We start from the raw sequence: 54929 nt of genomic DNA, 5'->3' as shown, positions 1-54929 counted from the left end.
TACGCCCCCGACGGCGTCTACCGCGAGGGCGCCCCCGGCGAGGCCGTCGACCCGCGCACCATCAGCCCCGGCAAGGTCGGCGAGAAGACCCCGCGCTCCCAGTACGGGACGGTGGGCCTGGCGCCCTGAAAATTCAGCCCCTCCGGCGTTTGAGGAGCGGGGGTCCGGGGGCTGGCCCCCCGAATCAGCCCGTCTGGGGGCACCTCCCGGCCGGAGGCTGGGGGAGTTGGAGGACGAGCGCGGAGCGCGATCGACGGCGCCCGGTCCGACGGCGCCCGGTCCGACGGTGCGGGACGTGCCCCCGAAGAACAGCTCTACCTGGACCGAGGCACCGTCAGATTCCGCGCCCGGTACTCGGCGACCAACTGGTCGTACACCGGAGTCGCGCTCGCCCCGCGCGGCGGGGGCACCGGCAGCGGGGGAGGGGGCGGCGCGGGATCGGGGTGAGCCCGCACGACGGAGCCCACGCGGTGCCAGCGCCCCGCGGAGGCACGGGGCGCGGCCGCCGAAGTGCCGTCCGAGGGGCTGCTCATGGCTCGGCGCGCCTCAGGAGAGGTGCGTGCCCGCGTTGGGGGTCGCCTGCAGCGCCGGGGTGAGCAGCGCCAGCTGCGGCACGTCCACCCCGGGCAGCCCCAGCGGACCCGCGCCCGGCTCGGTCAGCGGCGCGGCCACGCCGAGGCCGGGCGAGAGCGCCTCCACCGGCGACTCCACCGACTCCACGCCGAGCCCGGCCACCCGCTCCTGGGTCAGCGGGTCGGTGACGGGCGCGTCGAGCACGGTCTCGGGCAGCGCGCTGTGCAGCGGCAGCTGCGGCAGCACATGCTCACCGATCAGCCGACCCTCGGTCCGCTCGCCGGTCACGGGCGCCCCGGGCTTCAGCAGCGGCACCCCGCCGCGCACCTCGGGCACCTCAACCGGCAGCGCGGTCTCCAGGCCCTCCAGCGGCACCGGCACGGGCACCGAGTCCGCGGCCGCGGCCGGCGCCACGGCGGCCGCCGAAGCCATGCACGTCATCAGTACGGCCAGTCCCGCACGGCTGGTCAACTTCACGGTGTCCACCTTCGTCAGAGCATCGATTACGTCCGGAACAACGAGCCGTCCCGGTGAACCCCACGGCTTGTCCCCTGAGCGCAGCAATCCCCCTGGCGGGAAGTCAGCGCAGTTTGCCGACGGGCAGCAGGCAGTGCGCGGCGGACCGCAGCACCTCCTCGTCACCGACGTACGCGCGGAACGCCTCCAGCGGCACCGGCTGCCCCGGAGCGGCCTCGGGCCAGGCCCGCGTGCTGAGCACGAAGTGCACGGAGGCGCCCTGCTCCACCGCGTCCAGCCACTCAGGCGGGGCCACGCACTGCGCCTTCAAGGCCTGCAGGGTGAGCACCGCCTGGCCGCCCTCCACGAGCAGCTGCACGGGAAAGCCGGGGCGCGAGCCGTCCGCCATCGTGCCGTCGAGCGGCAGCGACAGGCTCTGCGCGAGCGCGAGCACGGCCGCCTCGTTCTCGGCGGCTCCGTTCTCCCCGTCACCGAGGGTGTAGGCGAGCAGGTAGGGCGTCTCGTGGCCCTCCTCGGGCGCACCGATCCAGGCCAGGATGGACAGGGTGCCGAGGCTGAACTGGTTGCCGCTGGGGGCGGTTTGGGTATCGACCATGGTTCGGCACCCTAACGGCGTGATACCGGTACGAGCCCCGCGTTTCACCCATTCAGGGGAGAGCACGCGGAGGCCCGCCCACCGGCGCGCACACGGCGCGCAGCCAACTGCCCACGGTGTCGCGCGAATTCACATCGGAATGGGCGCGAGCGCGCTCGACGGGAAGAGTGAATCCTCCGCACACGGCCGCACCGACGGGCGATCAAGGGCGTTTCCGGCGGGTTTCCGCGTGATACGCACAACGGCACCGGAAATCCCACCCCCAGAAAGAGAGTTGGCCGCCATGTACGCAAAGACCGCCACGGGCCTTGCCGCCCTGGCCGTACTCCTCGGAGCCGGCACCGCCACTTCCGCACCCGGTTACGAGATCACCGTGGACAGCCGCGCCGTCATCGCGTCCGACCATACGGTCACGACTTCCGGAACGTACCGCTGCACCGGGTCGACCGAGCTTTCACCGGTATATGTCACCGCGTCCGTGCGGCAGAACAACACATCCATGTCCGGCGAATCGCAGAAAGCGGTGTGCGACGGTGAGCTGCACACCTGGCAGCTCGAGACCGGGGCCTTCGGCGGCATCCACCTCAAGGCCGGGTCGGCCACGGTGCAGAGCCACCTCGTGCAGATCAAGCCCCGCTCGGGCCTGATCCCCATCGAGACGAACTTCCTCGCCACCACCGAGCAGCAGGTCGAACTGGTTCCGCAGAGCTGACCCCGCTCGCGCGCGGCGACCTCACTCGCAACTGCCGCCGGCCGCGGTCATGGACAGGAAGACCGTGCTGCAGCCGGGTGTGTCGCCGAAGGGTGTCTGCGTCCTCGCCTGCGCGGAGGCGCAGACACCCGCAAACACCGAGGCGAAGAACACGACCGCCAGCACGCTGTGCATCAAGCGCATCGAGACTCCTCGTGAAGGGACGCGGCCGGAACGTCCGGGGCATCCCTTCGAGGATCCGCCCGGTTTCCCCAACCTTCAACCCGGTGCACATTCCCGGACACGCAGAGTGACGCCCGGGAGGAATCCCCGCGGATTCTCCGGTGCACGGACACGGCGCGTGACGAAATCGCCATTCCGTTTCAGCGCTGAAACCGCGCGAGGGCCGGATGCCTCCATTCGGAGGCTCATCGGAATGTCGCACGAAATTCACGACCGACTGCGTGATTATGCGTGGCAGTGGGCGCGGCCGTTTCCCGTGTGTCCGGCTGTGCAATGCCCCGACAGAAAGGCTTGTAATGAAGATTGTGAAGCTTGGTGCAATGGCCGTGGCCAGCACGGCGCTGCTCCTGGGGGGCGCCGGTGCCGCCGCCGCCTCGGCCCCGGATCCGGGCGCTTCAGCCACGGGTGTGGCCGTCGGTTCGCCGGGTGTTCTCTCGGGCAACGTGGTCCAGGTTCCGGTCGACGTCCAGACCAACGTGTGCGGCAACTCCGTCAACGTTTTCGGGCTGCTGAACCCGGCGTTCGGCAACGTCTGCGTCAACAGCTAGCGGCACCGCTCGGAGTTCCCGGCGCCGCGCCGGCCCTCGTACCCCGTACGAAGGGCCCGGCGCGGCGCTTTGCCGTGGTGGGGAGCGTCCCTGAGCGTCCGTGAGTGTCCGGCGTTCGGGTGAACGAAGAGAACCAAAGGGGCCACCGGAGAGTTGGTCAGACAGCTGAACCAACGGGCATTTACCCCGGCATACACCCAGAAAAGGGAATCAAGTGATCAAGAAGATTCTGGCGACCGCCGCTGTCACGGCGTCCGTTCTCGGCACGGGTGCGGCGATGGCTCCGCAGGCGATGGCGGACAACGACCCGACGTCGCTGAGCGGCAACGGTTCCTCGCAGACCTACGGCAACTCCGCCACGCACGGCGACCTGAGCCCGCAGATGGGGCTCATCCAGGGTTCCCTCAACAAGCCCTGCGTCGGCCTGCCCGTCAAGGGCAACGTCGGCTCCATCGTGGGCATCGTCAACGTCGCGGTCCAGGACATCCCGATCCTGTCCAGCAAGCAGAACCAGCAGTGCACCGAGAACTCGACGCAGACCAAGGGCGACGACGGTCTCGCGAACGTCCTGCACAACGTGCTCTCCTTCTCCAGGTGAGCTGACTGATCACGCAGTGCACCGGCTGTCCGGGCCCTTTCGCCACCGCTGTTTCACCACCGCTGTGCAGCATTCGGGTGAGATGCGCGGTGCGATCAATGAATTCGCGGTTTCCTCTCCCCGCCGAAATCGTTGTTCCAACTGCAGTGAAGAGATCGTCTGCGGCCGTACGCGAACGTCGCGATACGTAGCGCAGCACTGTGGGAAGGGAACAATGAACAAGAAGGTTCTGACCGTCGTCGCCGGTGCCATGCTCGCCGTCGGGAGCGCCGCCCCGGCCATGGCCGACTCCGGTGCCCACGGAGCCGCCACCCACTCTCCCGGTGTGCTGTCGGGCAACCTGCTCCAGGTTCCCGTCCACGTGCCGGTCAACGTGTGCGGCAACACCGTGAACGTGATCGCGCTGCTGAACCCGGCCTTCGGCAACACCTGCGTCAACGACTGACGTTCGCGCGGTTCGCAGAGAACGGTCAACGGCCCCGGGTGCTCGAGCCCCGGGGCCGTTTCGTATGCGCTGGACCGCCAACCGGTGGGCGCGGAAACTGAGTTGGGGGCCCCGGAGGGCCCCCAACGTTCCGCGGTTTCTGTGTGCTGTGCCGCGCAAGAAGGGGCACGGTGGGCTCGACGACGTGAGGAACGCCGGCGGCTGGGAGCCCGCACCACTCAAGAGAGACCGCTGCGCTCAGTACACACCATGGGCCGGTGAGGGTGGAGGGGCCTTCACCCGAATGCCGAGTCGAAAGTCCATTCCGTACGCGCCCCTTTGGGGAATTCACCGGCCGGGGATCGAGAAAGGCGCCGGAATCGGGGTTTCCAGCTGCGGCGGGACTCGTTGAACAGCGCGATGGTGGCGCCTGGTGTCGAACGGGACACCTGCCTGACGCGAAGGCTCGCGTCACTGAGAGAGCGCACCCGGAGAAAGGACACGCAGTGAAGTACTCGAAGGTCGCGGCAGCTGTCGCCGGTTCCGTGATGGCGCTCGGGACGGCCGCGCCGGCCCTCGCCGACGACCATGTCGGGAACATTCCTCCGATGAGCCTGAACGGTGCCGTCAACGACACGCTCTCCTCCGGCCTGGACGCGAAGCACCTGCAGGCGCAGCAGGGCATCAGCAACAGCGAGGGCGGCCCGCTGAAGCCCGTCACGGACGTGGCCGGCGGACTGACGCAGAGCGGGGGTGTGCCGCAGCAGGTTCTCGGCACGGTGGGCCAGGCGGCCCCGCTCCTGGGCGGCCTGCCCGCGAGCCCCCTGGGCTAGTAAGTACCGCAGCGGACAAGGGAGTTGGCGGACCCCCCCACGGGGCTGCCAACTCCCTCAGTCGTAAAACAGTCGTAAAACCGGGGGCACAACAAAAAGCAGGGCGGCGATGCACCGAGTCCGGTGATCGCCGCCCTGCTGTCGTGCCGCGGAACGTCAGGCGTTGACGCAGGTGTTGCCGAAGGCCGGGTTCAGCAGACCGATGACGTTGATGCTGTTGCCGCACAGGTTGACCGGCACGTGGACCGGAACCTGGACCGCGTTGCCCGAGATCACACCGGGAGAGCCCACGGCGGCGCCCCCGGCGTCGGCGTCGGCGAACGCGGTTCCGGCGGAGGCACCGGCGGCGAGCCCGGCGGTGGCCAGGACCAGGGCGGCCTTCTTGGCAGTCTTCATGAGGGTGCACCTTCTGTTCGACTTAGCGGGCCCCGAGTTCGGACCCACGTAGATCGAAACGTGTCGGTGGCTGCTACGACACGGCTCGGCTCCGTGTTGACCACCTTCGGAGCAACGGGCGGTGTTCTTCGGGCACTTGGGCGAACACTCGGGTACCGGAAACCCTTCGGGGGAGTGATCGGCAGGGCCATCGGAGTGAAGACGAAGAACCAAACGCGGGTCCCCGAGTTGGTCAGGGCGCTCCGATCGCGGGCATTCATGCGACACAAGGACAGAACATGCTCAAGAAGGTTATGGCCACGGCGGCCGTCACCATGTCAGTGGCGGGCCTGAGTGCGGCGATGGCTCCGCAGGCGTTCGCCGACAACGACCCGACGTCGCTGAGCGGCAACGGTTCCTCGCAGACCTACGGCAACTCCGCCACCCACGGCGACATGAGCCCGCAGCTCGGCCTGGTCCAGGGCTCGCTCAACAAGCCCTGCATCGGCCTGCCCGCGAAGGCAAACGTCGGCTCCATCGTCGGCCTGGTCAACGTCGCGGTCCAGGACATCCCGGTCCTGTCCAGCGCGCAGAACCAGCAGTGCGTCGAGAACTCGACGCAGACCAAGGGCGACGACGGTCTCGCGAACGTCCTGCACAACGTCCTCTCGGCGAACGCGGGCCGCTGACCTCAGGTCACCCGGCATTGCCGCAAAAAAGGTCCCGGCGCTTCGGCGCCGGGACCTTCTGCTGTGCGCAGACGTCCTCTTCGGGTGACGGGTGCTGCCGCTCGTGTCCTGTTTGTGCCTCATCTCGTTGTGCAGCACATGATCCAAGCAAAGCGCATCCTCGTCGCCGTCGCCCTCGCCGCCGGAACCACCGGACTCGCGGCTCCCGCGGCCTCCGCCGTGTCGGTCTCCGGTGAGCTCGACAGCCTCGCCAAGACCGGGATCAGCCCGGAGTACCGCGACGCCGTCCCGTCGGTCTCCGGCCAGCTCGGCAAGCTCAACGAACTGCGTCAGCTCACCGACCAGGCGGCGCCGGTCACCGGTCTGCTCGGCGGGATCTCCTGACCCGTACTCCCGTCAGCAGCACGACGCGGCGCGGCCCCTCGATCCGTCGAGGGGCCGCGCCGCGTCCTGTGTGGGAGCAAGCAAGCGGACTAGCTGGTCCAGAAGTCCCACCAGCGGGTCAGGATCAGCATGCCGATGATGCCGAGGTGCAGCACCGGCGGGACCCAGGTGAACTCGTCGAAGAGGGTCCGCAGGGCGGGCGGTGCCGGGAGGAGTCCGTGGCGGACGTTGTGGCCGGTGACGTACCAGAACATGACGATCGTCGCCGTCCACGCGAGGCAGCACCACAGGCACAGGGCGTTGATGTCGTACAGCGACTGGTACATCAGCCAGGTGCAGAAGGTGACGCCGAGGAGCATGCCGGCGTTGAGCGTCAGCCAGTACCAGCGCGGGAAGCGGGCGCCCGCGAGGAGGCTCGCGCCGACGCACAGCACGATCCCGTACGTGACCAGGCCCAGCATCGGGTTGGGGAAGCCGAAGACCGACGCCTGCTCGCTCTTCATGATCGAGCCGCAGGACACCACCGGGTTGAGGCTGCAGCCGGGTTGGAAGTTCGGGTCTTCGAGGAGCTTGAACTTGTCGAGGGTGATGACCCATGCCGCCAGCACTCCCGCGGCCCCGGTCACCACAAGGAGCAGGGCCAACGCCCGGCTGCCGCCCACGACTTGAGGGGTGGCGGCGGGCCGCCGGTGGGGGTGGGGGATCGCGGCCTCGGCCGCCTTCGTCGTCAGGGTCATGGGCCGCACCGTTCTACGTCCTACGTGGTTTCGTGGCTTTTGGCTTTCTGGACGGCCATTTTGCACGGTTCGCGGGGGTCCGGGGGAGTGGCGGGGGAATCGTAAGGGTGTGTGGCGGTGCGCCCTTCCGTAACCCGTGCCGGACGCGCACCGCATGGGGCGGCGATCGGTGCGGATGCCTCGCTCGCCCGAAGAACAGGTCATCTCCCCCTGTTCCAGGGCATGTTGGCTTCCATATCATCGTCCTCATGATCTGGTTCGACTTCGGTGGGGTGCTCTCACCACCTCTGGCGGAGTTGTACGCCTCGTACGAGCGGAAGACCGGGATCACGCCCGAGCAGCTCGTCGGGGCCATGCGGACGGTCGCCGAGGGGATGGGGCTGCCGACGCTGGCCCCCGTCGAGCTGGGCGTCGTCAGTGAGGCGGAGTGGGGGAGGGGCCTGGCCCGGGCGCTCGGGGCCGCCCATCCGGGCATCGACCTGTCCCGGGCGAGGCTTGAGACCTTCGGCGAGCAGTGGTTCGCGGGCGTCACGGCGAACCCGTTGATGGTGGCGGCCCTCCGGTGCGCGCGGGAACACGGCCTCGGGGTGGGGATCCTCTCGAACAACGTCGTGGAGTGGGAGCCGTACTGGCGGTCCATCGTGGAGCCCGCCGGCGAGGTCGACTTCCTCGTCGACTCCTGCAAGGTCGGCGTCCGCAAACCCGATCCGGAGATCTTCCGCCTCGCGGCGCGGGCCGCGGGCCTCGCGCCGGAGCAGTGCGTGCTCGTCGACGACCTCGCCGGCAACTGCGCGGCGGCCGCGGCCGAGGGCTGGCGCACCGTGCACTTCCGCGACGACCGGCAGGCGCTGCGCGACCTCGGCCGGTGCACCGGCCTCGCCGCCTTCGAAAGGCTGGCTCCGCGTACCGCCGCGTGAGACCGCGGGTACCTTCGGCCCGTACGGCATACGAGTGCCGCGCGGACGCTTCCGGTTGGAGAGGCCAGAGGCGTGCCGTGACCGCAGTGACGAGTGACGATGACCGACGACGGCAGCCGACGAGCAAAGGACGTCATGGACTCCAGCACCCTGCCCGCCTCCACCATCAGCGTCAACGACATCCCCCGCCTGGACCCGCCCCGCGCGTACACCCCGCTGCCCGGGCTCTCCGACGGCGGGCTGCCGAGGATCGGCCTGCCCAGCGGCCATACGGCCGTGCACCTCACTCGCTACACCGATGTCCACCAGGTCCTCACCGACCCCACGTTCAGCCGGACGCGGGCCAACACCGACGACGGGCCCGGCTTCCTGCCGACGGCGCTGCCGCCCGAACTGCTCATCAGCCTCGACCCCCCGCACCACGCCCGGATGCGGCGCTCCGTCGCGGCCGACTACAGCGCGGCGGGCGTCGAGCGCCTGCGGCCGGCGCTGGAGGAGATCGTCGACGCGCGCCTCGCCGCCCTGCGGACCGAGGAGCACCCGGACCTGTTCCGCACGGTCCTGGACACGGTGGCCGCCGAGGCCAACGCCCGGCTCCTGGGGATACCGCTGCGGGATCTCGTAGGGATACGTGGCTACGGCCGCACCGTGCAGATGGCGTCGGCCGGTGAACTCGACACACTGGTCGAGCACTTCACCGCGGTGTACGGGTACGTGACCGACCTGGTGACCGGGGCCGCCCCCAGCGACCCGGACGGCCTCGTCGGGCGCTGTGTCAACGGCCGCGACCGGGCCGAACCACCGCTGAGCGACGCGGAGTTGGTCGGTCTGCTGCTCCCGGCGGTCGTGGCGGGCGACCACAACGCGCTGTCCGTCCTCGCCAAGTCCCTGTACGCCCTGCTGTGCGCACCGCGGTTGTGGCGCAGGCTCGTGGACGACCCGGCCGTCGCGCCGCGCCTCGGCGAGGAGCTGGTCCGGCTGATCCCGCTCGGGACCTCGTCCGCCTTTCCCCGTATCGCCACCCGGGACGTCAAGACGGCCGAGGCCGTGATCCGCGCGGGAGACGTCGTGTACGCCGACGTGTTCGCCGCCAACCGTGATCCCGAGGTGTTCCCCGATCCCGAGACCATCGACCCCGACCGCACCGGCGCGAGACACCTGCAGTTCGGCTACGGGATGCACCACTGCATGGGAGCGGCCCTGTTCCGCCTCGAGATCAGCACGCTTCTGACCCGGCTCGCCCGTGAGTTCCCCGGGCTCACCCTGGACGCCGACCCGCGGACCCTGCCGTGGGACGACGGGGTGCTGCTGCGGCGGCCGACGGCCCTGCCCGTGCGCTGGTAGCCGACGCCCGGCACCGCACGGACGCCGGTGTCGCCCCGCCCCGGACGGCGCACAGGGGGCGGGGCGACACCGGCGTCGTGGTGCCGGGCGTGCGTCAGGGCAGGGGCGGTCCCACGAGGGCGGTCACCAGGCTGGAGAACGCCATCTCCCCGTTCTGCGTCGCGAGGATCTCCGTGCGCCGCTGGGTGCGGTCGCGCGTGGGGAGTTCCTCGACCGTGACCTGGCAGGGTGCGTCGAACTCGGCGAACTGCAGGAACGTCGACTCGAATTTCACGGGGTAGGCGTGCTCCGCGTACGCGTGCGCGTGGGTGGCCTGGCGGGCCGCCTCGAGCATGAGCATTCCCGGCGAGTGGTCCAGCGGGTGGTCGAAGAGGACGGGGTGGGACGTGTCGTTGCGCAGCAGCCAGGTGCCGTGCTGCTCGGTCGGCGAGAGCACCACGTCCTCCTCCTGCTCGCGCGCCACCAGGTGGGGTGCCTCCGCCGCCGGCAGCGCCCCCGGCAGGGCGGTCGCCCCCGCGTACCGGCCGCGCAGCCGCCGGTAGACGGACGGCGTGTGGCAGGTGAAGCGCGCCTGTGCCACGCCCAGGTGCTTGCCGTCCCGCAACGCGATGACGTGCAGGGTCAGTGCCGCCAGCTGGCCGCCGCGGCGCCGGATGTCGGAGCAGGTGATGTACAGCTCCACCTCGGTCGGGTCGGTGCCGATGTCCATGGCGGAGGGGACGATCTCGAAGTTCAGGTACTGCCAGATCAGGTGGTGCCCGAACGGCACGTCGTAGCCCGCGTGTGACAGGAGCGGGAAGCACTGGCGCACGCTCTCGGCGAAGAGCATCGGGTCGTGGAGACCGTTCCTCGACTGGTAGAAGCGGTGCTGGACGGGCCACTGGGCGCAGACGACGAAGGTGTCGGGACGGTAGCTGTCCCAGGACGTCAGCAGAACCTCGGATTCATCGCGCTTGTGAACGAGCTCGGACGACACGGTGAAACCGGTTGCTATGGGCGGAAGTTGCTTGATGACAGGCATGATGAGTGACCCCCCAGGGTGAGTGGACGTGGATGACCGCTTCGCCGTACTCAGTTGGCGCTGTCACGCCGCTGGTGCAACATAACGAGTGTTCTTTTTGTTGTCGAGAGGTGTCGCAAACTCGACGATTGATCAACTGCGTGTCCAAAGAGCCCCAGAACGTGTCCAGGGGTGGTCGAGTAGCGGTTTTGACCCGCTGGAGGACTGCTAGGGGGCTGCTGGAGGGCTACTGGAGGATTCCTGGAGGGTGCCTGGAAGGTGCCTGGAAGGTGCTGAAGAATAAACCGCTCAGCGGCGTACTTGGCTGGATTTATGCAGTGGCAGACGCGCCGGTCCAAGTCCCCGGGCGGGGTTGCGGTGGCTGACTCTCGACCGTGCGACCCGGTCGGACGGGCGGCGGCGTGTGGCATTTTGTCGAGTCTTGAACCACGTGGGTGGCAAGGTGTTCGGCGGCCCTCGTAAAATAACGGCCGTTCGTTTTCATGTCCGCGGAAGGCAGGACCGCTCGATGGCAGCCCAACCCAAGCAGCAACGCGCTCTGAAGACCCGTGATGACATCCTTCACGCCGCAGCCGTCACGTTCGACGAGCTCGGCTACAAGGGCGCGAGCATGCGGGAGATCATGAGACGAGCGGGTGTGACGCTGGGGGCGGTGTACTTCCACTTCGACAACAAGGAGGCGCTGGCGCGCGCCGTCATGCTGTCCCAGACGGGCGAGTTGACCGCGAACCTGGACTCCGAGGGCGCGCAGCGCATGGTCGACTTCTCCATGGTGTGGGCACACCAGCTGAACGTCAGTCCGCTGATCCGGGCCGCGGTCCGGCTCGCGGTGGAACAGCAGGCCCACGGCATCGGTGACAAGGTCTCCTACGGGGACTTCGAGGCCATCTTCCAGACCTGGCTGGAGTCGGCGCGGGAGCAGGGCGAGCTGGCGCCCGGCGTCGACCCGTCCGTCGTGGCGGAGTTCCTGGTGGGAGCGTTCACGGGCGTCCAGCACTATGCGCAGCTGTCGGACGCGATGGCCACTCTGCCCGACCGTGTGGTGCGCATGTGGCACCTCCTGCTTCCCGGAATCGTCACCCGCGAGTGCCTCGACCGCCTCGTCATCGATCCGGCCCGGGGCCGCGTCGCCGTCCCCCCGGCCGGCGGGGACAGCGCCGCCTGATCCGGGAAGAGCACCGCCCTGATCGGAAGGGTCCCGCCCGTTCCGTAACGCGCCGTCCGATGCCCGAGGGCGGCGCATTACAGATCGATTCCGGAAACCGGGTTCCCGGCAACGATCAGTCAGGGTGGGGGAGTTGCGATCGACTGACAGCGGAGGGGGATGTGCAGCGCATGCGCGATGCGGAGGAAAAGGGCGGCCTGCTGAGCGGGAAGACCATGATGGTCACGGGTGCGTCCAGCGGGATCGGGGCGGCGGCTGCCCGGCTGTTCGCCGAGGAGGGCGCCGCGGTGGTTCTGATGGCGCGCAGGGAGAGCCGGCTGCGGGAGCTGGCGGAGGAGATCAACGCCTCCGGGGGGAAGGCGCTGGCGTCCCCGGGCGACGTCACGGACCGGGATGACGTGGACCGTGTGGTCAACGAAGCGGTCCGTACGTACGGATCTCTCAACGGGGCCTTCAACAACGCCGGTTGGGCCACGGCGGGTACCCCCCTGCACCAGACCGACGACGCGGTGTTCCTGCAGGCACTCGACGTGAATCTGCGTGGGGTGTGGAACTGCCTGAAGTCCCAGATCACCGTCATGCTCGAATCCGGCACCGGCGGTGCCATCGTCAACACGGCCAGCGTCGCGGGTGTCCTCGCCACCGGGGCCACCGCGCCCTACATCGCGGCCAAGCACGCGGTGATCGGCCTGACCAGGGCGGCGGCCGACGAGTACGGCCAACAGGGCATCCGCGTCAACGCCTTGGTCGTGGGCAGTACGCGCACCGAGATGATCGCGAACGTCCTGGAAGAGATGCCCCCGCTCGAAGAGGCCTTCACCAACCGCTCGTTGCAGCGGCGGATGGCGGAACCCGTGGAGGTGGCGCAGGCGGCGGCGTGGTTGTGCAGCGACCGGGCCTCGTTCGTCACGGGCGCGGCGGTCCCGGTGGATGGGGGCTGGACCGCCGCCTGACGGGAGCCACCGGGCCGGGCGATGCCCGGTTCCGTAGCCGCCGGACCGTACCCCTGCCGGTGGTCCGGGAGGCAGGCAGTGGCCGCTGATGGGGTGCTCGCCCTGAGGGGTGAGCACCCCACCCGACAGGTGTGTCCGGGACAACGACCGTGCCATCCGGGCCGGTTACGTCCGCAGACTCATGCGGGGCCGCGGGCGATGCCGGGGAGTACCAACTGCCATATCCGGGCCAGCTGGTCCTCTGCGCTCTCCCGTTCCTCGGGTACGAGGGCGCAGCGGCGGATGTAGCTCTCGGTGCCGCTGACGAGGTGCGTGGTCAGGGCGAGGAGCGCCTGCGGGTCGGCGTGGGGCTGCAGTTCCTCCTCCGAGGCACGGTCGAGCAGGTGCTCCGCGACGGGCAGCCACACGGACGGCCAGGGCGTCTCGGAGGGCAGGCACTCGCGGGCCAGCCGGGCCGCCGCCCGTACCGTGACGTCCTCGTCGAGCAGCCGTGCCACCTCGAGCGTCAGGTCGACCAGGGTGCGCAGCGGCCGCTCGCACGTGTCACCCATGCCGTCGATGGCGTCGCGGGTGGCGCGGGCGCCGTGCAGCTGGACCTCGGCGGCGAGCTTCTCCTTCGTAGGGAAGTGGAAGGTCAGTGCCCCCATCGAGATGCCCGCCGAGCCGCTGACGTGCGCGAGGGACGCCGCCTCGTAGCCGACGCGGTCAAAGGCCACGGCTGCCGCGTGGACCAGAGCTTCCCTCGTACGGGCGGCTCGTTGCTGTTTCACCATGTGCTGTTCTCCGGAGGATCTGCCCGTCCGCGAGGCGAGGCCGGGTCGCCTACGGCTGTCGACCGGAATTGTGAGTTCCGATAACTGTTGCATCAGCCATCTACATTGCTGGAGTGAATCCGCGCCAGGCCTTCTGGGGAATCCGGGTGCGGGGGGTGCGGCGGCCGCACCTCGTCCCTCCGCCGTCGCTCGCGAGGCGGTCTTCACTGGGCGGGAGTATGTGCGCGAGACCTCGGTCCGCGCAACGAGGACGAGGGGGAGTGCGGACGTCCGCTCTGTGATCTTGGCTGATATGAGTCGCGTAGAGATACCGATTTGGGGGCTTTCGCGAGCGGGAAACACACTGAACAAGCCAACTTCTCCGGGGAGTTCAAAAGAAAGCGATCGTTCGTTATTCTTTGAGTGTTGCTTCACTGGAGCACTGGGCGGTCGCGTCAGAGCGAGGGGAAGCGGCTGCCGCACCAGGAGCCGCTCACGGTGCGCGGCCTCGAGCGCTGACGTCGTACGGGTGGGCTCGCTCGCGGTGAGGCAACAGAAGCAAAGCGCACATGTCGTTGTGGCGACCGGCCCGAGGGGCCGCCCGGTCGGCTGTCACCGCACGGAGGGGCATCATGGACATCAAGGTCTTGGGCGTGCTGACCGTCACGGAGAGCGGAACGCCCGTCGCTCCCGCGGCTGCCGAGCCGCGGCAGGTGCTCGCGCTGCTCGCGATGCTCGCCGGCCGGGTCGTGCCCACCGGTCTCCTGATCGAGGAGGTCTGGCCCGGCGAGCGGCCGCACCAGGCCAAGCACATGCTCCAGTCGTACGTGGGCCAGCTGCGCGAGCACCTCGCCGTGGCGCTGCGCGACCGCGGCAGGAACGCCGCCGGGCGTGGCCGCGGGGAGCGGCAGGCCGCCGACCTGCTCGCCGCCCTGCCCGGCGGCTACCGGCTCGACGGAGGCCAGGACACCTGCGACGCCTGGGAGTTCGAGCGGTCCGTGGGCGCCGGCTACCGGGCCATGGCCACGGGTGACCTGGACACGGCCGCGCGGCGGCTGCGGGAGGCGCTCGGGCTGTGGCGGGGCGAGCCGTTCGCCGACGTCGTACCGGGACCGCACCTCGGCGCGCAGATCGAGCGGCTGCGGCAGTCCCGCGAGCGGGCGACCGGCCAGTGGATCGAGGCGGAGCTGCGCATGGGCCGGTACCGCGAGCTGGCCGTGGACCTGCCGACCCTGCACATCCCCGGCCGGCTGCGCGAGCGGCTGCCCGCGCTCCTGAACCAGTGCGGCGACCCCGGCCAGGCCCTCGCGGCCTACCAGCAGTTGCTCCGGCAGGACGCCGCACCGCGGGTCACGGTGACCCACCCCGGCGCCGGACACGACCGGCACCCGTTCGACCGCGCCCTGTACGGGCGCCGCCCGGCCGAGGCCGCGCGTCGGCCGCACCCGATCGGTTCCGGGGCGAGCCTCCGCTGAGTCCGCCGGGTCGTTGATCGTCGGCTCGTTGATCGTCGGCTCGTTGAGGTGAGTTGAGTTCCGCTGAGCCCTGCCGTGTCCGGTGCGCGAACCGGTACGGCGGGGCTCACGGCTGTGCGTACGGCAGGGCTCACGGCTGTGCGTACGCCTGCGCCAGACCGCCGAGGCCCAACCCCGTTGTCCCGTACCGGACTTGATGGACTTCGTGCCACCTGACGGAGTGCCCCCGATCGCGTTGGCCCGGCCGGATGTGCGTCCTCAGAATCGGCTGACCACGCATGACGAGAGGATCTCCATGGCCGGTCTGCCGTCGATCGACAGTTACCCGATGCCGCTCGCCCCTGCCGTGCCCGCCAGCGTGCCGCAGTGGTCCGTCGACCCCGAGCGGGCAGTGCTGCTCGTGCACGACATGCAGCGCTACTTCCTGAAGCCCTTCCCCGAGCCGCTGCGCTCCGAGCTGATCGCCAACGCGGCCGCGCTGCGGGACCACTGCGCCGCGCAGGGCGTCCCCGTCGCGTACACGGCGCAGCCCGGCGGGATGACGCCCGAGCAGCGCGGGCTCCTCAAGGACCTGTGGGGGCCCGGCATGCGCACCGCGCCCGCCGACCGTGAAGTGGTCGACGCGCTGGCGCCCGCGCCCGGCGACTGGCAGCTCACCAAGTGGCGTTACAGCGCCTTCTTCAAGACCGACCTACTGGAGCGGATGCGCCGCGCGGGGCGCGATCAGCTGATCGTCTGCGGTGTGTACGCGCACGTCGGCGTGCTCATGAGCGCCGTCGACGCGTTCACCAACGACATCGAGACCTTCCTGGTCGCCGACGCCGTCGCCGACTTCACCGAGGACGACCACTGGCTGGCCCTCACGTACGCGGCCCGCCGCTGCGCCGTCGTCACCACCACCAAGGAGGTCATCGGATGAGCCAGTACAGCCAGAACGGCCCGAACAGCAGGGGCGGCCAGGACAGCCCGGACCGAAGCGATCTGCTCGGGCGGGTTCTCGCGCCCAACCCGCCCGCCTTCGCCGTGCTGCACCGGCCCGAGACCACCGGTAAGGACGCCCTCGACGTGCTGTTCGGCAGGGTGTCGCTGCCCCGCACCCTGGCCGGTATCCCCGTGCCCGAGACCGGCCCGGAGGGCGGTGCCGCGACCGGCGAGGCGTACCAGGAAGTGCTCGCCCTGATGCCGTACCGGCAGATCGCCGAGCGCGGCTTCGACGCCCCCGATGACGGGGCACCGCTGATCGCCCTCGCCGTCACCGAGCAGCAGCGGGTGCCGCTCGACGAGGTGCTGCGGCGGGTGCCCGACGCGGCGATCGAGCTGCGGGGCAGTCACTTCGACGTGGACGACGCCGCGTACGCCGACATCGTGCGCCGGGTCATCAAGGACGAGATCGGCACCGGCAAGGGCGCCAACTTCGTCATCAAGCGGTCCTTCACCGCCGAGATCACCGACTACGGCGTGCACCGCGCCCTCGCGTTCTTCCGCCGGCTGCTGCAGCGGGAGCAGGGCGCGTACTGGACGTTCATCGTGCACACCGGCGACCGCACCTTCGTCGGCGCCACCCCCGAGCGGCACGTCAGCCTCGCCGACGGCACCGCCGTCATGAACCCCATCAGCGGCACCTACCGCTACCCGAGCTCCGGGCCCACCCTGGACGGCGTCATGGACTTCCTCGCCGACCGCAAGGAGGCCGAGGAGCTCTACATGGTGGTCGACGAAGAGCTCAAGATGATGGCGCGGATCTGCGAGAACGGCGGCCGGGTCGTGGGCCCGTACCTCAAGGAGATGGCACGGCTCGCGCACACCGAGTACTTCATCGAGGGCCGCACCGACCGGGACCCGCGCGAGATACTGCGCGAGACCATGTTCGCGCCGACCGTCACCGGCAGCCCGCTGGAGAGCGCCGCCAGCGTCATCAACGGGTACGAGCCGCACGGCCGCGGCTACTACAGCGGCGTCGTCGCCCTCATCGGGCGGGACGCGTTCGGCGGCCGCACCATGGACTCGTCGATCCTCATCCGCACCGCCGAGATCGAGGGCGACGGCCGCATCCGCATCGGCGTCGGCGCCACCCTCGTACGCCACTCCGACCCGGAGTCCGAGGTGGCCGAGACGCACGCCAAGGCCGCCGGGCTCGTCGCCGCCCTGGAGGACGGCGGGCCCACCCGGTTCGGCACCCACCCGCGGGTGCGGGCCGCGCTCGCCGAACGCAACGGCCCCATCGCCGACTTCTGGCTTGCCGACCACGGCGGGCGCAGCCGGGCCGAACCCTCGCTCGCCGGGCGCCGGGTCCTCGTCGTGGACGCCGAGGACACCTTCACGTCCATGATCGAGCAGCAACTGCGGTGCATGGCACTGGATGTGACGGTACGTCGGTTCGACGAGCCGTACTCCTTCGACGGCCACGACCTCGTCGTGATGGGGCCAGGACCCGGTGACCCGCGCGAGATCGGCCACGCCAAGATCGCCCACCTGAACAAGGCGATCCGCACGCTCCTCGACGAGCGCAGGCCGTTCCTCGCCGTGTGCCTCAGCCACCAGGTGCTCAGCATGAACCTGGGGCTCGAACTGCGCCGCCGGGACGTGCCCAACCAGGGCGTGCAGCGGGATATCGACCTGTTCGGCAGCCGTGAACACGTCGGCTTCTACAACACGTTCGCCGCACACAGCCCCAGCGACAAGTTCGACGCCCCCGACGGCACCGTCGTCGAGGTCAGCCGCGACCCGGGTACGGGCGAGGTGCACGCCCTGCGCGCCCCGCACTTCACGTCGATGCAGTTCCACGCCGAGTCCGTGCTCACGCAGGACGGGCCGCGCATCGTCGCCTCCCGGCTCGGCGAACTCGCCAAGGGGATGCTCGTCGTGTGAGCGCGGGGTCCGTGGGCCTGGTCGTGGGGTGCCGTACCGGGGGCTGCGCCCCCAGGCCCCCCTCTCCATCGGCCTGCGGCCTCGTCCTCAAGCGTCGGACGGGCTGAATTTGCCCCCGTACTTAGGAGTTGAGCGCCCTGTGCACACCACCCAGGTGACCGTCCTGCGGCGCGAGCAGGATCCCCTCGCCCCGGACGACGAGACGGAACGCGGCGGCTACGTCCTCGCCGAGGCCGACGGCGGGCGGCCCGACGTCGTGCTCGTCGCCACCGGCCGAGGCGACGAGGTCCATGTCGCCCTCACCGCCCGGGAGATCCTTCAGCAGGAGGGCACCGCCACCCGCGTCGTGTCCATGCCGGACGTCGCGTGGTTCCGGGCGCAGCCCGCGGAGTACCGGGACACGGTCCTGCCGCCCGGCGTGCGCGCCCGCGTCTCCGTCGAGGCGGGTGCCGCACTCGGCTGGTACGCGATGCTCGGCGCGGCCCGGGAGAGCGTCGGTCTCGGCCCGGCCGGCGCCGGCGCCGCGTACGAGTCGCTGCGCCGGCACGCCGGACTTACCCCCGAGCGCGTGGCCGCCGCCGCGCGCAGCAGCCTGCAGCGGGCGGCGGCCGCCCCGTGTTCGGGGGTGAGCAACCCGCCATGACCAGTGCCGTGTTGCAGCGCCTGGCCCGTGCCGGTGTCGCCGTCTGGCTGGACGGCCTCGACCGGGACCGGCTCACCGGCGGCCTGCTGTCCGGATTCGTCCGCTACCGCCAGGTCACCGGAGTCACCACCCACCCCGCCCACCTCACCCGCGCCCTCGCCGACGGCACCGCCTACGACCAGGATCTGGTGCTGCTCGCCGGGCTCGGCGCGAGCCCGGAACAGGCCGCACGCGAACTCCTCGTCCAGGACGTGCGGCAGGCCTGCGACGTACTGCTCCCCGTGCACGCGGCGAGCGACGGCCTCGACGGGCACGTCTGCGTGGAGCTCGACCCGCGCCTCGCCCACGACACGGCCGCCCTGCTGGCCGAGGTGCGGCGGCTGTGGCGCGCGATCGGCCGGCCCAACGCGCTGCTCACCGTCCCGGCGACCGATCAGGGCACGGCCGTGCTCCGCGAGGCCACCGCGGAGGGCATCAGTGTCGGCGCAGGCCCGCTGTTCTCCGTACGGCGCTACGAGCGGGTCGCCGACGCCTACCTCGACGGGCTCGAAGCGGCCCTGGACGCCGGGCACGACCTGACGGCGATCGCCTCCGTGGCCGCCCTGTCCATCAACCGCGTCGACACCGCCGTCGACGCACTCCTGGCGCGCAGCGGCAGCCGCGAGGCCAGGGCCATGCGCGGCACCGCCGCACTCGCGGGCGCCGCACTCGCGCACGAGCAGTACGCGGCGCGCTTCGAGGGCTTCGAGGGTTTCGAGGGTTTCGAGGACTCCGAGGGCTTCGAGGACTCCGAGGGCTTGGCGGGGCCGGGCTTCGACGCGCCGGATTTCTACGCGCCGCGCTTCGATGCGCCGCGCTTCGACCGGCTCGCCCGGCACGGCGCCCGCCGCCAGCGTCTGCTGTGGGTGTCAACGGCCGTACGCGACAAGGCCGTTCGCGACACACGCTACGTCGAGCGCCTGATCGCGCCCGGCACCGTCAACACCCTGCCCGAGTCCACTCTGCTCGCGATGGCCGACCACGGCTCGGTCGTCCGCCAGCGCTGGACCCACGAGACCTACGACGACGCCCGCCACCTGCTCCGGCACCTCCAGTCCTTCGGCATCGACCTCGCCGGGGTCCTCGACCGCCTGGAGGACGACGGCCTGAAGCAGTCCGAGGAGCGCCTGCACCGGCTGCTCGACACCGTGGCCCAAGCACTGGAGACCCGGACATGACGACGACGTTCCCGCCCGCCACCGGCCCGACCGCCTCGACCGCCCCCAGCACCCTGACCGCCCAGATCCCGGGCTCCAAGAGCCTCACCAACCGGGCCCTGCTGCTCGCCGCCGCCGCACCCGGCACGTCCCGGGTGTGGGCGCCGCTGGTCAGCGATGACACCCTCGCCTTCCGCGACGCCCTCACCCGCCTCGGCGTCCGCGTCCGCGCCACCCCCGACGACGAGTACTGGGAGATCACCGGCACCGGCCGCCCCCTCGGCGACGCCCGCATCTGGTGCGCCGACGCGGGCACGGCCGCCCGCTTCCTTCCCCCGTACGCGGCCACCGGGGAAGGGGAGTTCGTCTTCGACGGCTCCGCGCAGCTGCGCGCCCGACCGCTGCGTCCGCTGGCCGACGCGCTCACCCGGCTCGGCGCGCGGGTCCGTTCCGACGGCCCCGGATCGCTGCCCCTGACCGTGTCCGCCACGGGCCTCGACGGCGGCAGCATCGCCCTGGACGCCTCGACGAGCAGCCAGTACGTGACCGGACTGCTGATCGCCGCGCCGCTCCTGCGCAGCCCGCTCACCCTCGTGGCCCGTGACCTGGTGAGCCGCCCGTACGTCGACATGACGCTCGCCCTGATGCGGCGCTTCGGCGCGACCGTCGAGGAGTCGGCCGACGGCTCGCTGACCGTCGGCCCCGGCGGCTACCGGCCCACGGACCTGGTGATCGAACCGGACGCGTCCACGGCCACGTACGTGTTCGCCGCGGCCGCCGCGACCGGACGGTCCGTCCGCGTACCGGGCCTCGGAAAGGCCAGCCTCCAGGGCGACTTGAGGTTCACGGACGCGTTGCGGCGGCTCGGCGCGCATGTCGAGGTGGCCTGTGACGCCACGACCGTCACGGGCACCGGGCGGCTGCGCGGCGGCGTCTCACTCGACATGGGCGAGATCTCCGACACGTTCATGACACTCGCCGCGATCGCCCCGCTCGCCGACGGCCCGGTCACGATCCGCGGCGTCGCCCACGCCCGCCTGAAGGAGTCGGACCGCGTCGCGGCGATGGCCCGCAACCTCGCGGCCTGCGGCATCCGCGTAGAGGAGGGCCCGGACCGGCTCACCGTGCACCCCGGGCCACCGCGCCGGACGACGATCGCCTGCCACCGCGACCACCGCATCGCCATGGCCTTCTCGGTCCTCGGCCTCGCCGCCCCCGACACGATCTCCCTGGACGACCCCGGCTGCGTCAGCAAGACCTTTCCGGGGTTCCACGCGGAGTTCGGGCGGTTGTTTCCGGAGTACGAGCTGCCGTTGTGCGTGCGCGAGTGAGGTGAGGGACGGGCTGGTCCGGCCTGCCGAGCCAGACCGCCGTCCCCGCCCGGGTGACTGTGACCCCGAACCGTTCCCGCGCGGGCCGCCCGTTGCACAGCCACCAGTCGTACGCGTCCTCCACGACGTCCCACAGCCGCTGCGGCCCGGCCTGCCGCACGGTGCGGGTACTCGCGCGGGCCCAGGATCCGTCGGGGGTCCAGATGCGGCAGCCGGTGATCCGGTCGGTGTCGTCCAGGTCGGTGGATGTTGCCGCGCCGGGCAGCGCGAGGGAGAGCAGGAACGGGAACGAGTCGCTCCGTGCGAGTGCGGTCGGGGCGAGGCGGGTGGGACGCTCGTCCGGCGTGCCGGGGTCGCCCGGATACGGAGCGGCTCCGGTTTCGCCCGCGGCCCGTACACCCATGAAGTACGAGCGCGTACGCAGGAATTGACCGGCTGCGGTGCCGTCCTCGCCGACAACCAGGCGTACGGTCCCCGACCCGAGCGGGCAGACGATCAGGCCGCCCGGCCGGACCTGCTCCACCCATGCGTACGGGACGGCCGTGAACCCGCAGGTCGCGATGAGACGGTCGTACGGCGCCCGGGCCGGGTGCCCGGCGCGGCCGTCGCCGGTGCGGACGGCGGGCGTCTGGCCGCAGGCGCGTAGTCGTTCGTCGGCCAGCAGGGCGAGACCCGGGTCGACCTCGATGGTCGTGACGTTCGCCGAGCCGAGGCGGGCGGTGAGCAGCGCGGCGTTGTAGCCGGTGCTGGTGGCGATCTCCAGGACTGTCAGGGGCCAATTTCCGACATGAGTAGCCGCAGCGTCAGCGAATGCTTCTCGGGTGGCAGTGCGTCCATGGCGCGCTGGGCGTAGGCGACGCCTCGGGAACGGTCACCTGAGCGAGCCAGCATGAGCCCACGGTGAAGCTCAAGGTGAGTTGCGAACCTTGGGAGCTCAGCGGGGAGTTCCCTTCGTGCTGCGTCTTGAGCCTCTACCGCCCCTTTCTCGTCGCCGAGGCGCGCGAGGAGCAGCGAGCGGAACACATTCAAGCGCCAATAGGGCACCGCGTAGTCGGAGGTCTGTTCGTGCGATCCGGAACGGTCGAAGATGCGACGCCCTCGAGTGTCCAGCTTTCTCGCGGTGTCGTAGTTACCCCGGAGAGCAGCAGCATGAGCCTTGCCGTAGATGGCATTCAGAAGTCCCAGAGAGGGCTTGTCTGCGCCGATCGCCAGGGCTTGGTCTCCAAGTACGTCAGCGACGCCGAGAGACGCCCCTTCGTAGCCAAGAGCGATGGCCGCACGACCGCGAACCCATACCCTCGCTGCGTCATTCTGGGATTCGTCTGCTGCCTCCGCTGCCATGCGGTACCAGTGGACAGCCTTTGATCCGTCCGATCCTGGGAATGTCTTTGCGTAGAGCGTCATCAAGCGACTTGCAGCGGACCAGAGTTGAGGCTTGTCCAGCTGTTGCTGGATAACCACCAGCTCACCGGATACCCGGCGCTGGATATCAGCCGCACCCATCGACATGTAATCAGTTCCGTACGCGGCCAGCTTGGCCTCCCACGCGTCCGGGGAGGGCCCGCCGTGAAGCCGGGCAGAGAATCCAGTGGACAGCAGATCGGATGCCACGACGGGCGCTATGGCGGCACCCGCTGCATCGGTCAGGAACGTACGTCGCTTCACATCGTCCTCAAGCACTGCTAGGGGCACGTCGAGCACTGCGGACAAGCACCGGAGGTAGAACGCCCCCGGCCTCACCTTGCAACGTTCCCAGCGGCTCACGTACTCCCGATCCAGGTTCGTCCCGAAGGCAGTGTTCAGCTCCGCTGCCAACCGCCCCTGAGACCAACTTCGTGCCTTACGTAGATTCCGAATCAGCGCCCCGAGCGTCATGTTCTCCATGATGCCTCAGACGACAACTCAGGGGAGTTGTGAAGGCACTTGCCCCTACTGTTGCCCCTAGGGCGGCCGTGCACTCCCGCCGACCCTGAAGCCATGACGGGTGAAATGGTGCACGCCCCGGCGGGGACGAAGTGCGGTAGGTGTGATCGGGCGCTAGGTCCCGGTGAGTTAGCAGAGCGCGACTGGGTGGACAGGGCTTCCGGCCCGCCCGCTGTTGTCTATCGGCACTTCGAGTGCACTCGGGACGGTCGCTATGCCCGCTGACATCCCCGAGCCGTACCGCGACACTCCCGAGGGCCCCTGGACGGCGCACGGCGGGTACCGTGACCCTGCTCAGGAGTGGTCTTTGTCCCACGCCCCGCGCGGCTCCCTGCGAGCCCCTACCCTTGCCGCCACTGCGCTACCAGCGGACGTCAAGACTCGCCGTGAAGTGCCCTCGCTGACCGGCGAGCAACATAGGCCAGCGGCTGGAGAGCCTGCCCAACAACCCGGCCGACGAAGGAACCTCGTGGCTCAGCCGACAACCGACGACCAGCAGCCCAAAGCCCTCAAGCCCGCCCTCGAATCCATGACCCTGTTGGTCGCCGCTGTCATCGTCCACGACCTGGCCACCAACCGGGTCGTCCTCCTGCAGCGCAGCCAGAACGTCAAGTTCGCCCAGGGCATGTGGGACCTCCCCGTCGGCAAGAGTGAGCCTGGCGAGCCCATCACCGAGACCGCGGTCCGTGAGTTGTACGAGGAGACCGGCCTGACCGTGAAGCCGGAGGCGCTGAAGGTCGCCCACATCATCCATGGCGCCTGGGGAGTCAAGGCCCCAGGCGGCTTCCTCACCGTGGTCTTCGCCGCGCACGAGTGGGCGGGGGAGCCCGAGAACCGGGAGCCGCGGAAGCACGCCCAGGTGCGGTGGGTCGATGCCGATGCCATTCCTGAGGAATTCGTGGACACCACTGACAGTGCGCTTAGCCGTTATCTCGACGGTGGACCCGAGGTCTCTCTCGATGGCTGGAGCAGTCACTGACCGGGCAGGCATGACTCGTCATTCCTGAACGACTGCTCGCGTGACGGAACGGTCCGTGACCTTGGCGGAGGTGACGATGACGGACGGCGAAAGGCAGGACCAGACATGTCGCAGACCGAGGGTGCGCGGTTGTTTCGCGAATCGTGGATCGCGGGGGTGCGGGCGCACTTTCCCGGTGAGCCCAAGCCGGGGTACGTCACACCGTGGGAAGACACCCCCGACTGGGAGCGGCAGGCCGCGGGCGCGGTGTTCGAGCAGGTGCGGCAGTTCCTGGAGCTGAGTGGCGGCCACGCCTCGCGGCTGTCGCGCGAGCAGAAGAGCCGGTTCGTCGCGACGAGTTGGACCGCGCAGATGTACCGCGCCTTCGACGACCCGAAGCCCGGGTACGTCGCCGACTGGTCCGATCTGCCCAAGTGGCAGCAGGAGACCGACGCCGACATCTTTGAAGCGGTCGAGAAGACCATGGACTGACCCGACCGGCTCTGCCAGCCTGAACCCTGCGACGTCTGCTCCATCGACCGCTGGGGAGACTGCATGAGGTTCGGGCGATCATCACGCAGGCGTCAGGCGGATTCCTCGGGCTGCCGTGCGTGCTCCAGGCGGCCGGCCGACGTTGATCCCGTCCTGACCTGTCCCGGCTGCGGAGCCGACTCCGCCATCGTCGCCACCGCCATCGCGTACCGGGCGCTGCACGACGGGCCGCAGTCGAGGGCCTGTGAGGCTTGCGAGGCGGTGACGATCGTCGTCGAACCCGGCATGGTCTGCCAGGGCTGCGAGCAGCTCTACCCGGACGTCGACGTCCGCTTGCGTGCGCGATACGCCGATGTCGGACCCGGGGACCCGGCCGACGCGCCGTGCGTCGGCTGCGGAAAGTACGTCACGCGCCCGAACCCTCCGCGACCGGCGCTCTACCACGACATCGACTGCCAGGGCTGCGATGCTCGGTTCGCCCTGTCCGAGCAGGACCTGACCGTCGGGCAGGGCATGCACATCGCGTGCGGCCGGTGCCGGACCGTCACCGTGGTGCCCGACACGGTGTGGTGCCCCAAATGCGGGCTGCACCTGCGTAAGCGGGGCATTCCCGAGCTGGTGCGGGACGCGACGCGTAGTCAGCGGTGACGACACGTTCCGTACCTGACACATCACCGCCCCCGCCCTTGGCCCCCACGCCCAGGCGGAGGACCATGCAGGTGTGGGGGGAGACAGCCGACGTCGATGCCCCCGTACCCGGCTGCCTCCCCCACACGAACCCCGTACGAAGCCTGTATGAACCGTACGAAGCTCGTGCAGCCCCCCAGACAGCGGCGGCCGTGCCCCCTCTCCCCCCGTCGAGGGCACGGACCGCCGCTTCTTCGTTGTTATGCCGCGTTACGCCGCCGCCGGTGTTGTCCGGTCCTGGTCCCAGGGGCCGACCAGGCGTACCGGGGGCTTTCCGGAGCGCGGGAACGTGCTGCCCGTGAGGGCGAGCAGGGGGCGGGACTTGACCGCCGTCTCCTCGAACTCCGCCTCCGGGGAGGACAGGGCGATCACGGCGCCGCCCACCCCGTACCGCAGCCGGCCGGGGGTGAGGACCGCCGTGCGGATGACCACCGAGAGGTCGGCCGCGCCGGAGAGGGAGAAGTAGCCGATCGCGCCCGAGTAGACGCCGCGCGGGCCCGCCTCCAGGCCGTCGATGATCTCCATCGTGCGGACCTTCGGCGCGCCCGTCATCGAGCCGGGCGGGAACGCCGCGCGGACGCACTCCACCGGCGAGCTGTCCGCGCGCAGCCGGGCCCGTACGGTGCTGACCAGCTGGTGGACCGTCTCGTACGTCTCGACGTGGAAGAGCTCCTTCGCCTCCACCGAGCCGAGTTCGGCGCAGCGGCCCAGGTCGTTGCGGACCAGGTCCACGACCATCAGGTTCTCCGCGCGGTCCTTCTCGTCCGTCATCAGCTCCGCGACCAGCTCCGCGTCCTCCTCCGGCGTGGCCCCGCGCGGGCGGGTGCCCTTGATCGGCTTGGACTCCACCTGGCCGTCGGCGCCCACGCGTACGAACCGCTCGGGGGAGGTGGACAGGACCGAGAGGTCGCCGAAGCGCAGCAGCGCGCCGAACGGGGCCGGGCTGACGCGGCGCAGCAGGCGGTAGCTCTCCCACGGGTCGAAGGCGCCGCGCGCCTCGGCCATGTTGGTCAGGCACACCTCGTAGCTCTCGCCGGCGGCGATCTCCTCCAACGCGGCGTCGATCAGGCCGAGATACGCGTCCCGGTCGTGGCGCAGCGTCACCTCGGCTCCGGTCATCGGGACCGGTGCGCCGGCGCGGGGGCGGCCGGCCAGGCCGTCGAGGACGCGGGCGGTGTCGTGCAGCCAGCGGTCCGCGGCGTCCGTACGACCGTCCTCGGCGAGCGCGAGGAGGTACGTCCTGCCGGTCGCGTGGTCGAGCACCACACCCCGGTCCGCGAAGACCATCGCCGCGTCCGGCTCCTCGGCGCGGTGCACCGCGTTGCCGCCGCACTCCGCCTTCAGCTCGTAGCCGAGGTAGCCGACCCAGCCGAGCGCGAAGTCGAAGGGCAGCGGCGGCACCGTCGTACGGAGTGCCGCCAGGTCGCGCTCCAGCCAGGTCAGGAAGTCACCGGAGACCACCTCGGTGCCCGCGGCCGAGTGCACCGCTGTCGTGTTCGTCCATATGTCGGCCTCCACCACGCGGGCCAGCGGGCCCGACGCGTCGCCCATGAAGGAGAAGCGGCCGAGCGCGCCGCGTGAGGGCGCGCCCGTGCTGCTGTCCAGCCAGAACGCGGTCGTGCTCGCGCCGAACAGCTCCTCGTACACCGCCTCGTCGCTCCAGTGGCTCCTCAACTCCTCGACCAGGACGCGGAGTTGACGCGGGGGAGCCGGGGTCTCGCGGGGCGGCTCCGGCACCGTACGGGCGGGCTGCGGGAGTTCCAGCTCGGGGGCGTGCGCCGGGCGCTCCGCGTGCCAACGGCGGGCCGACTCCACGAAGTTGGTGAGCAGCGTACGGCCGTGCCGGGTGAGGATCGACTCCGGGTGGAACTGCACGCCCCACATCGGCCGGCCGCGGTGCCGAAGGCCCATCAGGACGCCGTCCGGGCTCCACGCGGTGGCCTGGAGGCAGTCCGGCAGGTCCGTCACGGCGAGCGAGTGGTAGCGCACCACCTCGAACGGGGAGGGGATGCCCGCGAACAGGCCGTCCCCGTCGTGCGAGACCTGCGACAGGCGGCCGTGCCGGGGCTCGGGCGCCCGTGCGACCGTCGCACCGTGGGCGAGTGCGATGCCCTGGTGGCCCAGGCAGATGCCGAGCAGCGGGAGCTCGCAGCGCTCCACAAGGTCTCGGCAGATCCCGAAGTCGGCGGGGCGCTCCGGCGTCCCCGGACCGGGCGACAGGACGACGGCGTCGACCTCGGCGAGGCGCCCGACGTGCCAGTCCGGATCGTCGTTGTGCACGACGACCGGCTCCTCGCCGGTGATCTCGGCCAGGTGGTGGACGAGGTTATGGGTGAACGAGTCGTAGTTGTCGACAAGCAGGATGCGCACGGTTGATTCCCGTATTCCCTCGTGAGACGGCATGGGCAGTGCTGTGCGGTGCGGTGCGGTGCGGTGCGGTGATGTGCGTACGTGCGGCGGTGGCGCGCTCAGCCGGTCGTACGGGGTGCGGCCGCGGCCGCGGCGCGGGTGCGCGCCCCGGGCAGGACGGCACCGAGGCCCGCGGGCGCGGCAGAAACGGGAGCGGCAGAAACGGACGCGGCAGAAACGGGAGCGGCGGACACGGGCGCGGCGGACACGGGCGCCGCGGACACCTTGATCAGCATGTGCTCGACCAGCTCCCGGCCCTCCCGGATGCGGATGCTGCTCAGCACGTCGAGCTCGCGCCCCGACTCGTCGGCGATGGCGTGCAGCCCGGCGAGGTCACCGCGGTCGCTGAAGTGCAGCAGGGCCGAGCCGCCCGGCGTGGTCCGCAGCGGGGCCTCGACGAGATAGCGGCGGTGGGCGGCGTAGCCCGGGTCGACGTACGCGCACTCGTGGAGCGACTCGTAGGCGTAGCCGGCCGGAGCGAGCACGAAGTTGGAGTGCCAGTAGACGGTGTCGAAGCGCTGGTCCGGGTCGAGCGCGTCGAACAGGTCGCTGTGCCGGGAGGAGACCCGGTCGGCGACGCCGTGCCGCTGCGCGTTCAGCGCCGCGTTCTCTACGGCGTGCTCGTTGATGTCGGTGGCGAGCACCCGGTCGCAGCCCGCCAGGGCGGCGCTCACCGCGATGATGCCGGTGCCGCAGCCGATCTCCAGGAACGAGCCCTGCCGCGGGACCTGCGGGCCCTCCACGAAGCCGAGCAGCTCCATGGCCGCGTCCGTCGACGCCGAGTACGGCGGCGCGAACACCTCGGGCAGCAGCGTCCAGTCACGCCCCCGCATGGTGAACACCCCCGGCCGTTCACCGTCGGCCGCCGCCTCGCGGCTACGCTCCAACGACCGTACATAGCTTCGGATCTGCAAGCTCACAACTGCCCCCTTCCGGGGCGGAGCTGATCTGCTCCGCGCCCCGCGGCATGAGCCTCGGTCAGGGCGGCACCCGCCAGGAAGGTGGTCTCAGGACACCGCGGAGCCGTCGCGGTGGTGCTCACAACACCGCTGCCCGGCAACGGTCCTGGTCAACGTTGACGTCCTGAATGTTCGAGAACTATTTTCAGCCGCGCCGGGCGGTGCCCGGTCCAGAGGGTGGGGGATGCGACATGTCCGGCTATATCGGTGGCGATGACGACGGGGGCGGCGGCGGGGACGGCACGGACGACGTGGTGTTCTCCGTTCTCGAACTGCTCGCGGAGGAAGCGGCGGTGGGCCGCATCGACGCGCTGCTCCAGCGCGCGCGGCGGTCCGGCTCCCCGCCCGCGGCGCTCGCGCGCGCCGAACGCGCGGTGCAGCTCGCCCGCGAGGTGCACGCCTCGTTCGAACGCGGCCGGCAGCGCGAGGCCGGTTTCGCCGCGCTCGTCGACACCGCCCGCGATCTCACCCTCCCGTACGACCTGGACACGCTGCTCAGCGTCATCACCCGCCGAGTGCGGCTGCTGCTCCACTTCGACATGGCGTACGTCTCGCTCCGCGACAGCGACAGCGACAGCGACGACGCGATGGTCATCCACACCTCGGAGGGCTCGACCACCGCGCTCAACACGGGACTCCGCGTCGAGGGCGGCAGCGGCCTCGGCCACCGGGCCCTGACCACCGGCGCGCCGCTGTGGACCGCGGACTACCTGAACGACGACACGATCCCGCACTCCGCCGGCATCGACGAGGTCGTCGAGGCCGAGGGGCTGCGCGCCATCATGGCCGTACCGCTGCGGCACGGCGACACCAACGTGGGCGTGCTCTACGGCGCCGACCGCAAGGTGCGCCACTACACGCCCGACGAGATCGGCCTCATCTGCTCCCTCGCCGACCTCGCGGCCGTCGCCATAGAGAAGGCCGGACTGCTGCAACAGGCCCAGGACCAGGTCGCCGAACTCGAACTCGACGGCTTCCGTACGCGCACCAGCCTGATCCGGCTCGAACAGCTCGGGGAGTCCTACAGCCGCATCATGGGCCTGCTCGTCGCCGGCGCCGACCTGACCTCCGTCGCCAAGGCCGCGGGCGACGCCCTCGACGGCACGCTGCAGATGCGCGACCCGGCGGGCGGTGTCGTGGCCGCGGGCGGGGAGATACCCGACCTCGACGAGGACGCGATCGCCAAGGGCGTGCTCGCCGCGCACGCCCAGCGCGCGCCCGTCCTCGCCGACGAGCGCACCTGGGTCACCCCCGTCGTCGCCGGTACGGAGGACCTCGGCGTCCTCGTCCTGCGGCCGGTCACCCGCCTGGTGGGGCAGGACAGTTGGCTGCTGCAGACCACCGCGCAGGCCTTCGCCGTGCACCTGCTGATGCAGCGCAGCGCCGCCGTCGCCGAAGGGCCCGTACGCGACGAACTCCTCGACGAGCTCCTGGACGCCTCGGCCTCCACGCAGTCCCCGCACCAGATCGCCCAGCGGGCCCGCCGCCTCGACATCGACCTGGAGCAGCCGCACGTCCTCGTCGCCGCCCGGCCCGAGGGCGGGGAGCAGGGCAGGGCCGTGGTGTGGGCGTCGTCGTACGCGTACCGCATGTCCGGGCTCAAGACCGTGCGGAGCGGCTGCATCGTGCTGCTGCTGCCCGGCACCGACGCCTCCGCGGCTGCCCGTGCCGTCGCCGACGAACTGGCGCCGCTGCTCGGCCACCCGGTCTCCGTCGGCGCGGCCGGGCCGGACTTCTCGCCCGCCGAGGTCGCGCGGATGTACCGCGAGGCGATGCGCTGCCTGGACGCCCTCACCGCCCTCGGCGGCGCGGGCTGCGCGGCCGCCGCGAACGACCTGGGCTTCCTCGGCCTGCTGCTCTCCGACGACTACGACGTCGACGGCTTCATCGGCGCGGCCCTCGGCCCGGTCCTGGAGTACGACGCGGAGCGGCTCACCGACCTCACCCGCACCCTGGAGGCCTACTTCGCCTCGGGCAGCAGCCCCACCAACGCCGCCGAGGCGCTGCACGTCCACCCCAACACCGTCTCGCGCCGCCTGGAGCGGATCACCGAACTCCTCGGCAGCGACTGGCAGAAGCCGGGCCAGGCCCTGGAAGTGCAGCTGGCGCTGCGGCTGCAGCGGGCCAGGAGAGTGCTGCGCGACCGGGACGGCGGCGGCGGAGGGCGACCGGCGGACGACACCGTCTGAGCCCGCCGCCGCGCCCTCGCAGGGTGGCTGATCTGCGGCGCTCCGCCGTGGCCGGATCTGTGTACCTGACAAATATCCCGGCGGGACCTCGTGACGAGCCGTGTGCAGCCGTGAACCTGGAGGCGCAGAGAGAGCGGGAGCGGCTCACGAACGGGAGCGGCTCACGCAGCGAGAGCAGCTCACGAAACGGGAGCGTGAAACGTGAACACCGCCGAAGCCACCCCCCAGACGGCTCCCTCGGCCACCCGGCACTCGTCCTCGGAAGGGGCCGACGCCATCCCCACCGTGACCCCCGAGGACGCCCGCTATCCGGACATGATCAGGGGGCACGGCAACAACCGGCACGTGGCCTCGCCCGAGGCCATCCGCCTGCCGTCCACCACGGAGCACGTCGTACAGATCGTCAGGGAGGCGGTCCGCGACGGGAAGCGCATCGCCCTGCGCAGCGGCGGGCACTGCTTCGAGAACCTCGTCTTCAACGACGAGAGCGAGATCATCGTCGACATGCGGATGATGGACAAGGTCGGCTTCGACGCGGACCGCGGCGCGTTCCTCGTGGAGCCGGGCGCCACCCTCCTCAAGATCTACGAGCAGCTGCACATGGGCTGGGGCGTCACCCTGCCCGGCGGCGGCTGCTACGCCACGGGCGCCGGCGGCCACTTCTCCGGCGGCGGCTACGGGATCCTCTCCCGCAGGCACGGTGTCCTCAGCGACCACCTCTACGCGGTCGAGGTCGTCACCGTGGACGAGCGCGGCGAGGTGCGGGTCGTCGTCGCCACCCGCGACCCCGAGGACCCGGACCACGACCTCGCCTGGGCCGTCGCCGGCGGCGGAGGCGGCAACTTCGGTGTCGTCACCCGCTTCTGGATGCGCAGCCGCGACGCCGAGGGCGCCCCCGGCGACCTGCTGCCGAAGGCCCCGGCCACCGTCTTCTCCACCTTCGCGGCCTGGTCCTGGGACGAGATCTCCGAGGAGGCCTTCGCGAACTTCATGTCGGCGTACGCGGACTGGTCCAAGGCGCACGGCGGGCTCGACTCGCCGTACCTCGACCTCGGGCACTGGATCTTCCTGCAGCACGCGGAGAAGGGCACGTTCAACGTCGTCGCGCAGATGGACTCCACCGTGCCGAACGCGCGTCAACTCGTCGAGGACTTCATCGCGTTCGCGATCGACGCGCTCGGCGTGCAGCCGCGGATGAACAGCATCAGCGAGAAGCCGTTCCTCAAGGCCACCGCGCAGACCATGACCGCCGGTGAGACCATCACCAGCCCCAGCCTGCGCACCTCGCACAAGTCGACGTACATGAAGGAAGCCTTCCCGGCGCACCAGATCGAGACGATCTACCACTACCTGACGAAGACCGAGAACCCCAACCCGTACAGCTTCATGGTGATCAACTCCGTGCGGGGCATGATCAGCGCGCTGCCCGACGACGCCACCGCCGCCACCCACCGCGACGCGCTGTGGCTGGTCTACTTCGAGTCGTACTGGCACAACGAGGAGGACGACCGGCGCAACGTCGAGTGGCTGCGGGCGTTCTACCGGGAGCTGTACGCCGACACCGGAGGCGTGCCCGTACCCAACGGCGTCACCGACGGCTGCTACATCAACTACCCGGACAACGACCTGAGCGACCCGTCGTTCAACACCTCGGGCCTCTCCAGCCAGGAGCTCTACTACAAGGACAACTACCCGCGGCTGCAGCGGGTCAAGAAGGCGTACGACCCCACGGACTTCTTCCGCCACCCGCAGTCGATCGAACTGCCGGAGTGAGTTCCGGCCACCCGGAACGCCGGAGGGGGCTGGTGAGAACCAGCCCCCTCCGGCGTTCGTCCGTCGGCGCCGCTCTACGCCGCGTTCTCCAGGCCGAGATCGAGGCCGAGGCCGTCGTCCCCGGCCGAGAGCACCCTCGCGGCGTGTGCCGCGGAGGCCAGCGTGATGTGCCGGTGCCAGCCGCGGAAGGACCGCCCCACGAAGTCGCGAAGGCCGACCTCCTCGCCGACCTCGGCGAAGTCCTGCTCCACGCGGCGGGTCAGCTTCGTCAGCCGCAGCAGCGGCGCGACCGGCGCGTTCGTCAGGTCGGTCAACCAGACCTGGACCGGGGGGCGTTGCGGGTCGTGCCACTCGCCGAGCAGCAGCATCGGGCGCTGCCGGCCCGTCTGCGGGTTCAGCAGGGACACCCGTACGACCGAGGCGAGGGACGTGCGGGAGGTGCGCCCGGCGGCGGGGTCGAGCCAGTGCACCGGGCGGCGCAGGCCCTTCGTCGACTCCAGGATCTGCTGGGCGGGCAGCGGGCCCGCGCCGAAGCCCGGCATGGCACGGTCGGCGACCGTGAGCCGGCACGACGCGCCGATCCGGCCCAGCACCGGCACCCGCGCCGCGGCGAGCCGCGCGAGCGTCGGGCGTACGGAGCTGCCGCGCAGGTCGAGCAGGACGGGACGGCGCGTCACGCCCCAGTTCTGCGCGGCCTCGATCGCCACGGAGGCGGCGCACTCCTCCTGGCTCTCGCACCCGAGGCCCTCCGGAACCTCCGCCCGGTCCCGTCGCTCGTGGTCGTTGACCCACTGATCGGGCAGCATGAGACGCCAGTTGACCGGCGCGCTCAGCTCCTCCGAGGCGAACCAGACCCCGAACGCCTGCTGCCCGCGGAACATCTGGCCCAGCTGCGGGGCGAACAGCCGGTCCACGCCCACCGAGTGCTCTCCGGCCTTCGGGATGTGCAGGGAGCGCACCACCCAGGCCCGCGGCGTGCAGGACCGCTCCAGATATCCGGCGAGCGCGGCCCGCATGGGCTGCCAGTCCCAGGTCGAGCTGGAGATGAAGTGGTGCAGGGCCTGCTCGGCGGCGGCACCGCCGACGTGCGCCGCGATGTTCCGGATGGACTTGCGGCCCTCGGCGAACAGGAGGCCGCGCAGATACTGCTCGGCCTTCATCCGCTGGTCCTTCCTGCGGAACTCCGCGAACAGGGCGGCGCTGAGCTCGGTGACGACGCCGTCGTAGCCGGCGGCGTCGGACGTCAGGGGAGCCCGATGGCGTATCGGGCCTGGTACGGCAGCGTTCCTTCTCCTCAGAACAATCGTGTTCACAACGTTCCCCCATCGGTTGGGCAGCCCCTCAGCTGCACCTCAACCGTCGGGTCGGAGCGGGTGCCTGAACGAGGTGTGCCGCTCACCCACTTGAGCCGCGCTCCGGTGCCCGGACCACCAGGAGGCCTGCCGTACGGCCCGTGGGCGGCGCCCGCAGGGGGGAACGGGGACGCGGGGGTGTGGCCGGGCCACCATGCGCCAGTGAGAGGGCCGTGAGACGGCCATGGGAGGGCCCATGGGAGGGGCCATGACACGGCCTACGTGACACACTCCCACCAGGAACTTTGACCCTTGCGGGCCCGTGGCCCACCATCACCGCACCAGGGCAAGGGTGCAGGAAGCCGGCCGCCCATGGCGCCTGGCGCGACACCGGTACCCCGGCCGCCTTGGCGGCGAGCACCGCCGACCGGATCCGGAGTTGAGAAGTGCCGACGTGACCACAGCATCGAGAAGGGCGGTCGGGCACCCCGTCGAGTCGTACGCGGCGCTCGGCGACTGCCTCGCCGCGCACCGTGAAGGCCCGGGCCGTGACGCCCCGTTCCCCGACTGGGCGGACCGGCTCGCCGTGCTGCTCGCCGAGGAGCGGCCCGACGGCGTGCTGCGCTACCGCAAGGCGGCCCCCGGACGGTCCCTGGACCACATCGTCGCCGAACAGCTCACCGCCGTACGGGAGTTCGCCCCCGACCTGGTCGCCCTGCGCGCGGGCGGCCTCGACCTGCTGCGCCCCGACGCCGACCCCGACGCGCTCGCCGAACGCCTGGAGACCGCGGTCGCCGAGCTGTGCGCACCCGCCCGTACCGTCCTGCTGTTCACCGGCATCGACCCGCGCCCGCTGCCGGTCCCGCGCCACGCGCGCGCCAAGGCCGCCACGTACACGGCGCATCTGAGGGCCATCGCGGACCGGCACGGCTGTCCGGTCGCCGACCTGTGGTCGCTGCGCGCGCTGCGCGAGAGCCGCGCCTGGGACGAGGGCGGGCTGCGGCTCTCGGACCTCGGCCACCGCCAGATCGCCGCCGAGGCGGCCAGGGCACTCGGCCTGCACCACACGGTCTCCGACGGCGAGTTGGTGCGTACGACGGCCGACGGTTCCCGAACCGAGCTGCGCCGCCCCGACACCGCCTGGCTCCGCGACTACCTCGCCCCGTGGCTGGCCCGCCCGCCGAGACCGCGGACGGGACCTCGGGCCGCGCCCCGGACGGCCCCTCGCCGCGGGGACGAAACGCGGTCCTGAGATCCTGGGCCGCATGGCGACACTCGACGGAGAGCCGGTGCAGCCCGACGAGCTGCTCGGCCTCGCCCTGCTCAACTACGGCCACTTCACGTCCATGCGGTGCGACGCCGAGGGCCGGGTGCGCGGCCTCGCCCTGCACCTGGAGCGTCTCGTACGGGACTGCCGGACCGTGTGGGGAGCGGAGCTCGACCCCGAGCGGGTGCGGGAGCTGCTGCGGCGGGAACTGGCCGGGCAGGACGGGCCGTGCGTGCTGCGCGTGACCGTCTTCGACCCCGGCCTCGACCTCGGCCGCCCGGCCGCGCCCGCCCGGCCCCGGCTGCTGCTCACCCGCCGCCCGGCGGGCTCCCTCACGGCCCCGCCGCTGAGCGTCACCGCCGTACGCCACGACCGTGACCTGCCCGCGGTCAAACACGTCGGCCTCTTCGGCACCCTCCGCGCCCGCCGCGAGGCCCAGGCCGCTGGGTACGACGACGCCCTGTTCGTCGACGCCGAGCGCCGGGTCACCGAGGGCGGCACCTGGAACGTCGGCTTCGTCCGGGACGGCGAGGTGCTCTGGCCACAGGCGGACGTCCTGCCCGGGGTGACGATGGCACTGCTCCGCGCCCACGGCACGCACACCCGGACCCCGCTGACGCTCACGCAGGCGAAGACCATGGACGCCGCCTTCGCCACGAACGCCTCGGCCGGCGTACGGGCGCTGTCCCGCATCGACGAGGTCGAGTTCGCGACGGACCATCCGCTCCTTGACGCGCTGCGCGCGGCTTATCTGGGGGTGGTGGGGGAGCGGCCGTAGGGAGCCGCCGGTCTGGCGAGCGGGGCACGCGCGGCGCAGGGGGAGCGAGTAGCGTGCCCGCTGTGAAACTCGAATCGAACCTTCCACATACTCTCCGGCTGATCGTGACGGGGGGAGGGACCGGTGGTCATACCTATCCCGCTCTGACCGCCGTCCGTAGGCTGCGGTCGCGGCTTGCCGCTCAGGGCAGGGCTCTTGAGGTGCTGTGGATCGGTACGACCGAGGGGCTTGAGGCGCGGGTGGCTCCGGCCGAGGGCATCGCGTTCACGGCGGTCGCGACGGGGAAGATTCGCCGCTCGTCCAATCCGTTGAAGATGCTGGGCCCGGCCAATGTGAAGGACATGGCGCGGGTGCCGCTGGGTGTCGCGCAGGCGCGGAAGAAGATCGCCGAGTTCGCCCCGGACGTCGTGCTCGCCACGGGCGGGTACGTGGCGGTGCCGGCCGGGCTCGCAGCGCGGATGTGCAAGCGCCCGTTGGTGCTGCACGAGCAGACCGTCCGGCTCGGGCTCGCCAACCGCAAGCTGGCCTCTTCGGCGACGTACGTGGCGGTGTCGTCGGAGTCGACGCTGCCGCTGCTGCCGGAGGCCGTACGGCCTGTGGCGGTCGTGACGGGCAACCCGGTACGGCCGGAGGTCCTGGCCGGGCAAGCGGACAAGGCGATCAGCACGCTCGGTCTGACCGGCTTCGACCGGCGCCTCCCGACCCTCTACGTCACCGGTGGTGCGCAGGGTGCGCAGCAGATCAATCGTGTGGTCGGGGACGCGTTGGTGTGGCTGCTGGAGCGGGCGAACGTGGTGCATCAGTGCGGCCCGGACAACGTGGCATCCTTGCGTGGGCTCGCGGCTGGGCTTCCGCCGGAGCTTGCGGGCCGCTATCACCTCACCGGGTTCGTCGGCCCGGAGCTTCCCGACGTCCTGGCGCTCGCCGATGTCGTGATCTCCCGCAGTGGTGCGGGCACGCTCGCCGAGCTGACCGCCCTGGGTAAGCCGGCGGTCTTCGTGCCGCTCGCCTCCGCGGCGGGGAACGAGCAGACCCACAACGCCAGGCTTCTGCAGGAGGCGGGTGCGGCCCTGTCGTTGGAGGGCGAAGTCACCGCGGACCAGTTGCGGGAAGCGGTCAGCCCGCTGCTGTTGGACCCGTCCCGACGGGCGGCGATGGCGGACGCGGCGCGTGCGCATGGACGACCGGACGCGGCGGACAGACTCGTCGACGTGATCCTGTCCGCTGCGTCCGGTCGTCCATGACCGCGTACGCCCGTGCTCGCGTCGGGTCTGCGAGCAGCAGCTAGTCCCGGGTCGCGCCCTCAGGCCACACCACGTCGACCGGAACCCCGGTACGCCTCGCGTAGGTCACGACGTCGGCCGTCCCGCCGTAGCCGCGAGCCGGTTGTCCGTCCCACACGGCGATGAGCCGGTCGACCAGGCCGACGAGGACTTCACTTCCTGCCATGTGGGCCTGTGAAGTCGACTCGCGCATGCCGGTGTGGTGCACCTCGGCGGCTCGCGCGAGCAGCTTGTCGTAGGTGGCATGGTGCGAGTGGGGCAGTCCCTCGCGGTACTGCTCGGCAGGCACGACGACCTCGATCCGGCCTCCGCCGTCGAGCACGGCCTCGGCGAACCAAGCGTCAGGCCCGTCTGCGATGCACGACACCCCGCACAGCTCGGCGGCGTCGTACTGCTCCAACTCCTTGTCGAGGGTGTCGCGAACCATCCGTTCAACCTGGGCGGACAGTCCACGGTGACCGGTGATCCCCAAACGCACAGTCATCCCCTCTCAGTCACAGGAACACGCCATGCAGGCGGTCGTCGAAGTCGCGCACGACTTTAGGGGGCGTGGGCCCGGAGTACGAGCGGCGCACAGCGCGCGCCCGCTCGACGATGCGCCCCGACTTGTACCGCAGTCCCGTCTCCAACGCCCGGGCGGCCATGGTGAACGCGCCGTCGAGGCGCCCTGCTGCGAGGTGCCCCGACGCGATGTCGAGCATGAGCAGCGCACGTTGCTTGTCATGCCCGGGAGCCATCACTTCAGCCGTTGATTCCCGCGCCCCTGAGATCCATCGGGGCAGCCCGAGACGTGCCCCGCACGAAACTCGTAGTGCTGCGACTTTCGCCTCAGTAAAGGAGAAGACCCACGGCCAGGGCGGCGCCTCTTCGTGCTTGACCTGCTCGGCCCTACGAGCTGCTGCGGTCAGTGCTTGATCAGTTGAATCTGGATCGCCTACCGCAGCATGGGCCAAGGCTTCGACACCGGACAACCATGCATCCGCGATGGCCGGCAGGCCATCGCCGAGTTGCTTACGTGCCGACCGCGTGAGGGTGAGCCCCTGTGCAGCGTTGCCCGCGTGCGCCTCGAACTGGGCGAGGCTGCCCAACTGGTAGGCAGCGAGCAGGGGGTTGGCTGAGCGGCGAGCAGCTTTGATCGATGCTCCGTACCAGGTGCGGGCAGACCCGTTGTCGCCCATATCCCAGTGCAGCCACCCGGCGAGGCTCGCGACTTCACTGCCGACTGCCGCGAGTCTCGCCCGCTCCTCGTCGGTCTCCGCGTCCTGCGCGACTGCCTGCGTCAACCGCAAGTGCGAGAGCACCGTGTCGACGAGTTGCCGCGACGGCGTCGTTCCGTCGAGACGGCGAAACGCTGTCGTGGCTGCGCGAAGTGTGGCCGCCTGCGCGGAATCCACCGCGAAGGCCTGCTGCGTGGGTGCCATGGAAAGCGCAGGCGCTACGGCGATCGCCGCGACCCCTCCCACAAAGCTGCGCCGTTCCACATCGGTTCCGTTTCCATCCCCCCGCGCAGCGACTGCCGCCGTGTGGTCAGCGAGGCCGACGAGGTGCGGGGGAATCTGAAGGTGGTTTGCCACTCTTGCCAATTGGGCGGTGTCGTACGACCCCACGCCCCTCCCCTCAAGGCGCGAGACCGCCGCTTGACTTGTCCCGCACGCCTCCCCGACCTGGCGCTGCGATAAGCGAGCCTCAACTCGAGCGAGCTTCACAACCCGTCCGTAGTCGCCTGTTCTCGACGCTTCCCGGATTCGCTGCGAGGACCAGTTCACGGCTTCGTTCTCCCCCACTTGGTACGCGTCGTAAGCCCGCGGTGCGGAAGCGGTACTCGCTTCGCGATTCACCGTATGCGCTCAGCGAATGATTCGTGGCCCTTCCGCGCTGCTCCCCAGTTGAGTGATCGCACGACGACACCACGGAGGGACACGATGGCGAACGCGACGACGGAGCAGGCATGTTCCTACTGCCCGGCACCCGAGCCTGATACTCCCCGAGGTGACACGGACACCGTGCCTGGGAGCGGAGCACTTCGGATGACGACCACCACCCTCGCCAAGCCGGTACGAGCCCGCACGACGCCGACCGTGCACACTGAGCGGACGTTCAGCCGTACCCGCAGGGCAGTACCGCAGTCACGCCGATTCGTACGCGAGGCGATCACCGACTGCGTACCGGACGACCGAGCCCAGGACATCCTCGTCTGTACGTCCGAACTGGCTACAAACGCACTCCAACACACCCCGCTCGGCCGCATGTTCCGTCTCTGCGTCACCGTCACGCCCGACGCCCTGCGCCTCGAAGTGCACGATGCCAGCGACCGTACGCCGCAGGTACGTGAGGCCACCGAGGACGAGGACCGGGGTCGCGGCCTGCTGCTCGTCGCGACGCTCGCCGACGACTGGGGCACCTCATGGCGCGACGGCCCCGGAAAGATCGTCTGGGCCGCCTTCCGGCTCGCTGCTGTGGGGAAGCCCTCATGACCAAGACACGGCGGGAATCCCCGCATGACCTGATCGTGAGCCCGTTCCTCGACGAGCACCTCGTGCTCCGCCCCGGTAGCTCCCGCGGCGTCAGGATCAGCGCACACCACTACCTCGAACTACGCCAACTCGCCACCGCCCGTGTCCCGTTACCCTCGTGGCTGCGCAATGTCGCGCGACGCGGTTGGGATCTCGAACTCGCCGACCGGCCCACCGACGAGGCCCTGCTCATCCGCGGCACGTCGCCCTACGGGCACGGCAGAGCCTCGTACGAGGTCAACAACGGCTGTAACTGGGCGTGCACGCACTGCGTGTACGGCGCCAAGCGGCACGAGGGCCTCGCCTGGGAGCCACGCAAGAGGCTGCTGCACATCCTGCGGGACGCCGGGGTTCTCTGGCTTGAGCTCGGGGGCGGCGAATGCACCATCGACCGGCACTTTCCCGAGACGTACGCAGTCGCCTACGACCTCGGCATGATGGTCGAGATCCTCACCAACGGCTCGACCCTCTCACGGCCGCACATCCTCGACCTGCTCACCACCCGACGGCCCTACCGCGTGACCCTCAGCGTCTACGGTTCCACCGAGGCCACGTTCGACGGATTCACCGGGCGCCGAGGCGCGTACCGGAAGTTCGTCCGTGGACTGGATGCCGCGCGGGAGGCCGGTCTGCCCCTGTCACTGAGCGTCGTCGTCACTCGCGAGAACGCCCACGAGGCGCCCGCCATGCGCGAGCTCGCCGCCCGCTACGCCTCCCGCGTGCGCGAGTACAGCCACATGTCGCCGAGCTTCACCGGCGACGCCGAACCCCTCGCGCAGCAGGCCCCCGAGTACCTGCACAACCGGACCCCGTTCACCGGATGCGACGCGGGCCACACGTCGTTGAACGTCAACCCCTTCGGCCTGGCGAGCGTCTGCAAGATCTCCCGCGACCATCCGATCCCGCTCCTGCAAGAGGGGGTCGCGGGTCTGTCCCGGCTCGGGGACATCGCCGACCGAGCACTACAGCGCCACAGCGGGTGCGGTGGCTGCTCGCTCCAGCAGACATGCACCACATGCATGCCGCTCGTGACGCTGTACCGCAAGGCCGGCTCGTCCCTGGACCGCTACTGCCAACACGCCTGAAGGGAGGTACACCCATGACAGCCATCGCCGTAGAGATCATCCCGCGGCCCGAGGTCGACGACGAGTTCGACGTCGTCGAGGACCTCGACACCGTCGCCGGAAACGAGGTCATGCGCGGCTGCGGGAACGACAACCCGTACTGAGCCACGCCTCGTTGAGGTCGCCCGCCCCGCGCGGGCGGCCTCGCCCCTTCTCCAGCCCTACACTCCGCCCGTGGTGACCATGCGCCTTCAATGGACCGACCTGCCCACCGCCACTCGCGACGCCGTCGCCGCCCGCACCGGCCCCATCTACGCCGCCAAGACCGCCGCCAAGGGCGCGAACAGCGAGATCGCCACCGTCCTCGACACCCGCACGGGCCGCGTCTTCGTCAAAGGGCTGCGCTGTGACCACCCGCGCGCATGGACGCAGCAGCGCGAAGCAGCCATCAACCCGTACGTCTCGCCCCTCGCCCCACGGCTGCTGTGGACCCACGACGACGGCGAGTGGAACCTGCTCGCCTTCGAGTATCTCGACGGCCGACCGGCCGACTACCGCCCCGGCTCCAGTGACCTTCCCCGCGTCGCCGAAGCCATCGTCGCTCTGTCCCAGGTACGCGCCCCCGCCGACCTCGAACTGAAGCAGATCGAGCAGCGGCTGGCCGACTACGTCGACAGTCCCGACGACGCCGAGCTGCTGCGCGGCGACACGGTGCTGCACACCGACTGGACGCCCGACAACGTGCTGATGGTCGAGGGCGCCGCGAGGGTCGTCGACTGGGCGTGGCCGACCCGCGGGGCCGCATGGATCGACGCCGCCTGCTGGGTCGTCTGGCTCATCTCCGCCGACCACACCCCCGAGGACGCCGAGCGATGGGCTGCCAGAATCCCGGCCTGGTCCACCGCGCCTACCCGCAACCTCGACGTGTTCGCCACCGCACAACAACGTCTCTGGGACGGGATCGCCGCCGACGCCCCGGAGGTCGAATGGATACAGCGCCTCGCCGCAGCAGCCACGCAGTGGGCCACCTACCGTCGACACTGACCACAAGGGGAACGCGATGACCGACCCGACGATCCACCCCTTCGAGACGCTCACGACCCCGACCGGCGAACGTGTCCAGATCGACCAGGAAATGACACCCGTCGTACGGGAGCTATGGAGCCTTGGCCTCATGACGACCGGCTGCTGCCAAGACGTCGGCGAAGCTACCGCCGGCGTACGCGCCCTGCGCGCCAAGCCGCTTGGCTACGGCGGCGACGGGTTCATCGTCTACCACCGTGGATGGGCGCTGCTGAAGCTGCCGATCCCCGACGCCATGCGCCTCGTCGCTCTGCTCGCCGAGACCGAGGCATTCGGTGACCGCGTCCGGCATCCCTGGCGCCCCGGCTCATGGCGTACGAACGTACCCCTCGAACCGGACGGCCTCGCCGACTCCGCTCTGCTGCACCTCCCCGGAGAACAGATCTCCGGACTCGTCGACGTCCTGCGAGCCGGGTAGAGCTCGAAGGGCTCAACACAGCCGCTGCACAGACTGGTTGAGCCCCTCGGAGAGATGCGTGCCCTTCGACTACGCGGACGCCGTGCCGCTCAGCTCCGCCGCGAAGCCCTCGCGCCACGAGGTGTGGCTGGGCTGCCAGCTCAGGGCGGTGCGGGCGCGGGTGTTGCTCGCGCCGCGCAGGCCCGTCATGTAGAGGACGCCCCAGCCGCCGATGGCGAGGCGGGCGAGGGCCGCGGGGGCCGCCTTGGGCTTGGCGGCGCCGAGGATGCGGGCCAGTTCGGGGAGCCAGACGTGCACCGGCGCGGGGTCGTCGTCGACGACGTTCAGGACCGGTGCGTTCGTCTCGGACGTCAGTGCCGCCACGATCGCGGAGGCCGCGTCGGCGACGTGGGTGAAGGAGAACACCGAGTTGCCGCCGCTGATCACGGGCACCTTCCCGGCCCGTACCTGCGCCACGAAGGAACCGTCCTCGGCGAAGCCGGTGCCGGGCCCGTAGAGGTGGCCGAAGCGCAGCACCAGGCCGCCGGCCTCCTTGGTGATCCGCTCCAGGTCCACGACCGCCTGCAGGACCGGGCGGTACGGCTTGGGCGGGTTGCTCAGGAACGGCGCGTCCTCGTCGGCGGGGCCCTGGCCGGGCTCGTTGACGAACGCGATGCTCTGCGTGACGACCCGCTTCACGCCCGCCTCCGCGGCCGCGTCCACCAGGTTGCGGGTGCCCTCGGTGCGCAGCCGGTTGGTGAGCGCGAACTCCTGGTCCACCCGCTTGGGGTTGGGGCTCGCGGGGATCGCGGTCAGCAGGTGCACGAGCGCGTCCGGCGCCGTCTCGCGGACCGCCTCCATGACCCAGGCGCGGTCCAGGGCGTCGCCGTACACCATGCGTACGCCCTGGCTCTCCAGGTCGGCGGCGCGGCCCTTGGACCTGGCCAGGCCCACGACCTCGTGGCCCGCGGTGAGCAGCTGCTGCGTCAGCTGCCGGCCGATCGCCCCGGTGGCGCCGGCAATCAGAATCCTCATGGTCAATCCTCTTACTGTCGGGCGGAGCGGTCGCGGTGCAGATGGGCGGTGATCTTGGCCGCCTGTTCGTCGGGGATCGTCAGCCCCAGCACATCACGGAGGGTGGGGACGATCTCGTCGACGGCGATGAGGCGGCGCTCGTCGTCGAAGTCGGGGCGGCGGGTCTCCAGGATGCGGTCCCGCAGCACCAGCCGCTCATCGGGGCCGACCCGCATCGCGACGACATGGCCGATGAACACCGAGCGCGGGCTCGTCATGGAGAAGTGCGCGGCCACCTCGAAGTCGATCGGGTACTGCGCCTCGGTGGTGAACGAGTACACGTCGAACCAGCCGTCCGCGTGCATCGAGCGCAGCACCCACTCCTCGCCGTCGTCGTCCAGGCGCCAGCGCCAGCCGCCCACTTCGAGCGTGGCGCCGTGCCGGTACGGGATCGGCTCCAGCGGGCCCTCGTCGCCGAAGCCCACGTCGGCGAGGTAGCGCTCGCCGCCCTCGGCCCCGACCAGGAGAGCCGTGTGCGAACGGAAGCGGATGTCGGTGGTGTTGCCGCGCCGCACCCGGGCCAGGTGCCGGGTCACGGTGAAGCCGAGCCGGGTCAGCACGGCGGCGAACAGCAGGTTGTGCTCGTAGCAGGAGCCGCCCTCCGCCCCGTGCACCAGCTTGTCCTGCACGGACTTGACGTCGATCGGCAGCTGGTCGCGGTCGATGCCGTCCGCGATGAACCCGATGGTGGCCAGGTGGCCGCGGTGCACCGCCCGCAGGGTGTCCAGGGTCGCGGAGCGCGGCCCGTCATAGTCGATCCGGCGCAGGTACGCGTCCAGGTCCAGCTGGTCGCTGCCCCAGATCGGATCCGTACCGGCGTCGTCCACGCTCGTGATAGTCACGGCACTGCCCTTTCCCAAGAAAGGAGGCCCGGCGATGACAGGGGAGGTCCGGGCCTCGGTGCGAAGGGGCCTGGTGCTTGTCGGTGACCGGCCGTCGCACGGTGCTGGAGTGTGGCAGCGGGCGCCCGCACGGCGCCCGCCCCGGGCGGGAGTCTGTCAACTCCTCACCCGGCAGGGGGAGATGAGCGGGCGGTGGCGGTACGCGTGGGGGGCGGGCGTGACCTGACGGACTCGGCGCGCGCCGCTGGTGGCCGCCGGGGCGCCGCGGAGAGGCTGACCGGCCGTGGGAGCGCCGGTCGTGTGAGGGTTCCCCCCTTCCACGGCCGGACACCAGCCGACCGACAGCAGCAGCGAAAGCAGCAGCGACAGCAGCAGCGACAGCAGCAGCGACAGCAGCAGCGAAAGCAGCGAGGAGACCTCATGGCAACGGTGGACGTGGCGGCGCTGACCGCGAAGGCGGAGCGCCTGCGGGCGCTCCACGGCGACCGGCCGTTCGTGCTGCCCAACGCCTGGGACGCGGCGAGCGCCCAGGTGCTGGCCAAGGCCGGCTTCCCGGCGATCGCCACGGGCAGCAAGGCCGTCGCCGACAGCCTCGGCCACGCCGACCTCCAGGCCGCCCCGGCCGAGGAGATGCTGGCCGCCGCCGGGCGGATCATCAAGGCCGTCGACGTCCCCGTGACCGTGGACATGGAGGCGGGCTACGGGATGTCCGGCAAGGACATAGTGGCCCGGCTGCTCGACCTGGGCGCGGCGGGCTGCAACGTCGAGGACACCGCGTACCCCTCGACCGACCTGGTCGACGTCGCCACCCAGGCCGCCCTGATCGCCGACATGCGCGCGGCCGCCGACGAGGCCGGCGTACCGCTCTGGATCAACGCGCGCGTCGACGTGTGGGAGCCCGGCGCGTACCCGAAGGACACGCCCGCGCAGGAGATGACCGACGAGGCGGTGCGGCGCGGCCGCGCGTATCTGGAGGCGGGCGCCGACTCGGTGTTCCCCATCTTCGTGGCCGAGGAGGAGACCATCGCCGCCCTCGTGGAGCGCATCCCCGGACCGGTCAACATCATGTACCTGCCGCAGACCCCGTCCCTGGACCGCCTGGCTGAACTCGGCGTCGCCCGGGTGTCGTTCGGGCCGGGACTGCACATGGCGACGCTGATGGTCCTCGAAGGGCTCGCGGGCAAGATCCGCAGCGGCGAGGACCCGTACGCCGAGTTCCTGGCCCGGCACCAGGCGGCCCAGGAGGCCCAACAGGCCGAGCAGGCCGAGCAGGCCGAGCAGGCCGAGCAGGACGAGCAGGCCTGACCCTTCCGCCCCCTCCCCTCCCGCGGGTTCCCCACGCCCCCTCGGCCGTCCGGTCGAGGGGGCGTGCCGCGTTCCGGCGCGGTCGTACGGCCCAACAGGCGGTCCGTGCGGCCTCAACAGGCGTCCGTACGACCTGACTTACTGGACATGCGTTCGTTGCCGCGATTGGCGTGAATCCACAGCATGGAACCGTCTTCACCAGCCTCGGAGCCACCCGCGGTGAAGGCGGGCCCGCCGGGCCATGGCCGATACCGGTCGCCCGGGCCCGCATGCCGACCTCGACCGCCGCACGCGGCGGAGAAGTCCCGCCAAGCCTGTGAAGTCCCACCAAGCCCGAGAACTCCCGCCACGACCCCATCCGTTGAGAAGGAGCCCCATGCCCACGGACCCCGACGACAGGACCGGTCTCTGGCTCGGCAGCATGGTCGAGGAGGCCGCGGCCGCACACCCCGACGGGCTGCTCGTCGTCGACCACGGCCTCGACGTCCTGCCGGACGCACCGCGCGCGTTCACCGTGGCGGAGCTCGCCGGGCACATCGCCGATCTGTCGGCCCGGCTGTGGGCGGCAGGGGTGCGGGCCGGCGACCACGTCGCGCTGCACAAGAGCGCCAACTTCGACCTCTACCTGCTCGCCTGCGCCGCCGCCCGGATCGGCGCGGTCCCGGCGATGCTCTCCCCGGCCCTCGACGCCGACACCGTCCAGCGCCTGCTGGCCCGCCTCGGCCGCCCGCACCTGCTGACCGACACCGGCAAGCTCACCGGCGACCTGGCCGGGCTGCCGCTCGACGAGCTCGCCGACCGCGTCCTCGTCACGGCCGGCGCGCACCCGGGCGCGGTGTCCCTGGCGGACCTCGCCGGCGCCCCCGCCGTATCCGCCGTACGCACCGCACCCGACAGCGCGGCGCTGATGACGCACACCTCCGGCACCACCGGAACGCCCAAGCTCGTGGTGCACACGGCGCGTTCGCTGCTCGGCCGGCTGCGCCCGCAGGAGCGCCTGGCCAACGCGTTCCGGGAGCCCGAACGCACCCTGATCCACGTCTCGTTCGTGCACTCCCGGCTGTTCCTCGCGCTCGCGGTGCTGCTGCCGCGCGGCATGCCCGCGATCGTGGTGCGCGAGGGCGACGCCGAGCACGTGGCGCGGATCTGCGCCGAGCTGCGGCCCGGCCTGATCGAGACGCACCCCAACAGCTTCATGGAGTGGGAGCCGCTGGCCTCCGACCCGCGCAGGCCCTTCGCCGGGGTCAAGTACTTCAGCAGCACCTTCGACGCCATCCACCCCGGCACCATCCAGCACCTGCTCGCCGCGTCGGACCGCAGGATGCCGCTCTTCTACCAGATCTACGGGCAGAGCGAGTGCGGCCCGCTCGCCGGCCGCGCCTACACCCGACACGGCGCCGAGAACATCGACGGCCGCTGCCTCGGCCACCCGATGCCCGGTACCTCCGAGATCCGGGTCGTCAGCCGCGGCGGTGAGGAGCCGGGCCCCGACACCCCCGGACACATCGAAGTACGCACCCCCGGGCGGGCGTTGACGTACTACGGCGAGGACGAGCGGTACCGGGAGCAGCTCACCGACGGCTGGTGGCGCATGGGCGACGTCGGCTACCTCACCGACCAGGGCTGCGTGCACCTGCTCGACCGCGAGGTCGACCTGATCCCCGCGCTGCGCTCCACCCTGGAGGCCGAGGACACCGTCCTCGCCCGGCTGCCGGAACTCACCGAGCTCGTCTTCGTGCCCGGGGCGCGGCAGGAGCCCGTACCCGTCGTCTGCACGGCCGCCGACCGGCCCCTGGATCCCGGGCGTTGGCGCGCGGCCGTACGCGACCTGCCCGCCGCCCTGGCGCCGCCGGTGCAGATGAAGCTCGACGAGCTGCCGCGCACCGCCACATCGAAGATCAAGCGCCGCGAGCTCGCCGCCCGCCTCCAGGCCGGCCGAGCGGCTTAGGACCGCCGCGCGCCATCGCTCCCGGGCCGGGTGCCCGCCCGGTATGGGACCCATCCGGCGAGCCGGTCCGACAGGGCGCCACCACCGCACGTGAGCAACCCGGACACAGACCGAGGAGACAACAGAGCGATGTCGAAGACAGTCGTCGCCGGCGGCGGCATCGGCGGATTGGCCGCGGCCCTGAGCCTGGCCCGGCACGGTCACGAGGTGACCGTCCTGGAACGCAGGGAGTGCTTCACCGAGTACGGGGCCGGAATCCAGCTGGGACCGAACGCCTTCCACGCCCTCGACCGGCTCGGCATCGGCGCCGCCGTGCGTGAACGCGCCGTGTTCATCGACGCGTTGCGGTTCATGGACGGCACGAGCGGTGAACGCGTCGCCGAGATGCCGCTCACCGAGGCCTACCGGAAGCGGTTCGGGAACCCGTACGCCGTCGTGCACCGCTGCGACCTGTTCCAGCCGCTCGTCGAGGCCTGCCGCGCCTCGGACCGGATCGAGCTGGTCGCCGGCCATGACGTGGTGGCGTACGAGCAGGACGGCACCCGGGCCACCGCGGTCACCCGCACCGGGGAGCGCTTCTCCGGCTCGGCCCTGATCGGCGCCGACGGCATCCGCTCCGCGCTCCGCGGCCAGCTGGTCGGCGACGGCCCGCCGAGGGTCTCGGGCCACACCATCTACCGGTCCGTGATCCCGATGGAGCTGGTCCCCGAGGAGCTGCGCTGGAACACGGTGACCTTGTGGGCGGGGCCCAAGTGGCACTTCGTCCACTACGCCATCGGGGGCGGCAAGTACCTGAACCTGGCGGCCACCCGCGACGACGGCGCGACCCGCGCCATGGTCGCCGAGCCCGTGTCCCGGTCCCATGTCCTCGGCCAGTTCCCGGAGTTGAGCGCCACCGCCCGGTCCCTCCTCGAACTCGGGGGCGACGAGTGGCGGGCCTGGGTGCTGTGCGACCGGGACCCCGTGGCCGACTGGACCGACGACCGGGTGGCACTGCTCGGGGACGCCGCGCACCCGATGCTGCAGTACGCCGCGCAGGGCGCCTGCATGGCCCTTGAGGACGCCGTCGTCCTCGGGTCCGTGCTGCACGACATGACCTGCGACAACGTTCCGCAGCGCCTGGAGAAGTACAACGCCGTGCGGCGTGAGCGCACGGCCAGGACGCAACTCGTCGCCCGGGAGATGGGGCGCAGGCTCTACCACCCCGCCGGCGCGGCGGCCGCGGAACGCAACGCCATGCTGTCCGCCCTGTCCGTGGACGAGCTCCACGACAAGGTCGAGTGGCTGCACGACGGGGGGTGCGCCCTGCCGTGAGCGGCCGATGGCTGCACGACGGGGGGTGCGCCCTGCCGTGAGCGGCCGACTTGACGCAGTGGAGCGGGAGTTGACGGCGTCCGCTCTCCCTTCTGGCAATCCTGAAATTTCCGGCTAACGATCGATCCCCCATCGGGTCCTGCCTCCCTGGACCCGTTCCCCGGCCATGGGCCGGGGCCGCGACGGCCCCGATCCGTGCCCTGAGACATCCGGCCGACCGGCACCCGCCGCCGTACCTTTCGGAGACATTCAGTGGACGACACCATGCTCGGCATACGGCTCAAGACCGCCCTGCAACAGCCCGACTGGAACGACTACGAGCAGACCCGGCTGGTCCGCAAGGAGCTGTCCCTGCGAGCGCCGCTGGTGCAAGCAGCCGACGTGCGCGCCCTGCGCGAACAGCTCGCCCGCGTCGCCGCGGGCCGGGCCCATGTGGTGCAGTCCGGCGACTGCTCCGAGGACCCCGACGAGAGCACCTCGGAACACGTGCACCGCAAGGCCGCCGTACTCGACCTGCTCGCCGGCGCCCTCAAGCTGATCACCCGCCAACCCGTGGTGCGGGTCGGCCGCATGGCGGGCCAGTTCGGCAAGCCCCGCTCCAACGACACCGAGACCGTCGGCGGCGTCGAACTCCCCGTCTACCGGGGGCACATGGTCAACATGCCCGACCCGGACGCCGAGAGCCGCAGGCCCGACCCGCTGCGGATGCTCACCGGCTACATGGCGGCCAGCGAGATCACCCGCAACCTCGGCTGGGTCGGCGCCTGCCGCGGGCACGCCGAGTCGACCGTGTGGACCAGCCACGAGGCGCTGCTGCTCGACTACGAGGTCCCCATGGTCCGCGAGCAGGAGACCGGTGAACTCCTCCTTGCCTCCACGCACTTCCCGTGGATCGGCGAGCGCACCCGGCAGGTCGACGGCGCCCATGTCGCCCTGCTCGCCAAGGTCGTCAACCCGGTCGCCTGCAAGGTCGGCCCGAAGATGACCCCGGACGAGCTGCTCGCCCTGTGCGAGCGCCTCGACCCGCAGCGCGAGCCGGGGCGCCTCACGCTCATCGCGCGGATGGGCGCCGACTCGGTCGGCGATCGGCTGCCCGCCCTGGTCGCCGCGGTCCGGGCCGCCGGACACCCGGTCTCCTGGCTCACCGACCCGATGCACGGCAACACCATCGGCACCCCGTCGGGCCACAAGACCCGCCTGGTGCCGGTCGTCGAGCGCGAGGTGCGGGCGTTCAAGTACGCCGTCGAGTCGGCGGGCGGTGTCGCGGGCGGACTGCACCTGGAGACCACCCCCGACGACGTCACCGAGTGCGTGCGCACCGAGGCCCACCTCGACCGGGTCGGGGAGCGCTACACGAGCCACTGCGACCCGCGTCTGACGCCCGCCCAGGCGATGTCCGTCGTGACCGCGTGGGCGGGATGAGCCGTAGGCCTGCGGCCGCGTGGCTGCACCTCCCGGGGACGCCGGGGCTCCTCCCGGTTCGCCGGGGCACCTCCCGGGGACGCCCGGGTCCGAGCGACGAGAAGAGGTCGTGGAAATGCAAGGACAAGTGGCTCTCGTCACCGGCGCCGCCGGCGGCATCGGGGAGGCGGTCGCCAGGGAACTGGCCGGCCGCGGCTCCGTCGTCGCGGCCGTCGACCGGGACGAGGAGCAACTCACGGAGACCGTCGGCAAGTTGGCGGCCGACGGCCTGGACGTGACGGCGTACGTCACCGACGTCACCGATAGCGACCAGGTCGAGAAGACGGTGATCCGGGTCGAGGAACAGCTCGGCCCGGTCGAGATGCTCGTCAACGCGGCCGGGGTACTGCGCCTCGGCGAGGTCGTCTCGTACGCGGAGGCCGACTGGCGGGTGACCTTCGACGTCAACGTCAACGGCGTCTTCTACCTCTCCCGCGCCGTGGTCGGCCGCATGGTGGCCCGCACCCGGGGCGCCGTCGTGACGGTCGCCTCCAACGCGGCCGCCACCCCGCGCGCCGACATGGCCGCGTACGCGGCGTCCAAGGCGGCGGCGACGATGTTCACCAAGTCACTCGGCCTGGAGGTCGCCCGCCACGGCGTCCGCTGCAACGTCGTCGCCCCCGGCTCCACCGACACCCCGATGCTGCGCTCGATGTGGTCCGACGAGTCGAGCGCGCAGGGGACGCTCGAGGGCAACCCCGGCAAGTACCGCGTAGGCATCCCCACGGGCCGCCTCGCCCTCCCGACGGACGTCGCGGCGGCGGTGGCGTTCCTGCTGTCGGACGAGGCGAAGCAGATCACTCTGCATGTGCTGACGGTGGACGGGGGGGCTTCGCTGGGGTCTTAGTCCCTGTCCCTTGCACGGGGTGCTCCCGGTACGGCCGTACGGATCGGCTGTGCCGGGAGCTTCGTGGGGCAGGGCCTGTACTGTCGTAACCTGGGAGATTCAGATATTCTGAATCCATGAAGCTGATGACAGCCTCCGAGGCCTCCCGGAACTTCGCGAGTCTCCTCGACCGCGCGGAGAAGGGAGAAACCATAGTGATCACGCGTGGCGGCCGCCGCCTGGCCACCATCGGTCCCGCATCCGTCAGCAACGGCACCGAGCTCGTGAGCGCTCTCGCGGCCTGGCGCGAACGCCACCCGGATGACGATCCCACCTTCGAGGACGACGTCCTGGGGGCGCGAGAACTGCTGACCGAGGACGATCCATGGGACGCCTGATCCTCGACACCGGCGTACTCATCGAGGCCGAACGCGGCAAACTGGATCTCGCCGCGGTGGGCATCGAGGACGACGTGGTGATAGCCGCGGTCACGGCCGCCGAACTGCTGACGGGCGTGGAGCGGGCAGGCACCACCCAGCTCAGGCAGCGGCGTCAGGAATTCGCGGATCTCATCTTCTCGACCGTGCCGGTCGAGGACTACACGCTCGACGTCGCCCGGGTGCATGCGCGGTTGCTCGCGTACGTCAGGAGCACGGGCAAGCCGCGCGGAGCGCATGACCTGATCATTGCGGCAACTGCGGCCGCGACGGCTCGGGCGATCCTCACGACGGACGGGAAAGCGAAGTTCGGTGACCTGCCCGGGGTGCACCTGTCCGGCTGACCGAGCGCGCTCCGCCCCCTCAGGTAAAGCTCCTCCGGAGACGGGCACGCGGTCAGCCGGCCTGAAGCTCCGCCGTAATCTGCTCCGCCACCATGCGAGCGGGTTCGATCCTCGGGTCCTCCGGATGCGCGTGCGGCCCGAGGATCTTCGACGCCGCGAACAGCGTCATCAGCTTGCCGTCCCGGCTCTCGAAGTCGCGGTGCCGTTCCCGTCGTACGCGATCGTCCAGGGCCGGGACGGCGAGCGAACTCGCCCACAGCGAGGCCGAGTCGAGGCCGCGTGGGGCGTTGCCCCAGTCCTCCCAGTCGAAGAGGCAGAACGCCGGCGCGGTCAGGTTGGCCCAGTTCAGGTCCGCGTGGGCGGGAACCCAGTCCTCGACGGTCGTGTCGAAGTCATCGGCGAACACGCTGCGGATGGACTTGGTGACGACGGCCTGCGTGATGGTGATGGTGTCCGGCGTCGCGATGCGCCGGGTGTGCTGCCCCATGAGTGCGTCGAGCGAGGCGTTGAGCTGCGGCCACCAGCCGTCGGGGAGGACCGGGTCCTCGGTCAGTACGGCCGTGCCGATCGGAGGTGCGGGCAGGAGGTCGGTCTCGTCGGCCCGCCACATCACCGGCTCGGCCGCGTCCCGCCAGACCACACCGCCGTGCCACTCGGGCTGGACGACCCCGTCCAGGAACGCGGCGCACTCGGTCCCGTTCCAGCCCTGAGGGCCGATCCTGTCGAGTCCGCGCCGCTCGATACGCACCCACGTGCCTCGGTCCGTCCGCGCCCCGACCGAGCGACGCTTCCGTACGACAGTGCCCCGCTCCAGGTGCGTCCGGAGCGAGGTCTCTACACGGTCCAGAACCTCGTCCACGGGGTCAACCCGCAGGTCATCGAGACGAGTTGGTAATGCCGAGCGCGTCATACGAGCGAACGTAACACCGGGAAGCCGGACGCCGTCAGCCGGTCGGCCGCGGAGCGGTGCGCGTCCCGATGCTCGGGTCTAGGGACTTCGGGGCTGGGTGGCGAGCGCTCTTTGTGTGGAAGGGGAGGGAGGTTTTACCCACCCTCCCTCCCTCCATGCCTTGGCGCGTTCCAACGCCGGTTACGGATTCAACTGCCTTGAAGCGCAAGGGATATGACTAATGTGCGATTGGCTGCGCATATGCCATCAAGGTGTGTAGCGTGCGCAGAAGCAAATGACCCCCGATCGGTGCTGTGAACACCTTCGGGGGTCTGACCAACAGATCGAACAGGACGACGATCCATGGCTGTTGCCAAGCTTATCTATACTGCCCCCTCCTCTGACTACCCCATGGCCGCATCCGGCTTCGGAAAACGTTCCGTGCCAGGTCAGGGGCCACGACGTACGACCGACTTTGACGGGTTGTCGCCAGTCGCTGCCGCCATCGCCGCCTACATTGACCGGATGCCCGACGGCGCTGACGTCTCCATCAAGGGCCTAGCCGCCCAACTCCCCCGAGGCCAGGCCTCGATCGGGACCGCACTGCGGGAGCTGTCGCGGGCCGGACACCTGCGGCGCATCCGCGAGCGGGTGGCCACCGAAGGGGCGAGCCGTTGGGTGACCTACACGCACTTCTCCCGTAAGGCGCACGGTGACGAGTGGTGGAGCGCGTACGTCGAGGGGCGGGACGTGAACTCGTGCCCGCAGGAGCCCCGGGGCGAGGAAGCCGACTCCGGGGAGCCGGCGGCTCCCGAAGACCCAGTTCCCGAAGACCCAGTCCTCCCAGCTGTCCCAAGCGCCCCGCCAGCACCGACCGAGGCCTACGCCCTGCTCGCCGAACTCGGCCTCGCCGACAGCCGGATGAGCCTCTCCGCCGCCGACTGCGCGGCTCTGGCTCCGCTCGCCGAGGAATGGCTGCGGCGCGGGTCGACCAGAGACCGGATCACCCATGCCCTCACGTCCGGCTTACCCCCGGAAGTCCACTCACCCCGGCGCATCGCCGAGATCCGGCTGACCGACAAGCTGCCACCCGTCCTCCCACCACGACGGCCCACCATCCGCATGCTGGAATGCACCATCTGCCGCGTCCCCGGGAGAGCCGAGGCGCTACGCGGCGGCGAATGCGCCGCCTGCCGAGGTGACCGCCCGCCCCAACACACCGCACCTCTACGCCCCGAGACCGTCCGGCACTACGCCGAAGAAGCCCGCCGCGCGGCAAAGGCCCCCACTCCGACCGCCTGCGGGCGGATACCTCAACTCTCAGGTCAACGGCATGAGTTGGTGCTTCGGAGCCCCTTCGACGGGCGCCCGAGGCAGCCACAGCCACCCAGTCAGTGAGCTGGATGGCTGGTCGGCCAGGTGTCAGGCGACGCGGGCGAGCCCTTCGAGGTCGCCGCGGTGCTCCTCGTCCACCTCGATGCGCACGGGATGGACGTCTGCCACCTTGCGGATCTCCTGGGTGGCGATGGAGACGGCTTCCAGGAGCGTGGACGCTTCGATGTGGCACATCGATTCCATCCTGCTGGTCCCGGGAGGGCCTTTCGTCTGGCCGATGCTGCCGTCCACGAGCAGGTTGTCTGCCTCGGGCCAGTAGTTCCAAGCGTGCTCTTCCTCGTCCGTCAGCCCCCGGTTCATGATCAGCGTGAACTCCCAGGTGCGCACTGCTGCCTCCTCACGTGTGCATCTTCTTGTGCTTGGTCACGAATTCCTTGAGTACGGGTAGCGCACCCCTACCCGTAGCCTCGTGTGGGCCGCCAGGCCGACCCTCGTCCGCCCTCACCCCTCCGGGGGGGAAGACGGCTGTGCTTCTCCATCAGCCCGGGGCCTCCAAGTTCAGGTCGGCGTACACGGTCTTGCCGAACCCCCGCTCAACAACACCCCAGTCGTCGGCGAGCAGGTCCACCAGGTGGAGGCCACGTCCGCTCTCATCGCTCAGGCCCGCCGCCTGAATCTCGGGCTTCTTCCTCGACTTGTCCGTCACTGAAAGCCGAACTACGCCAGGAGCAATCCGAGTCACGCTCAATCGGAGAAGCTTGCTTCCACTGTGCTGGACCGAGTTGGTCACCAGCTCGGAGATGACGAGCACCGCCCGCTCCACGACATCGCCGTTGAGGTTCCACGTGTTCAGTGCAGCCTTGACCAACTGCCGGGAACGGCCGGCCGTCTCCGGCTCGCTCGGCCACGTCTCGCTGTAGCCAGGGGCACCAGATGCATGGGGTCGAGTCGCGGTCATGGTCACGGGGCCATCCCTCCAGGAGTGTGGAGACGCGCCACCCGACGGGGAGGCGGGGCGGAGTCTGCTCCGGCGTCAACCCGCCCTCCCCTCAAGGGAGGTGGTTGATTCCGCATCTGGAACCTACGGTCATCCGGGATGGAGTAGGACTGACTGTGGGTACGGGTTGGACGACCGAGGGTGCAGGGGGCGGCATGGCCGCGAAAGGAGCTGCACGGGGGCGTGCGGCAACGGGCGCCATCGCGGGCTACGTGCTTCGCATTGCACGGGAGAGCATGAGGAGCGAGAACAGCACTC

59 protein-coding genes (1 of these 59 running past the window's edge) are annotated in these 54929 nt (G+C 70.7%); 39 read left to right on the top strand and 20 right to left on the bottom strand.

Annotated elements, in window-relative coordinates; genetic code table 11:
• Window positions 1-129, top strand: the 3' portion of a protein-coding gene (locus QIT00_RS31335; RefSeq protein ID WP_282538835.1) for a DUF6009 family protein. 243 nt of this gene lie to the left of the window's left edge; only the last 129 of its 372 coding nucleotides appear in the window; the start codon falls outside the window, past its left edge; its stop codon occupies window positions 127-129.
• A 185-nt stretch (window positions 130-314) separates the two neighbouring features.
• Here the strand turns inward: QIT00_RS31335 and QIT00_RS31330 are convergent, their stop codons facing one another.
• The 3 genes from QIT00_RS31330 to QIT00_RS31320 all read right to left on the bottom strand — a co-directional run bounded on the left by QIT00_RS31330 (window position 315) and on the right by QIT00_RS31320 (window position 1645).
• A complete protein-coding gene (locus QIT00_RS31330) occupies window positions 315-533 on the bottom strand; it encodes a hypothetical protein (RefSeq protein ID WP_282538834.1) in 219 nt (72 codons plus the stop codon).
• Between the two features lie 13 nt (window positions 534-546).
• Entirely contained in the window at window positions 547-1050 is a 504-nt protein-coding gene (locus QIT00_RS31325; protein ID WP_282538833.1) for a hypothetical protein, read from the bottom strand.
• 103 nt (window positions 1051-1153) lie between these two features.
• Window positions 1154-1645 (bottom strand): DUF5949 family protein, encoded by a 492-nt coding sequence (locus QIT00_RS31320; RefSeq protein WP_282538832.1) that lies wholly within the window; start codon window positions 1643-1645, stop codon window positions 1154-1156.
• A 283-nt stretch (window positions 1646-1928) separates the two neighbouring features.
• On the opposite strand from QIT00_RS31320, the gene QIT00_RS31315 reads away from it, so the two are divergent.
• Window positions 1929-2357 carry a DUF6299 family protein gene (locus tag QIT00_RS31315; protein WP_282538831.1) on the top strand — a complete coding sequence of 143 codons (429 nt, stop codon included), beginning with the start codon at window positions 1929-1931 and terminating at the stop codon, window positions 2355-2357.
• A gap of 21 nt (window positions 2358-2378) precedes the next feature.
• On the opposite strand, the gene QIT00_RS31310 is transcribed toward QIT00_RS31315, so the two are convergent.
• Entirely contained in the window at window positions 2379-2540 is a 162-nt protein-coding gene (locus QIT00_RS31310; RefSeq protein ID WP_282538830.1) for a hypothetical protein, read from the bottom strand.
• A gap of 359 nt (window positions 2541-2899) precedes the next feature.
• Here QIT00_RS31310 and QIT00_RS31305 point away from each other — a divergent pair, with 359 nt between their 5' ends.
• The 4 genes from QIT00_RS31305 to QIT00_RS31290 all read left to right on the top strand — a co-directional run bounded on the left by QIT00_RS31305 (window position 2900) and on the right by QIT00_RS31290 (window position 4982).
• Window positions 2900-3127: a chaplin gene (locus QIT00_RS31305; protein ID WP_282538829.1), complete on the top strand. Its 228-nt coding sequence runs from the start codon at window positions 2900-2902 to the stop codon at window positions 3125-3127.
• Between the two features lie 214 nt (window positions 3128-3341).
• The gene (locus QIT00_RS31300; protein ID WP_282538828.1) at window positions 3342-3725 is read left to right on the top strand and encodes a rodlin; all 384 of its coding nucleotides are present in this window, start codon (window positions 3342-3344) and stop codon (window positions 3723-3725) included.
• 214 nt (window positions 3726-3939) lie between these two features.
• Window positions 3940-4170: a chaplin gene (locus QIT00_RS31295; protein ID WP_282538827.1), complete on the top strand. Its 231-nt coding sequence runs from the start codon at window positions 3940-3942 to the stop codon at window positions 4168-4170.
• A 485-nt stretch (window positions 4171-4655) separates the two neighbouring features.
• On the top strand, window positions 4656-4982 hold the full coding sequence (locus tag QIT00_RS31290) for a hypothetical protein (RefSeq protein WP_282538826.1): 327 nt from the start codon (window positions 4656-4658) through the stop codon (window positions 4980-4982).
• Window positions 4983-5138: 156 nt separating this feature from the next.
• On the opposite strand, the gene QIT00_RS31285 is transcribed toward QIT00_RS31290, so the two are convergent.
• Window positions 5139-5378, bottom strand: coding sequence for a chaplin (locus QIT00_RS31285; RefSeq protein ID WP_282538825.1), 240 nt, complete (start codon window positions 5376-5378; stop codon window positions 5139-5141).
• Between the two features lie 278 nt (window positions 5379-5656).
• Between QIT00_RS31285 and QIT00_RS31280 the strand changes: the two genes are divergently transcribed.
• Together QIT00_RS31280 and QIT00_RS31275 are read left to right on the top strand one after the other, a co-directional pair.
• On the top strand, window positions 5657-6046 hold the full coding sequence (locus QIT00_RS31280) for a rodlin (RefSeq protein ID WP_282538824.1): 390 nt from the start codon (window positions 5657-5659) through the stop codon (window positions 6044-6046).
• Window positions 6047-6184: 138 nt separating this feature from the next.
• Window positions 6185-6430 carry a hypothetical protein gene (locus QIT00_RS31275; RefSeq protein WP_282538823.1) on the top strand — a complete coding sequence of 82 codons (246 nt, stop codon included), beginning with the start codon at window positions 6185-6187 and terminating at the stop codon, window positions 6428-6430.
• An 89-nt stretch (window positions 6431-6519) separates the two neighbouring features.
• Here QIT00_RS31275 and QIT00_RS31270 read toward each other — a convergent pair whose 3' ends face one another.
• A complete protein-coding gene (locus QIT00_RS31270) occupies window positions 6520-7167 on the bottom strand; it encodes a vitamin K epoxide reductase family protein (RefSeq protein WP_282538822.1) in 648 nt (215 codons plus the stop codon).
• A gap of 248 nt (window positions 7168-7415) precedes the next feature.
• Here QIT00_RS31270 and QIT00_RS31265 point away from each other — a divergent pair, with 248 nt between their 5' ends.
• Both QIT00_RS31265 and QIT00_RS31260 read left to right on the top strand, forming a co-directional pair.
• Window positions 7416-8084 carry an HAD family hydrolase gene (locus tag QIT00_RS31265; RefSeq protein ID WP_282538821.1) on the top strand — a complete coding sequence of 223 codons (669 nt, stop codon included), beginning with the start codon at window positions 7416-7418 and terminating at the stop codon, window positions 8082-8084.
• Between the two features lie 135 nt (window positions 8085-8219).
• Window positions 8220-9428, top strand: a complete 1209-nt coding sequence (locus QIT00_RS31260) for a cytochrome P450 (RefSeq protein WP_282538820.1) — start codon at window positions 8220-8222, stop codon at window positions 9426-9428.
• Window positions 9429-9522: 94 nt separating this feature from the next.
• Here QIT00_RS31260 and QIT00_RS31255 read toward each other — a convergent pair whose 3' ends face one another.
• Entirely contained in the window at window positions 9523-10449 is a 927-nt protein-coding gene (locus QIT00_RS31255) for a ScbA/BarX family gamma-butyrolactone biosynthesis protein (protein ID WP_282538819.1), read from the bottom strand.
• A 508-nt stretch (window positions 10450-10957) separates the two neighbouring features.
• Between QIT00_RS31255 and QIT00_RS31250 the strand changes: the two genes are divergently transcribed.
• A complete protein-coding gene (locus tag QIT00_RS31250) occupies window positions 10958-11614 on the top strand; it encodes a ScbR family autoregulator-binding transcription factor (RefSeq protein WP_282538818.1) in 657 nt (218 codons plus the stop codon).
• 170 nt (window positions 11615-11784) lie between these two features.
• On the top strand, window positions 11785-12567 hold the full coding sequence (locus tag QIT00_RS31245) for an SDR family NAD(P)-dependent oxidoreductase (RefSeq protein WP_282538817.1): 783 nt from the start codon (window positions 11785-11787) through the stop codon (window positions 12565-12567).
• Between the two features lie 179 nt (window positions 12568-12746).
• On the opposite strand, the gene QIT00_RS31240 is transcribed toward QIT00_RS31245, so the two are convergent.
• Window positions 12747-13340 carry a TetR/AcrR family transcriptional regulator gene (locus tag QIT00_RS31240; RefSeq protein ID WP_282538816.1) on the bottom strand — a complete coding sequence of 198 codons (594 nt, stop codon included), beginning with the start codon at window positions 13338-13340 and terminating at the stop codon, window positions 12747-12749.
• A 611-nt stretch (window positions 13341-13951) separates the two neighbouring features.
• On the opposite strand from QIT00_RS31240, the gene QIT00_RS31235 reads away from it, so the two are divergent.
• The 6 genes from QIT00_RS31235 to aroA all read left to right on the top strand — a co-directional run bounded on the left by QIT00_RS31235 (window position 13952) and on the right by aroA (window position 20832).
• The gene (locus QIT00_RS31235; protein WP_282538815.1) at window positions 13952-14794 is read left to right on the top strand and encodes an AfsR/SARP family transcriptional regulator; all 843 of its coding nucleotides are present in this window, start codon (window positions 13952-13954) and stop codon (window positions 14792-14794) included.
• A gap of 295 nt (window positions 14795-15089) precedes the next feature.
• Window positions 15090-15713, top strand: a complete 624-nt coding sequence (locus QIT00_RS31230; protein ID WP_282538814.1) for an isochorismatase family protein — start codon at window positions 15090-15092, stop codon at window positions 15711-15713.
• Window positions 15710-17662, top strand: a complete 1953-nt coding sequence (locus QIT00_RS31225; protein WP_282538813.1) for an anthranilate synthase family protein — start codon at window positions 15710-15712, stop codon at window positions 17660-17662. The genes QIT00_RS31230 and QIT00_RS31225 overlap by 4 nt, the downstream gene beginning before the upstream one ends.
• Before the next feature lie 139 nt (window positions 17663-17801).
• Window positions 17802-18305, top strand: a complete 504-nt coding sequence (locus QIT00_RS31220; RefSeq protein WP_282538812.1) for a transketolase-like TK C-terminal-containing protein — start codon at window positions 17802-17804, stop codon at window positions 18303-18305.
• Window positions 18302-19522 carry a transaldolase family protein gene (locus QIT00_RS31215; protein ID WP_282538811.1) on the top strand — a complete coding sequence of 407 codons (1221 nt, stop codon included), beginning with the start codon at window positions 18302-18304 and terminating at the stop codon, window positions 19520-19522. The genes QIT00_RS31220 and QIT00_RS31215 overlap by 4 nt, the downstream gene beginning before the upstream one ends.
• Window positions 19519-20832 carry a 3-phosphoshikimate 1-carboxyvinyltransferase gene (gene aroA / locus QIT00_RS31210; RefSeq protein ID WP_282538810.1) on the top strand — a complete coding sequence of 438 codons (1314 nt, stop codon included), beginning with the start codon at window positions 19519-19521 and terminating at the stop codon, window positions 20830-20832. The genes QIT00_RS31215 and aroA overlap by 4 nt, the downstream gene beginning before the upstream one ends.
• Here aroA and QIT00_RS31205 read toward each other — a convergent pair.
• On the bottom strand, window positions 20750-21589 hold the full coding sequence (locus QIT00_RS31205) for a methyltransferase domain-containing protein (protein ID WP_282538850.1): 840 nt from the start codon (window positions 21587-21589) through the stop codon (window positions 20750-20752). The two genes, aroA and QIT00_RS31205, sit on opposite strands and share 83 nt — an antisense overlap.
• Before the next feature lie 11 nt (window positions 21590-21600).
• Window positions 21601-22707, bottom strand: coding sequence for a helix-turn-helix domain-containing protein (locus QIT00_RS31200; protein WP_282538849.1), 1107 nt, complete (start codon window positions 22705-22707; stop codon window positions 21601-21603).
• Between the two features lie 517 nt (window positions 22708-23224).
• Here QIT00_RS31200 and QIT00_RS31195 point away from each other — a divergent pair.
• From QIT00_RS31195 to QIT00_RS31185, 3 genes are all read left to right on the top strand, one after another.
• Window positions 23225-23734, top strand: coding sequence for an NUDIX domain-containing protein (locus tag QIT00_RS31195; RefSeq protein ID WP_282538809.1), 510 nt, complete (start codon window positions 23225-23227; stop codon window positions 23732-23734).
• A gap of 105 nt (window positions 23735-23839) precedes the next feature.
• Window positions 23840-24205 carry a hypothetical protein gene (locus QIT00_RS31190; protein ID WP_282538808.1) on the top strand — a complete coding sequence of 122 codons (366 nt, stop codon included), beginning with the start codon at window positions 23840-23842 and terminating at the stop codon, window positions 24203-24205.
• Window positions 24206-24466: 261 nt separating this feature from the next.
• Window positions 24467-24853 carry a hypothetical protein gene (locus QIT00_RS31185; protein WP_282538807.1) on the top strand — a complete coding sequence of 129 codons (387 nt, stop codon included), beginning with the start codon at window positions 24467-24469 and terminating at the stop codon, window positions 24851-24853.
• A 249-nt stretch (window positions 24854-25102) separates the two neighbouring features.
• Here QIT00_RS31185 and pabB read toward each other — a convergent pair whose 3' ends face one another.
• Both pabB and QIT00_RS31175 read right to left on the bottom strand, forming a co-directional pair.
• Entirely contained in the window at window positions 25103-27262 is a 2160-nt protein-coding gene (pabB, locus tag QIT00_RS31180; RefSeq protein ID WP_282538806.1) for an aminodeoxychorismate synthase component I, read from the bottom strand.
• A 98-nt stretch (window positions 27263-27360) separates the two neighbouring features.
• The gene (locus QIT00_RS31175; protein WP_282538805.1) at window positions 27361-28188 is read right to left on the bottom strand and encodes a methyltransferase domain-containing protein; all 828 of its coding nucleotides are present in this window, start codon (window positions 28186-28188) and stop codon (window positions 27361-27363) included.
• A 263-nt stretch (window positions 28189-28451) separates the two neighbouring features.
• On the opposite strand from QIT00_RS31175, the gene QIT00_RS31170 reads away from it, so the two are divergent.
• Window positions 28452-30449 (top strand): helix-turn-helix domain-containing protein, encoded by a 1998-nt coding sequence (locus tag QIT00_RS31170; protein ID WP_282538804.1) that lies wholly within the window; start codon window positions 28452-28454, stop codon window positions 30447-30449.
• Between the two features lie 201 nt (window positions 30450-30650).
• Window positions 30651-32222, top strand: coding sequence for an FAD-dependent oxidoreductase (locus QIT00_RS31165; RefSeq protein ID WP_282538803.1), 1572 nt, complete (start codon window positions 30651-30653; stop codon window positions 32220-32222).
• A 74-nt stretch (window positions 32223-32296) separates the two neighbouring features.
• Here QIT00_RS31165 and QIT00_RS31160 read toward each other — a convergent pair whose 3' ends face one another.
• Window positions 32297-33535 (bottom strand): IS701 family transposase, encoded by a 1239-nt coding sequence (locus QIT00_RS31160; RefSeq protein ID WP_282538802.1) that lies wholly within the window; start codon window positions 33533-33535, stop codon window positions 32297-32299.
• A 433-nt stretch (window positions 33536-33968) separates the two neighbouring features.
• Here QIT00_RS31160 and QIT00_RS31155 point away from each other — a divergent pair, with 433 nt between their 5' ends.
• The 3 genes from QIT00_RS31155 (at window position 33969) to QIT00_RS31145 (ending at window position 36803) form a co-directional block, all read left to right on the top strand.
• Window positions 33969-34766, top strand: coding sequence for an SGNH/GDSL hydrolase family protein (locus tag QIT00_RS31155; protein WP_282538801.1), 798 nt, complete (start codon window positions 33969-33971; stop codon window positions 34764-34766).
• 13 nt (window positions 34767-34779) lie between these two features.
• Window positions 34780-35559: an aminotransferase class IV family protein gene (locus QIT00_RS31150; RefSeq protein ID WP_282538800.1), complete on the top strand. Its 780-nt coding sequence runs from the start codon at window positions 34780-34782 to the stop codon at window positions 35557-35559.
• Window positions 35560-35663: 104 nt separating this feature from the next.
• Complete coding sequence (locus QIT00_RS31145) at window positions 35664-36803, top strand: UDP-N-acetylglucosamine--N-acetylmuramyl-(pentapeptide) pyrophosphoryl-undecaprenol N-acetylglucosamine transferase (RefSeq protein ID WP_282538799.1); 1140 nt, start codon at window positions 35664-35666, stop codon at window positions 36801-36803.
• A gap of 40 nt (window positions 36804-36843) precedes the next feature.
• Here QIT00_RS31145 and QIT00_RS31140 read toward each other — a convergent pair whose 3' ends face one another.
• On the bottom strand, window positions 36844-37269 hold the full coding sequence (locus QIT00_RS31140; protein ID WP_408909892.1) for a hypothetical protein: 426 nt from the start codon (window positions 37267-37269) through the stop codon (window positions 36844-36846).
• Between the two features lie 67 nt (window positions 37270-37336).
• Window positions 37337-38548 carry a helix-turn-helix domain-containing protein gene (locus QIT00_RS31135; RefSeq protein ID WP_282538847.1) on the bottom strand — a complete coding sequence of 404 codons (1212 nt, stop codon included), beginning with the start codon at window positions 38546-38548 and terminating at the stop codon, window positions 37337-37339.
• A 321-nt stretch (window positions 38549-38869) separates the two neighbouring features.
• On the opposite strand from QIT00_RS31135, the gene QIT00_RS31130 reads away from it, so the two are divergent.
• The 5 genes from QIT00_RS31130 (at window position 38870) to QIT00_RS31110 (ending at window position 41920) form a co-directional block, all read left to right on the top strand.
• Window positions 38870-39316: an ATP-binding protein gene (locus tag QIT00_RS31130; protein WP_282538798.1), complete on the top strand. Its 447-nt coding sequence runs from the start codon at window positions 38870-38872 to the stop codon at window positions 39314-39316.
• Window positions 39313-40440, top strand: a complete 1128-nt coding sequence (locus QIT00_RS31125) for a radical SAM protein (protein WP_282538797.1) — start codon at window positions 39313-39315, stop codon at window positions 40438-40440. The genes QIT00_RS31130 and QIT00_RS31125 overlap by 4 nt, the downstream gene beginning before the upstream one ends.
• Before the next feature lie 14 nt (window positions 40441-40454).
• Complete coding sequence (locus QIT00_RS31120; protein WP_282538796.1) at window positions 40455-40583, top strand: hypothetical protein; 129 nt, start codon at window positions 40455-40457, stop codon at window positions 40581-40583.
• Between the two features lie 79 nt (window positions 40584-40662).
• Entirely contained in the window at window positions 40663-41463 is an 801-nt protein-coding gene (locus QIT00_RS31115; RefSeq protein ID WP_282538846.1) for a phosphotransferase family protein, read from the top strand.
• Window positions 41464-41479: 16 nt separating this feature from the next.
• Window positions 41480-41920, top strand: a complete 441-nt coding sequence (locus tag QIT00_RS31110; RefSeq protein ID WP_282538795.1) for a hypothetical protein — start codon at window positions 41480-41482, stop codon at window positions 41918-41920.
• Window positions 41921-41989: 69 nt separating this feature from the next.
• Here the strand turns inward: QIT00_RS31110 and QIT00_RS31105 are convergent, their stop codons facing one another.
• Window positions 41990-42934, bottom strand: a complete 945-nt coding sequence (locus QIT00_RS31105) for an NAD-dependent epimerase/dehydratase family protein (protein WP_282538794.1) — start codon at window positions 42932-42934, stop codon at window positions 41990-41992.
• An 11-nt stretch (window positions 42935-42945) separates the two neighbouring features.
• Window positions 42946-43815 (bottom strand): arylamine N-acetyltransferase family protein, encoded by an 870-nt coding sequence (locus tag QIT00_RS31100; RefSeq protein ID WP_282538793.1) that lies wholly within the window; start codon window positions 43813-43815, stop codon window positions 42946-42948.
• Window positions 43816-44235: 420 nt separating this feature from the next.
• Here QIT00_RS31100 and QIT00_RS31095 point away from each other — a divergent pair, with 420 nt between their 5' ends.
• The 7 genes from QIT00_RS31095 to QIT00_RS31065 all read left to right on the top strand — a co-directional run bounded on the left by QIT00_RS31095 (window position 44236) and on the right by QIT00_RS31065 (window position 51450).
• Window positions 44236-45120: an isocitrate lyase/PEP mutase family protein gene (locus QIT00_RS31095; protein ID WP_282538792.1), complete on the top strand. Its 885-nt coding sequence runs from the start codon at window positions 44236-44238 to the stop codon at window positions 45118-45120.
• A gap of 376 nt (window positions 45121-45496) precedes the next feature.
• Window positions 45497-47068: a class I adenylate-forming enzyme family protein gene (locus QIT00_RS31090; protein ID WP_282538791.1), complete on the top strand. Its 1572-nt coding sequence runs from the start codon at window positions 45497-45499 to the stop codon at window positions 47066-47068.
• 129 nt (window positions 47069-47197) lie between these two features.
• Window positions 47198-48382, top strand: a complete 1185-nt coding sequence (locus tag QIT00_RS31085) for a 3-hydroxybenzoate 6-monooxygenase (RefSeq protein WP_282538790.1) — start codon at window positions 47198-47200, stop codon at window positions 48380-48382.
• A 252-nt stretch (window positions 48383-48634) separates the two neighbouring features.
• Window positions 48635-49804, top strand: coding sequence for a 3-deoxy-7-phosphoheptulonate synthase (locus QIT00_RS31080; RefSeq protein ID WP_282538789.1), 1170 nt, complete (start codon window positions 48635-48637; stop codon window positions 49802-49804).
• Window positions 49805-49919: 115 nt separating this feature from the next.
• On the top strand, window positions 49920-50690 hold the full coding sequence (locus tag QIT00_RS31075) for a 2,3-dihydro-2,3-dihydroxybenzoate dehydrogenase (RefSeq protein ID WP_282538788.1): 771 nt from the start codon (window positions 49920-49922) through the stop codon (window positions 50688-50690).
• A 116-nt stretch (window positions 50691-50806) separates the two neighbouring features.
• The gene (locus QIT00_RS31070; protein ID WP_282538787.1) at window positions 50807-51067 is read left to right on the top strand and encodes a type II toxin-antitoxin system Phd/YefM family antitoxin; all 261 of its coding nucleotides are present in this window, start codon (window positions 50807-50809) and stop codon (window positions 51065-51067) included.
• Complete coding sequence (locus QIT00_RS31065; protein ID WP_282538786.1) at window positions 51055-51450, top strand: PIN domain-containing protein; 396 nt, start codon at window positions 51055-51057, stop codon at window positions 51448-51450. The genes QIT00_RS31070 and QIT00_RS31065 overlap by 13 nt, the downstream gene beginning before the upstream one ends.
• Window positions 51451-51502: 52 nt before the next feature.
• Here QIT00_RS31065 and QIT00_RS31060 read toward each other — a convergent pair whose 3' ends face one another.
• Window positions 51503-52360, bottom strand: coding sequence for a hypothetical protein (locus QIT00_RS31060; protein ID WP_282538785.1), 858 nt, complete (start codon window positions 52358-52360; stop codon window positions 51503-51505).
• A gap of 504 nt (window positions 52361-52864) precedes the next feature.
• Between QIT00_RS31060 and QIT00_RS31055 the strand changes: the two genes are divergently transcribed.
• Window positions 52865-53737, top strand: a complete 873-nt coding sequence (locus QIT00_RS31055) for a hypothetical protein (protein ID WP_282538784.1) — start codon at window positions 52865-52867, stop codon at window positions 53735-53737.
• 24 nt (window positions 53738-53761) lie between these two features.
• On the opposite strand, the gene QIT00_RS31050 is transcribed toward QIT00_RS31055, so the two are convergent.
• Together QIT00_RS31050 and QIT00_RS31045 are read right to left on the bottom strand one after the other, a co-directional pair.
• Window positions 53762-54061: a hypothetical protein gene (locus QIT00_RS31050; protein WP_282538783.1), complete on the bottom strand. Its 300-nt coding sequence runs from the start codon at window positions 54059-54061 to the stop codon at window positions 53762-53764.
• Window positions 54062-54212: 151 nt separating this feature from the next.
• On the bottom strand, window positions 54213-54632 hold the full coding sequence (locus tag QIT00_RS31045; protein ID WP_282538845.1) for an ATP-binding protein: 420 nt from the start codon (window positions 54630-54632) through the stop codon (window positions 54213-54215).
• Window positions 54633-54929: the final 297 nt, after the last annotated feature.

It is taken from the genome of Streptomyces luteolus (assembly GCF_029968015.1).
GTDB classification, from domain to species: Bacteria; Actinomycetota; Actinomycetes; order Streptomycetales; family Streptomycetaceae; genus Streptomyces; species Streptomyces luteolus.
The sequence above is the reverse complement of the archived record's forward strand: the minus strand, read 5'-3'. Positions and strand labels throughout refer to the sequence as shown.

Excerpts from the sequence above, each read along its gene's own strand:
- QIT00_RS31315 (WP_282538831.1), top strand. The coding sequence starts at position 1,929 with ATGTACGCAAAGACCGCCACGGGCCTTGCCGCCCTGGCCGTACTCCTC.
- aroA (WP_282538810.1), top strand. The coding sequence starts at position 19,519 with ATGACGACGACGTTCCCGCCCGCCACCGGCCCGACCGCCTCGACCGCC.
- QIT00_RS31170 (WP_282538804.1), top strand. The coding sequence starts at position 28,452 with ATGTCCGGCTATATCGGTGGCGATGACGACGGGGGCGGCGGCGGGGAC.
- QIT00_RS31070 (WP_282538787.1), top strand. The coding sequence starts at position 50,807 with ATGAAGCTGATGACAGCCTCCGAGGCCTCCCGGAACTTCGCGAGTCTC.
- QIT00_RS31310 (WP_282538830.1), bottom strand. The coding sequence starts at position 2,540 with ATGCGCTTGATGCACAGCGTGCTGGCGGTCGTGTTCTTCGCCTCGGTG.
- QIT00_RS31245 (WP_282538817.1), top strand. The coding sequence starts at position 11,785 with ATGCGCGATGCGGAGGAAAAGGGCGGCCTGCTGAGCGGGAAGACCATG.
- QIT00_RS31125 (WP_282538797.1), top strand. The coding sequence starts at position 39,313 with ATGACCAAGACACGGCGGGAATCCCCGCATGACCTGATCGTGAGCCCG.
- QIT00_RS31235 (WP_282538815.1), top strand. The coding sequence starts at position 13,952 with ATGGACATCAAGGTCTTGGGCGTGCTGACCGTCACGGAGAGCGGAACG.
- QIT00_RS31225 (WP_282538813.1), top strand. The coding sequence starts at position 15,710 with ATGAGCCAGTACAGCCAGAACGGCCCGAACAGCAGGGGCGGCCAGGAC.
- QIT00_RS31095 (WP_282538792.1), top strand. The coding sequence starts at position 44,236 with ATGGCAACGGTGGACGTGGCGGCGCTGACCGCGAAGGCGGAGCGCCTG.
- QIT00_RS31045 (WP_282538845.1), bottom strand. The coding sequence starts at position 54,632 with ATGACCGCGACTCGACCCCATGCATCTGGTGCCCCTGGCTACAGCGAG.
- QIT00_RS31330 (WP_282538834.1), bottom strand. The coding sequence starts at position 533 with ATGAGCAGCCCCTCGGACGGCACTTCGGCGGCCGCGCCCCGTGCCTCC.
- QIT00_RS31120 (WP_282538796.1), top strand. The coding sequence starts at position 40,455 with ATGACAGCCATCGCCGTAGAGATCATCCCGCGGCCCGAGGTCGACGAC.
- QIT00_RS31265 (WP_282538821.1), top strand. The coding sequence starts at position 7,416 with ATGATCTGGTTCGACTTCGGTGGGGTGCTCTCACCACCTCTGGCGGAG.
- QIT00_RS31140 (WP_408909892.1), bottom strand. The coding sequence starts at position 37,269 with ATGGTTCGCGACACCCTCGACAAGGAGTTGGAGCAGTACGACGCCGCC.
- QIT00_RS31320 (WP_282538832.1), bottom strand. The coding sequence starts at position 1,645 with ATGGTCGATACCCAAACCGCCCCCAGCGGCAACCAGTTCAGCCTCGGC.
- QIT00_RS31295 (WP_282538827.1), top strand. The coding sequence starts at position 3,940 with ATGAACAAGAAGGTTCTGACCGTCGTCGCCGGTGCCATGCTCGCCGTC.
- QIT00_RS31150 (WP_282538800.1), top strand. The coding sequence starts at position 34,780 with ATGGCGACACTCGACGGAGAGCCGGTGCAGCCCGACGAGCTGCTCGGC.
- QIT00_RS31105 (WP_282538794.1), bottom strand. The coding sequence starts at position 42,934 with ATGAGGATTCTGATTGCCGGCGCCACCGGGGCGATCGGCCGGCAGCTG.
- QIT00_RS31275 (WP_282538823.1), top strand. The coding sequence starts at position 6,185 with ATGATCCAAGCAAAGCGCATCCTCGTCGCCGTCGCCCTCGCCGCCGGA.
- QIT00_RS31130 (WP_282538798.1), top strand. The coding sequence starts at position 38,870 with ATGACGACCACCACCCTCGCCAAGCCGGTACGAGCCCGCACGACGCCG.
- QIT00_RS31255 (WP_282538819.1), bottom strand. The coding sequence starts at position 10,449 with ATGCCTGTCATCAAGCAACTTCCGCCCATAGCAACCGGTTTCACCGTG.
- QIT00_RS31190 (WP_282538808.1), top strand. The coding sequence starts at position 23,840 with ATGTCGCAGACCGAGGGTGCGCGGTTGTTTCGCGAATCGTGGATCGCG.
- QIT00_RS31060 (WP_282538785.1), bottom strand. The coding sequence starts at position 52,360 with ATGACGCGCTCGGCATTACCAACTCGTCTCGATGACCTGCGGGTTGAC.
- QIT00_RS31085 (WP_282538790.1), top strand. The coding sequence starts at position 47,198 with ATGTCGAAGACAGTCGTCGCCGGCGGCGGCATCGGCGGATTGGCCGCG.
- QIT00_RS31065 (WP_282538786.1), top strand. The coding sequence starts at position 51,055 with ATGGGACGCCTGATCCTCGACACCGGCGTACTCATCGAGGCCGAACGC.
- QIT00_RS31055 (WP_282538784.1), top strand. The coding sequence starts at position 52,865 with ATGCCCGACGGCGCTGACGTCTCCATCAAGGGCCTAGCCGCCCAACTC.
- QIT00_RS31215 (WP_282538811.1), top strand. The coding sequence starts at position 18,302 with ATGACCAGTGCCGTGTTGCAGCGCCTGGCCCGTGCCGGTGTCGCCGTC.
- QIT00_RS31240 (WP_282538816.1), bottom strand. The coding sequence starts at position 13,340 with ATGGTGAAACAGCAACGAGCCGCCCGTACGAGGGAAGCTCTGGTCCAC.
- QIT00_RS31230 (WP_282538814.1), top strand. The coding sequence starts at position 15,090 with ATGGCCGGTCTGCCGTCGATCGACAGTTACCCGATGCCGCTCGCCCCT.
- QIT00_RS31200 (WP_282538849.1), bottom strand. The coding sequence starts at position 22,707 with ATGACGCTCGGGGCGCTGATTCGGAATCTACGTAAGGCACGAAGTTGG.
- QIT00_RS31115 (WP_282538846.1), top strand. The coding sequence starts at position 40,663 with ATGCGCCTTCAATGGACCGACCTGCCCACCGCCACTCGCGACGCCGTC.
- QIT00_RS31250 (WP_282538818.1), top strand. The coding sequence starts at position 10,958 with ATGGCAGCCCAACCCAAGCAGCAACGCGCTCTGAAGACCCGTGATGAC.
- QIT00_RS31090 (WP_282538791.1), top strand. The coding sequence starts at position 45,497 with ATGCCCACGGACCCCGACGACAGGACCGGTCTCTGGCTCGGCAGCATG.
- QIT00_RS31260 (WP_282538820.1), top strand. The coding sequence starts at position 8,220 with ATGGACTCCAGCACCCTGCCCGCCTCCACCATCAGCGTCAACGACATC.
- QIT00_RS31075 (WP_282538788.1), top strand. The coding sequence starts at position 49,920 with ATGCAAGGACAAGTGGCTCTCGTCACCGGCGCCGCCGGCGGCATCGGG.
- QIT00_RS31305 (WP_282538829.1), top strand. The coding sequence starts at position 2,900 with ATGGCCGTGGCCAGCACGGCGCTGCTCCTGGGGGGCGCCGGTGCCGCC.
- QIT00_RS31110 (WP_282538795.1), top strand. The coding sequence starts at position 41,480 with ATGACCGACCCGACGATCCACCCCTTCGAGACGCTCACGACCCCGACC.
- QIT00_RS31280 (WP_282538824.1), top strand. The coding sequence starts at position 5,657 with ATGCTCAAGAAGGTTATGGCCACGGCGGCCGTCACCATGTCAGTGGCG.
- QIT00_RS31270 (WP_282538822.1), bottom strand. The coding sequence starts at position 7,167 with ATGACCCTGACGACGAAGGCGGCCGAGGCCGCGATCCCCCACCCCCAC.
- QIT00_RS31285 (WP_282538825.1), bottom strand. The coding sequence starts at position 5,378 with ATGAAGACTGCCAAGAAGGCCGCCCTGGTCCTGGCCACCGCCGGGCTC.